50 protein-coding genes, 1 pseudogene and 1 riboswitch are annotated in these 57,671 nt (G+C 32.4%); of the genes and pseudogenes, 43 read left to right on the forward strand and 8 right to left on the reverse strand.

Annotated elements, in window-relative coordinates; all coding sequences use genetic code 11:
- Positions 1–58 precede the first annotated feature (58 nt).
- The 3 genes from ACSBO6_RS09745 to ACSBO6_RS09755 all read left to right on the forward strand — a co-directional run bounded on the left by ACSBO6_RS09745 (position 59) and on the right by ACSBO6_RS09755 (position 4,335).
- The gene (locus ACSBO6_RS09745; protein ID WP_498844572.1) at positions 59–739 is read left to right on the forward strand and encodes an ABC transporter ATP-binding protein; all 681 of its coding nucleotides are present in this window, start codon (positions 59–61) and stop codon (positions 737–739) included.
- A gap of 5 nt (positions 740–744) precedes the next feature.
- Positions 745–3,234, forward strand: coding sequence for an ABC transporter permease (locus ACSBO6_RS09750; RefSeq protein WP_498844573.1), 2,490 nt, complete (start codon positions 745–747; stop codon positions 3,232–3,234).
- A 207-nt stretch (positions 3,235–3,441) separates the two neighbouring features.
- Positions 3,442–4,335: a DNRLRE domain-containing protein gene (locus ACSBO6_RS09755; RefSeq protein WP_498844574.1), complete on the forward strand. Its 894-nt coding sequence runs from the start codon at positions 3,442–3,444 to the stop codon at positions 4,333–4,335.
- A gap of 128 nt (positions 4,336–4,463) precedes the next feature.
- Here the strand turns inward: ACSBO6_RS09755 and ACSBO6_RS09760 are convergent, their stop codons facing one another.
- A complete protein-coding gene (locus ACSBO6_RS09760; RefSeq protein WP_498844693.1) occupies positions 4,464–4,712 on the reverse strand; it encodes a hypothetical protein in 249 nt (82 codons plus the stop codon).
- Between ACSBO6_RS09760 and ACSBO6_RS09765 the strand changes: the two genes are divergently transcribed.
- The 4 genes from ACSBO6_RS09765 to ACSBO6_RS09780 all read left to right on the forward strand — a co-directional run bounded on the left by ACSBO6_RS09765 (position 4,612) and on the right by ACSBO6_RS09780 (position 8,533).
- The gene (locus tag ACSBO6_RS09765) at positions 4,612–5,718 is read left to right on the forward strand and encodes a hypothetical protein (RefSeq protein ID WP_498844575.1); all 1,107 of its coding nucleotides are present in this window, start codon (positions 4,612–4,614) and stop codon (positions 5,716–5,718) included. The genes ACSBO6_RS09760 and ACSBO6_RS09765 overlap by 101 nt on opposite strands.
- Positions 5,719–5,730: 12 nt before the next feature.
- On the forward strand, positions 5,731–6,210 hold the full coding sequence (locus ACSBO6_RS09770) for a hypothetical protein (protein WP_498844576.1): 480 nt from the start codon (positions 5,731–5,733) through the stop codon (positions 6,208–6,210).
- 1,300 nt (positions 6,211–7,510) lie between these two features.
- Positions 7,511–8,386, forward strand: a complete 876-nt coding sequence (locus ACSBO6_RS09775) for a hypothetical protein (protein WP_498844577.1) — start codon at positions 7,511–7,513, stop codon at positions 8,384–8,386.
- A gap of 24 nt (positions 8,387–8,410) precedes the next feature.
- Positions 8,411–8,533: a hypothetical protein gene (locus ACSBO6_RS09780; RefSeq protein ID WP_286143863.1), complete on the forward strand. Its 123-nt coding sequence runs from the start codon at positions 8,411–8,413 to the stop codon at positions 8,531–8,533.
- 321 nt (positions 8,534–8,854) lie between these two features.
- Here the strand turns inward: ACSBO6_RS09780 and ACSBO6_RS09785 are convergent, their stop codons facing one another.
- Both ACSBO6_RS09785 and ACSBO6_RS09790 read right to left on the reverse strand, forming a co-directional pair.
- On the reverse strand, positions 8,855–9,064 hold the full coding sequence (locus ACSBO6_RS09785) for a DNA methyltransferase (protein ID WP_498844667.1): 210 nt from the start codon (positions 9,062–9,064) through the stop codon (positions 8,855–8,857).
- A gap of 522 nt (positions 9,065–9,586) precedes the next feature.
- Positions 9,587–10,205, reverse strand: a pseudogene (locus tag ACSBO6_RS09790) (recombinase family protein).
- Positions 10,206–11,538: 1,333 nt separating this feature from the next.
- Between ACSBO6_RS09790 and ACSBO6_RS09795 the strand changes: the two are divergent.
- The 5 genes from ACSBO6_RS09795 (at position 11,539) to abc-f (ending at position 17,060) form a co-directional block, all read left to right on the forward strand.
- The gene (locus tag ACSBO6_RS09795; protein WP_098846706.1) at positions 11,539–11,817 is read left to right on the forward strand and encodes a hypothetical protein; all 279 of its coding nucleotides are present in this window, start codon (positions 11,539–11,541) and stop codon (positions 11,815–11,817) included.
- A gap of 44 nt (positions 11,818–11,861) precedes the next feature.
- Positions 11,862–12,536: a hypothetical protein gene (locus ACSBO6_RS09800; RefSeq protein ID WP_498844578.1), complete on the forward strand. Its 675-nt coding sequence runs from the start codon at positions 11,862–11,864 to the stop codon at positions 12,534–12,536.
- Between the two features lie 208 nt (positions 12,537–12,744).
- The gene (locus tag ACSBO6_RS09805) at positions 12,745–13,317 is read left to right on the forward strand and encodes a hypothetical protein (protein ID WP_498844579.1); all 573 of its coding nucleotides are present in this window, start codon (positions 12,745–12,747) and stop codon (positions 13,315–13,317) included.
- Between the two features lie 586 nt (positions 13,318–13,903).
- Positions 13,904–14,542 (forward strand): SIMPL domain-containing protein, encoded by a 639-nt coding sequence (locus ACSBO6_RS09810; RefSeq protein WP_498844580.1) that lies wholly within the window; start codon positions 13,904–13,906, stop codon positions 14,540–14,542.
- A 604-nt stretch (positions 14,543–15,146) separates the two neighbouring features.
- Positions 15,147–17,060, forward strand: a complete 1,914-nt coding sequence (abc-f, locus tag ACSBO6_RS09815; RefSeq protein ID WP_498844581.1) for a ribosomal protection-like ABC-F family protein — start codon at positions 15,147–15,149, stop codon at positions 17,058–17,060.
- A gap of 114 nt (positions 17,061–17,174) precedes the next feature.
- On the opposite strand, the gene ACSBO6_RS09820 is transcribed toward abc-f, so the two are convergent.
- Entirely contained in the window at positions 17,175–18,098 is a 924-nt protein-coding gene (locus ACSBO6_RS09820) for a glycine-rich domain-containing protein (protein ID WP_498844582.1), read from the reverse strand.
- Between the two features lie 298 nt (positions 18,099–18,396).
- Here ACSBO6_RS09820 and ACSBO6_RS09825 point away from each other — a divergent pair, with 298 nt between their 5' ends.
- The 11 genes from ACSBO6_RS09825 (at position 18,397) to ACSBO6_RS09875 (ending at position 29,184) form a co-directional block, all read left to right on the forward strand.
- Positions 18,397–18,831: a VOC family protein gene (locus tag ACSBO6_RS09825; RefSeq protein ID WP_498844583.1), complete on the forward strand. Its 435-nt coding sequence runs from the start codon at positions 18,397–18,399 to the stop codon at positions 18,829–18,831.
- Between the two features lie 236 nt (positions 18,832–19,067).
- Positions 19,068–19,499, forward strand: a complete 432-nt coding sequence (gene hutP, locus ACSBO6_RS09830) for a histidine utilization transcription antiterminator HutP (protein WP_098846699.1) — start codon at positions 19,068–19,070, stop codon at positions 19,497–19,499.
- A 110-nt stretch (positions 19,500–19,609) separates the two neighbouring features.
- Positions 19,610–21,118 (forward strand): histidine ammonia-lyase, encoded by a 1,509-nt coding sequence (gene hutH, locus ACSBO6_RS09835; protein ID WP_098846698.1) that lies wholly within the window; start codon positions 19,610–19,612, stop codon positions 21,116–21,118.
- A gap of 17 nt (positions 21,119–21,135) precedes the next feature.
- The gene (hutU, locus tag ACSBO6_RS09840; protein ID WP_098846697.1) at positions 21,136–22,794 is read left to right on the forward strand and encodes a urocanate hydratase; all 1,659 of its coding nucleotides are present in this window, start codon (positions 21,136–21,138) and stop codon (positions 22,792–22,794) included.
- A gap of 54 nt (positions 22,795–22,848) precedes the next feature.
- Positions 22,849–24,072 (forward strand): imidazolonepropionase, encoded by a 1,224-nt coding sequence (gene hutI / locus ACSBO6_RS09845; RefSeq protein ID WP_498844668.1) that lies wholly within the window; start codon positions 22,849–22,851, stop codon positions 24,070–24,072.
- Positions 24,053–25,012, forward strand: coding sequence for a formimidoylglutamase (gene hutG, locus ACSBO6_RS09850; protein ID WP_498844584.1), 960 nt, complete (start codon positions 24,053–24,055; stop codon positions 25,010–25,012). Before hutI ends, hutG begins: the two co-directional genes overlap by 20 nt.
- 156 nt (positions 25,013–25,168) lie before the next feature.
- Positions 25,169–25,738: a dihydrofolate reductase family protein gene (locus ACSBO6_RS09855; protein WP_498844585.1), complete on the forward strand. Its 570-nt coding sequence runs from the start codon at positions 25,169–25,171 to the stop codon at positions 25,736–25,738.
- Positions 25,739–26,102: 364 nt separating this feature from the next.
- Positions 26,103–26,807, forward strand: coding sequence for an HAD family hydrolase (locus tag ACSBO6_RS09860; RefSeq protein ID WP_098846694.1), 705 nt, complete (start codon positions 26,103–26,105; stop codon positions 26,805–26,807).
- Positions 26,808–27,262: 455 nt separating this feature from the next.
- Positions 27,263–27,931 carry a Type 1 glutamine amidotransferase-like domain-containing protein gene (locus ACSBO6_RS09865; protein ID WP_498844586.1) on the forward strand — a complete coding sequence of 223 codons (669 nt, stop codon included), beginning with the start codon at positions 27,263–27,265 and terminating at the stop codon, positions 27,929–27,931.
- A 186-nt stretch (positions 27,932–28,117) separates the two neighbouring features.
- Positions 28,118–28,627, forward strand: a complete 510-nt coding sequence (locus ACSBO6_RS09870; RefSeq protein WP_498844587.1) for a DUF5946 family protein — start codon at positions 28,118–28,120, stop codon at positions 28,625–28,627.
- A gap of 278 nt (positions 28,628–28,905) precedes the next feature.
- Complete coding sequence (locus ACSBO6_RS09875) at positions 28,906–29,184, forward strand: DUF3892 domain-containing protein (protein WP_498844669.1); 279 nt, start codon at positions 28,906–28,908, stop codon at positions 29,182–29,184.
- 160 nt (positions 29,185–29,344) lie between these two features.
- Here ACSBO6_RS09875 and ACSBO6_RS09880 read toward each other — a convergent pair whose 3' ends face one another.
- A complete protein-coding gene (locus ACSBO6_RS09880) occupies positions 29,345–29,794 on the reverse strand; it encodes a hypothetical protein (protein ID WP_286138344.1) in 450 nt (149 codons plus the stop codon).
- Between the two features lie 238 nt (positions 29,795–30,032).
- Here ACSBO6_RS09880 and ACSBO6_RS09885 point away from each other — a divergent pair, with 238 nt between their 5' ends.
- From ACSBO6_RS09885 to thrB, 8 genes are all read left to right on the forward strand, one after another.
- The gene (locus tag ACSBO6_RS09885; RefSeq protein ID WP_098846690.1) at positions 30,033–30,320 is read left to right on the forward strand and encodes a hypothetical protein; all 288 of its coding nucleotides are present in this window, start codon (positions 30,033–30,035) and stop codon (positions 30,318–30,320) included.
- A 14-nt stretch (positions 30,321–30,334) separates the two neighbouring features.
- Entirely contained in the window at positions 30,335–32,200 is a 1,866-nt protein-coding gene (locus ACSBO6_RS09890; protein ID WP_498844588.1) for a terpene cyclase/mutase family protein, read from the forward strand.
- A gap of 115 nt (positions 32,201–32,315) precedes the next feature.
- A riboswitch (SAM riboswitch) is annotated at positions 32,316–32,419 on the forward strand.
- A gap of 80 nt (positions 32,420–32,499) precedes the next feature.
- Complete coding sequence (locus ACSBO6_RS09895; RefSeq protein ID WP_098846688.1) at positions 32,500–34,326, forward strand: bifunctional homocysteine S-methyltransferase/methylenetetrahydrofolate reductase; 1,827 nt, start codon at positions 32,500–32,502, stop codon at positions 34,324–34,326.
- Positions 34,323–37,700, forward strand: coding sequence for a methionine synthase (metH, locus tag ACSBO6_RS09900; protein WP_498844589.1), 3,378 nt, complete (start codon positions 34,323–34,325; stop codon positions 37,698–37,700). Before ACSBO6_RS09895 ends, metH begins: the two co-directional genes overlap by 4 nt.
- 112 nt (positions 37,701–37,812) lie before the next feature.
- Complete coding sequence (gene metA / locus ACSBO6_RS09905; protein WP_098846686.1) at positions 37,813–38,718, forward strand: homoserine O-acetyltransferase MetA; 906 nt, start codon at positions 37,813–37,815, stop codon at positions 38,716–38,718.
- Between the two features lie 132 nt (positions 38,719–38,850).
- Positions 38,851–40,155, forward strand: a complete 1,305-nt coding sequence (locus ACSBO6_RS09910) for a homoserine dehydrogenase (protein WP_498844590.1) — start codon at positions 38,851–38,853, stop codon at positions 40,153–40,155.
- Entirely contained in the window at positions 40,148–41,206 is a 1,059-nt protein-coding gene (gene thrC, locus ACSBO6_RS09915) for a threonine synthase (RefSeq protein ID WP_098846684.1), read from the forward strand. Before ACSBO6_RS09910 ends, thrC begins: the two co-directional genes overlap by 8 nt.
- Positions 41,203–42,111, forward strand: a complete 909-nt coding sequence (gene thrB / locus ACSBO6_RS09920; RefSeq protein ID WP_098846683.1) for a homoserine kinase — start codon at positions 41,203–41,205, stop codon at positions 42,109–42,111. The genes thrC and thrB overlap by 4 nt, the downstream gene beginning before the upstream one ends.
- Positions 42,112–42,204: 93 nt before the next feature.
- Here the strand turns inward: thrB and ACSBO6_RS09925 are convergent, their stop codons facing one another.
- Together ACSBO6_RS09925 and ACSBO6_RS09930 are read right to left on the reverse strand one after the other, a co-directional pair.
- Positions 42,205–42,339 carry a hypothetical protein gene (locus ACSBO6_RS09925; protein ID WP_498844591.1) on the reverse strand — a complete coding sequence of 45 codons (135 nt, stop codon included), beginning with the start codon at positions 42,337–42,339 and terminating at the stop codon, positions 42,205–42,207.
- A gap of 295 nt (positions 42,340–42,634) precedes the next feature.
- Positions 42,635–43,204 (reverse strand): 3D domain-containing protein, encoded by a 570-nt coding sequence (locus ACSBO6_RS09930; RefSeq protein WP_098846681.1) that lies wholly within the window; start codon positions 43,202–43,204, stop codon positions 42,635–42,637.
- 611 nt (positions 43,205–43,815) lie between these two features.
- Here ACSBO6_RS09930 and ACSBO6_RS09935 point away from each other — a divergent pair.
- The 4 genes from ACSBO6_RS09935 to ACSBO6_RS09950 all read left to right on the forward strand — a co-directional run bounded on the left by ACSBO6_RS09935 (position 43,816) and on the right by ACSBO6_RS09950 (position 49,960).
- Positions 43,816–45,597, forward strand: a complete 1,782-nt coding sequence (locus ACSBO6_RS09935; protein WP_098846680.1) for a M3 family oligoendopeptidase — start codon at positions 43,816–43,818, stop codon at positions 45,595–45,597.
- 148 nt (positions 45,598–45,745) lie between these two features.
- On the forward strand, positions 45,746–47,485 hold the full coding sequence (locus tag ACSBO6_RS09940; RefSeq protein ID WP_498844592.1) for an ABC transporter ATP-binding protein: 1,740 nt from the start codon (positions 45,746–45,748) through the stop codon (positions 47,483–47,485).
- Entirely contained in the window at positions 47,466–49,298 is a 1,833-nt protein-coding gene (locus ACSBO6_RS09945; RefSeq protein ID WP_098846678.1) for an ABC transporter ATP-binding protein, read from the forward strand. The genes ACSBO6_RS09940 and ACSBO6_RS09945 overlap by 20 nt, the downstream gene beginning before the upstream one ends.
- A 14-nt stretch (positions 49,299–49,312) precedes the next feature.
- Entirely contained in the window at positions 49,313–49,960 is a 648-nt protein-coding gene (locus ACSBO6_RS09950) for a nitroreductase family protein (RefSeq protein WP_098846677.1), read from the forward strand.
- Positions 49,961–50,027: 67 nt separating this feature from the next.
- On the opposite strand, the gene pepF is transcribed toward ACSBO6_RS09950, so the two are convergent.
- Complete coding sequence (gene pepF, locus ACSBO6_RS09955; protein ID WP_098846676.1) at positions 50,028–51,839, reverse strand: oligoendopeptidase F; 1,812 nt, start codon at positions 51,837–51,839, stop codon at positions 50,028–50,030.
- Positions 51,840–52,045: 206 nt separating this feature from the next.
- Here pepF and ACSBO6_RS09960 point away from each other — a divergent pair, with 206 nt between their 5' ends.
- From ACSBO6_RS09960 to ACSBO6_RS09995, 8 genes are all read left to right on the forward strand, one after another.
- Positions 52,046–52,567: a hypothetical protein gene (locus tag ACSBO6_RS09960; RefSeq protein WP_498844593.1), complete on the forward strand. Its 522-nt coding sequence runs from the start codon at positions 52,046–52,048 to the stop codon at positions 52,565–52,567.
- 35 nt (positions 52,568–52,602) lie between these two features.
- The gene (locus ACSBO6_RS09965) at positions 52,603–53,481 is read left to right on the forward strand and encodes an ABC transporter permease subunit (RefSeq protein WP_498844594.1); all 879 of its coding nucleotides are present in this window, start codon (positions 52,603–52,605) and stop codon (positions 53,479–53,481) included.
- Positions 53,478–54,536 carry an ABC transporter permease gene (locus tag ACSBO6_RS09970; protein ID WP_498844595.1) on the forward strand — a complete coding sequence of 353 codons (1,059 nt, stop codon included), beginning with the start codon at positions 53,478–53,480 and terminating at the stop codon, positions 54,534–54,536. Before ACSBO6_RS09965 ends, ACSBO6_RS09970 begins: the two co-directional genes overlap by 4 nt.
- Positions 54,537–54,638: 102 nt before the next feature.
- The gene (locus ACSBO6_RS09975) at positions 54,639–55,067 is read left to right on the forward strand and encodes a hypothetical protein (protein ID WP_098846672.1); all 429 of its coding nucleotides are present in this window, start codon (positions 54,639–54,641) and stop codon (positions 55,065–55,067) included.
- Between the two features lie 268 nt (positions 55,068–55,335).
- On the forward strand, positions 55,336–55,899 hold the full coding sequence (locus tag ACSBO6_RS09980) for a chloramphenicol phosphotransferase CPT family protein (RefSeq protein WP_498844596.1): 564 nt from the start codon (positions 55,336–55,338) through the stop codon (positions 55,897–55,899).
- A 93-nt stretch (positions 55,900–55,992) separates the two neighbouring features.
- Positions 55,993–56,430 carry a GNAT family N-acetyltransferase gene (locus ACSBO6_RS09985; RefSeq protein WP_098846670.1) on the forward strand — a complete coding sequence of 146 codons (438 nt, stop codon included), beginning with the start codon at positions 55,993–55,995 and terminating at the stop codon, positions 56,428–56,430.
- Positions 56,431–56,458: 28 nt separating this feature from the next.
- The gene (locus ACSBO6_RS09990; RefSeq protein ID WP_498844597.1) at positions 56,459–56,674 is read left to right on the forward strand and encodes a hypothetical protein; all 216 of its coding nucleotides are present in this window, start codon (positions 56,459–56,461) and stop codon (positions 56,672–56,674) included.
- 146 nt (positions 56,675–56,820) lie between these two features.
- On the forward strand, positions 56,821–57,663 hold the full coding sequence (locus ACSBO6_RS09995) for a P-loop NTPase family protein (RefSeq protein ID WP_498844598.1): 843 nt from the start codon (positions 56,821–56,823) through the stop codon (positions 57,661–57,663).
- Positions 57,664–57,671: the final 8 nt, after the last annotated feature.

A 57,671-nucleotide genomic window follows, 5' to 3' on the forward strand; every position in this document is an offset into this window, starting at 1 on the left:
TTCTCTTAAATTCAAGTTAATTAATTCATTATTTCAAAAATTAACGGGATGTGATTATATGATTCTATCAGTCAATCAAATTCATAAATCGTATAGAAAAGAAAAAGTATTAACTGGGATATCATTTAAAATAGAAAATCCGCAAATCGTTGCTCTCGTAGGTCCTAATGGTTCTGGTAAATCTACACTTCTAAATACCATTACCAACCTTTTAACTGCTGATGAAGGTGAAATTTTTATACTTGGGAAAAGCAACAAAGATCCAGCAATTTTTCGTGAAATTTCTTTTATGCAAGATAATTCGGTCCTTTATGATTATTTAACTGGGTATGATCATCTTCAATTCATTGGAAATGTACAAGGTATTAAAAGAAAACAACTTATGGAAACAGCAAAAAGAGTAGGTATTGAGGGTTATTTGAACAAAAAGGTCGCTTATTACTCGCTTGGGATGAAGCAACATTTACTTTTGACATTGGCTATTGTTAATCAACCTAAATTACTTATTTTAGATGAGCCACTAAACGGACTTGACCCTACAAGTGCAATTAAAGTGCGTGAATTACTATTACAGTTAGCAGAACAAGGAACTTCCATTCTTCTGTCCTCACATAACCTAGCAGAAATCGATCGAGTTACTTCACATGTCCTATTTCTAAAGAATGGAGTACTTATAAATGAGGAACTTTCAATAAGTACCGAAGAACGTTATAAAAAGATATTTTTTGAAGAGGGGTGATTAGTTTGAATATCATTCTATTTGAATTGAAAAAGTTCTGGCGTAAACGAAACTTCCTTTGGATATTAGTCGTAATTTTATTATTTGTAAGTGGAAACTTTGTACAAAATTACTTAGAAAAATCAACTATGCAAGCCAGGGCTGAAAAAAAGTTTCAGCCTTACATTGAAGAAACAGATAAAATCTACCAAGATTTACAACGAAATCAAAGTGATAAAGTTCCTGATGAAGTGCAATTAAGACAACAGGAACAAATAATAGAAATCGGTAAGGCTTTGTACAATCTGAAACTTTCAATTACAAACAAAGAATGGGATAAAATCCCTACTTATGAAAATGATTTTTTAGAAGGTTTGGTCCAGTACTCTAAGTACGGTGGAGAATTCCATTCACTTCAAGGGGTAGAGAGGAGCCAGGCAATTGCTAAGAATGAGTGGTTTATTAAACACCATCTTCCATACATAGACGAAGAATATCCTTTAGCACCTATTTTATTTTTAAAAGAAAATACAAAGATATTATTTGGTGTTGTAGGTGTTGTGGTTTTATTGTTTTTATTTGGAAATATAATGACCGTCGAAAAGGAACAGAATACTTGGGTGTTTTTAACAACACAGCCAATTCCAAACTGGAAACTTATTTTTGGCAAGTTCATTAGTTTACTAATCATCACGGCTGCATTTATAGTGTTGGTCATAGTTATAGGACTTGCTCTTCCATGGATATATGATCACCGAATATATTTACAATATCCTCAATTAGTCGGCTCTAAACAAACCTTTAGTATCATTTCAACGACTTACTACTTAATGAGAGAAATAGTTCTCTTTACGAATACATGCCTTATAACGTTTGGTATCGTACTGCTATTAAGTAGATGGATAAAAAACTCTTTTACGGTTTTTATATCTACTTGTTTTGTTTTAATTGTAGGAATTTCCTTTACAGGAATGAATCAATTTTTACAAACTGTATGGAACCCATTCCAATCTTTTCATTATAACGAAATTCTTAATGAATCACCTAGTAGTACAGAATGGCGTTTACTTTTTTTCGCTATTGTTTGGAGTTTCAGTTGCGTTTTCTTATCTGTTTTTCTACCTAAAAAGGAAAGTAAATTATTAAATTCTTCCTATCTGCCGCCATTTCAGAAGGGAGAAACTAAAATTAATGCTAATCCATTATTGGTAGCGACTTTGTTTGAATATCGAAAAGTTCGACGTAATGGTCTGTTCAGAAAAATGAATCTTTTCCTTTCTATTTTAATTATGCTTGGTTACTTCTTTTTATCTGAACAAACACAAGAAAAGAAAAAGTCATACTTCCAAGAATTAAAACAATCTGAACACATCCTTGAAAGTGTTGTATACCCAGACATGAAGCAACAAATAGCAATACTAGAAAATGAACCAGAGGATTCTAACCTGAAGGAACAGTTAGAAGATTTGAAAAAGGGAGAAGCAGTCATACAAGAAACACAAAAAAAAAATAAGGCTGCGGTTTCTAGTTATAAAAAAGGGAAATGGACGCCTCTCTATGAATATCAATTATTTCAAACCCGTTTTGCAAATAAAGAATTTGATTCAGGTAATCTACAAAATGCCTTTAAGGAAACATTGGGTCAATTCACAATAGATGTTAGCATAGCTGAAAAAAACTGGCTTATAGATCATCATATTTATCCTGTATTTTCAGGAGATTTCCTACCAACGGTTTTTTCAAACGAAAAAATCGACTCAAATAAATGGTTAGAAATGAATCAAAAATTAGATAATAGTGGACTCTATTCACTTTATATATTTTTTAAAGATTATTTATATTTAGTTCTAATCGGTTTATTAATATTATTATTTGGATCGGGAATTGCGGATGAAAGAGGGAAAATGAATACACTACGATTTTTAAAGACACAGCCTATAGCTTCCAAGCAAATCTTTTTAGGAAAAGTACTTAATTCTACAATCCTATCATTTTTAAATTTCTTGGGATTGTTCTTGTATGTACTAATAATAGGAACATTGTTTAATCGTTTTGGCGATTGGGAATATCCTATATTATATTATGACCACCCAATAATTGCAGGTTCCTCAACTTATACAGGTACGATATCATATAGAGGAAATGGGTTTCATTTTAGTCCTATAGGAATCAATTTAATGAAAAGTATTTTATTATTATTGTGCTTATGCTTATTTACAATCGTATTATCTCACTTATTGTCCTTGTTTTTTAAAAATTCGTTATCAGTATTTTCAGCTACGATATTAACAGTGGCGATAGGGTGTATAGCCAGTACACAGATACTTACTAACCATGCTTACTTTTCTCCATTTACGTATTTTGACATTACAAAAACCACCAACGGGGAACTGTCAATCTTGCTCGATCAGCCAAACGTAAATGCTCAAATGGGTTGCATAGTCCTCTTATTATCAACTCTCATTTTGTTGATAAGTGGATATTTGTTAGTCAGTAGAAATAATTTGCTAAAATAATCCTTCGTTAATTTAAATTCATTTCATCATATATCATATCCAATTTAAAGATGCAGTAAGTATTTACATGTCTATAGTCCTAATGACACCTTTAATCAAAATACAAAAGAAGATTTAGTTTTACACCAATACGATGGTTATCATATTTTTACTTTTAAAATTCAAACTGACTTAAAAGCGACGATTGATGAAGATGGCAATATTCAAATGAAAGATGACGATGATAAAAAGATATTTGAATTGCCGAAACCGTTTATGTCGGATTCGAATATTAATGAAGGTTCTGGAGAAGCAGTTACATCTGATAAAGTGAGCTACGATATCGAAGAAATAGATGGTGGATATAAATTAACGTTAAATGCTGATCCAGATTGGTTAGCAAGTCCTGAAAGAGTGTTCCCAGTATTTATTGATCCGACAACTTCTGTAACGGATTCATCAGATACGTTTGTAATGAGCGCCTATCCAACTACAAATTATTCTAGTACGTCTTCAAAATGGGACTCTGGGCTAGGTGCATATATTTTAAAAATTGGTAATTATGATAGTACTACCGGTACTTGTTATGCCTTTTTAAACCAAGGGTTACCAGCAAATCTAACTGGTTTAACGATTACTAGTGCTTCGTTTAATGCATACGTAAAACATAGTGCTTCTTCGAGTGCAACAGGTATTTGGTTAGATCGTATTACAGGATCATGGTCTAATTCGTCTGTAACTTGGGATACGAAACCTAGTTCTACAAATATAGCAACTACTACTGTAGGAGAGGGTCAGTGGGCCAACTTCGATATTACAAATACAGTAAAAAGTTGGCTAAGTGGTTCTTTAACTAATTATGGTCTAAAATTACATGAAAACGGAAATGGATCAGCTTATTGGAAAAAAATAATTTCAACTTCAAATTCTGATAACAATCCATACATATCTGTTAACTATACAATTCCTACTCCTGATTCACCAACTGGGAAAGCCTATTCATATGGTGATAGTACCAATTCAGGATACGTTGATTTAAATTGGGATGCAGTTCCAGGTGCGACTGGTTATAAAGTGCTGATTTTTTTAACCAGTTGCACCTGTCACAGGCTTCCAACTTAAATCAATATATCCGTTTGTTCCTCTAGTAAAACTATTAACAGAGGTCATTTCTGCAAATTTCAGATTTGGTATCGTCGGTTTAAAAGGTGGGTCAGATTGAGCACTTTCACCTAACGGATAGATAGCTTTTATTCGAAACCAATAATTTGTATTTGTAGGGTATTTATTTCCATTCTTTTTTCTACATCCCCTACATCATATGGGAATGCTATCGAAACTAGTAATAGTTTAAGTGCAGCAACAAATTTATTAACCAATGGTAGCTTCCAAAATGATTTGACAGGTTGGACTAAAATCGTCACTCCTGTAAATGATACTGGTACAATTAGTATCGATTCAATCGGGAAAAACGGAATTAGTGGAAATAAATCAATCAAATTTTCTCCACAATCAACATCAAGTTCATCCGGATATCTATATTTGTACCAAACGATTTCAAACATTAAAGAAAATACGAATTATACTTTGAGTTCAGATATTAAGTCAGATTTATCGAATGTGAAAGCCATCTATCGATTCCAGTTTTTTAATGCTAGTGGTACGAGCATTGGAACTACAATTGGAACAATTAATGTTTCTGGAAAACAAGATTGGATTAATAGACCTTTTTCTTTTAAAACACCAGCTGGCACAACGAAAGTTCAAGTTAAACTAGAAGTAGATCATAACTCTATTGATGGTAAAGGTGACGTGTGGTTTGATTCTGTTCAATTAGAAAAGGCGGAGTTTCAATCTAACTTTAATCCAATTGAAAATGGAGGGTTTGAAAACTCACTTACATCTTGGACAGGTAGTGGTGGTACTGTTGATTCAACTGAACAGTTTGATTCATCAAATTCATTAAAAATCGTTCGTTCAAGTTCAACAGCTCCTACAAATGAGTATAAACAAACGGTTTTAATTGGACAAAAACCAGATGATCAACCTATTGATCTAACTTTAACCGGATTGTCTAAAGGAACAAATGTTGTTATTCCAATTGGTGGCACGAAAGATCCGACTAAATATGCATTAAAAGCAGTCATTAATTACACAGATGGAACAAACACAACTATTACTGCGAACTTTTTAGATGGAACAAAAGAATGGAATCGAGCATATGCAGATATCCCAGCAACAGCAACAAAATTAATCAATACAATTGATGTGTCAGTTGTTTTTGGAGGGAACTTTACAGGTACCGCATGGTTTGATGGTATTCGCATTATAAAAGGAAAAAATAAAACAATATCAATCTATGATACTGATAGTAATTACTTAATTCAAACGACTGACCAAGCAAATTATTCAACTAAATTTGAATATGATTCATTTGGAAATCAAACAAAGGTAACTTATGAAAGTACGACGATGAATTTAATATCAATGATAGACTTAAAATAAGGAGAATATCTAATGAAAGAATACTATATCGTTGAATTCATTTTAAATAGTAGTTCAATTTATTGTATTTGGTATTCAAATGACAGGGACGGACTTATAACTAAAAATCAAAAATTAGTTAATTTTAATAGTATAGAAGAGCTTGAAACTTTCAGCAAATATCAACAAATTAGTTGTAAAAATGAAAAGTCTATGTATGATATAGATTTGGTAATAAATTGTTTAAAAGAAAACAAAATTGAGATTGATCATAAAAATTTATTAGATATTTGGAATATAACATCTGATATTGCAAATTCAATTAATGTAAGATTTATAGGTGAAAAGGATGTTTATTCAAAAATATATAACAAACTTTTTTATGGAAGTAATTTAAGTGTAATAAAACAAGGCGACATAGATTTTATACCGAAATGGACTTACAAAGAATTGATTAATCTAAGAAAAGTTCTAAAAAATGCTCTAAAAATTATTGAAGATGCATTGCATTAATATTAAAGTTAGAATGAAAAGAAATATTAAAAAACTCTAATATGCATTAAGGCGATAGACTATAGGGCAGTGTCTGTCGCCTTTTCTTTTTGAGTTTAGCTTTGTTAAACGGTAACTTTTGGAATACCATTTAGGGGTAGCTTCAGGATTTGACAATTTACAACGGTAAGGATAAAAACGTTGATACAACAATGGTTTTGTTTGGTATCTCAATAGGGTTTACTTTATTGAGAATAAATATGTTAGGGTTTTAAAAGTACTTTAAACATCTAATATACATGTATCAAAATTAGAAATTATCATCTTATTTTTGATAAAACATCAACATTCTCAATCAAAACTGCTTAACGTTGTAAATCCGCATTTTCGGGACTCCATCCCTAATAGAGATATGCGAAAAAAAGTGGAAACAACGTTCCATTTAATAGCTTCTTTTAAATAATCTCTTTTATCGGATTCAATTTTAATTACCGAATAATAAGTGGAAATAAAAGGCTTGTACCTTCTGATATCAAGGATTCTTGTTCATTGCTCGATATATTTAGAATTGTTTGACAACAAAATTTCGGTAATAGCGATTATTTGGTATTGTACAAGCGGTTATTAAGATTTTTCGATGTATAATAATTTTAGCAGAAATATAGAAGATAATTTTGTTATTAAAAGTGAATTGTCGATAACTATTTACTTGAGTAAATTTACTCAGGTAAAAATGGCTAGAATAAAGGGAATTAGGCTTGTCTTAACTGAAATGAAGTACATTTAAATTCAAAGAAATTAATTATATTAAAGAAAGTAAACTGTAAGAGGAGGACGAACAGAGTTCAAAATTAACTTTACGGGAATTAGAATCGCACTTTTAGGAATCCTCAATATAATGCGTGGTAACATCGGAGGTCTGCTAATTATTTGTTTTTCAAAGTTAGTAGATGGGAAGCTATTGAAAAAACAACAAATGTAAATAAACTCGAATTTTTGCGCGGTTGTTCTTATTCAGTTTCTTAAGTAGTTTCTTCAATTATAGCAATTTTTGTTACTCGGGTTATTTGGTGAAAGTATTTTGTCGAATTATGTAATAAATACTTTAATAATTTATTAATTGTATGATTATTAGCATAAAAATAACCCGACTTAACAATATTGAGGTATTTAATAATTGTCTTTATAATCAGAATTGAGGGAAAATATTATGATTTTCAATTTCCTTATTACTACATTTAATAGGTATTAAAAAAGTGATAACAGGTAAAGTGAATCGTACATTGTGTTAAAAACTAATCATGAGTGAGGGGAATTAATTATGAGTGATCATAAATTAAAATTTTTAACTAAACTGGGAGTTGGAACATTATCTGCTGCTATAATAGCTGGAGGGATTTTACCGGATGTTGGACATGCTCTGAGTACTAATAATCAAATTAGTAGTATAGCAAAAACATATTCCCAAAATTTAAATGAAGATAGTACTTCTGATGATTTGATGAATGTACTAAAAAGTCTTGAAGTATCTACTTTAACAGATTCTTGGTCGGATTCTGATAAAATAGAACTGTTAGAAGATATTTTGAGTGAGGTACCAGAAGATGTATTAGAACAATATCAGATAGATAAAATGGTTGAAATTAATGGGGTTTTATCTAATGACTTATATGTTAATTCTGAGATAGCTCAAACAATTAAACTAAATGATGGTTCAGTTGTTGCTCTGTCTTCAACAGATGAAGAAGATGGAGATTCGGGTTCTGTTGAAAGTATTATTCCAGCAAAACAAGGTAAAAGTGCAGGTTCTATTGAGATGGGCCCATATATTTCGGAAACTAAAGCATATGGCAATAGGCTTTACACAGCTTGGGTAAAACTTAAAAGTTTAGGTGTTACCGTCGCCACTTTAAAATTGGGCAATCATTATTCTGTAGGTACATATGGCTTAAAAATGCGTTATGCCGATGTGGCAGGAACAAACGGGTCTGCTTTATCAGATGTATCCGCTACGGCAGAAGTTACTGATCCAAAAGCAGAGCAAGTCGGATATGATATGAATGCTAAAGGTACTTATAAATTAACTGGTTATCTTAATAATGGGTACATAAGTCTTGTGAGTACCATTAAACTTATATCATGGAATAAAACAAACGAATCTGTATATGTTCAACAATCATATAAATATACGGACTAAACTTATAACGATGGAGGTAAAAAAATGAGTGTATCTGTGTCACCTTGGTATTTAATTTTTGGTGTAATAAAGATTATTTTAATAATAGGGGCTATACCTGCTATAGTTTATGTACTTTATTTGTTACGTAAAATTGCAAATAAATAAGAAATTATTAGTATATTGATAGAGAAGAAGATTAGATTGTAAGACTAAACGATAAAGAATTTAATACTGGAAGTAAAAGCCTTCCTTTTGTGCTTTCGTGTCTTACTTTTCATAAACATCATTTGTTGAATCTTTAATCTTGTTTATACTTATATGTATATTTACTGAAGTCGAGGCTGTTTTCTCTTTAATTAATTCTAAAATAATATTATTATTCAATAATAGTTATTCTATTATGCCCTTTAAGTTTCTTTAACATTCTTGAACATAATTTAGGTTCATTTTTCAATTATTCACAATTTAGGGTTATGTACGGGATGCCTATATTCCAAAAGTTAAACCAATAAATTTCGTATTTAAATTTAATGCTGCTTGTCCTGTTGAACCTGATCCCATAAAGCAATCTAATACCGACTTCCCTTCATTAGTCTGAATTGCAATTAGTTCTTCGAGAACAGTAACTGGATTTCTTATGGTTCCTTCTTTCTTTACATGTCGTTCCCCATACCCCGAGAGAGGACAGTACTCTATTCACTAAAAGATATATATGATATACAAGGTAAAGTAATAAAATCGGACTTTTTCAGTTACTATTTTAAAAGTAATTACAACCTTAACGAAAATAAGTACTGGCAGTCCATTATGAGGACAAATGCTTTAGAAAAGATAAGACAGAAATTTCTAGGATAATAAATTGAGTAGATTGAAGGTTAGTTAATTGCTCTCGGTATTAATAGAGCACTTGTTTATATTTGTCTTAATGGTAAATAAGTAATGATTTTGTATTGCTATTAAATTTGACGAATTAATAAACAAATGGTCAGCAATTACTTCTTTAGAGTTGTATGATTGGGTTTTTTGCGTATATTAACCAGGAATAGATTTGGAGAAACACACTTTAAAAGATATTAACGGTTAATAAACAATAATAATATTATGAAAAACTGAGTACGTGTAAACAAACTACGTACTCAGTTTTTTATTTTAAAGCTATTAGTGTGTGATATATAAAGGAGCTCACTGAAACAATTATATTTGACGAGTTTCTTCCTATTATATAGTGGATTTTTTCAATACCTCTTCATGGTCCTTAACAAGCTTATAAAAAGTAGTCTTTTTAATACCAGCTTCCTTCATAGCACTAACAGCTGTCATTTCTCCAGATTTCCATCGATTGTAGATTTCAACAAATGTTTCATTTAGTTCTGCTTTAGGTCTTAAATGTAACACCATTTTGAAGTGCTGCATCGATTCCTTCACGTTGACGCTTTCGAATTCTTTCGCGTTCTTCTTCTGCCATCCAAGATAGGATTTGTAAAACAAGATCAGCGATAAATGTTCCTAGACTGTCTTTAAATTGGGTCGTATCCAAAAGGGGCATATCAAGGACAACGATATCGGCTTGAATATTTTTCGTGATGTCATTCCATTCCTCAAGAATGCCTTCTTTGTTACGGCCAAATCGATCAAGTGAATGAATGTACAAAATATCCCCTTTTCGTAACATTCGTTTCAATAATTGATACTGCTCCCGGTTAAAGGTCTTTCCACTTTGTCTGTCAATAAATAGATCCCGATCGTCAATTCCAATCGCCTTCATTGAATTTAATTGTCTTAGTTCATTTTGATCTTTACTACTTACACGAATATAGCCAAACTTTCTACCATTCATGTTTTTCCACCTTTTTCCTAGTTTCTTTTCTCTTATTATAGCAAATTTCGTTCGTAAATCTATTAAAATAACGCGAACGTTCATAAAGTAGTTTTCTTATTTTTACGGACGTAGTTTTCGATAGATTTTAAGCTTAATAGTTTAGTTCGTAAAAGTGTACTTTTACGAACTATTATATAATTAGTTAGATGCTAAGATTCTAGGTTATTAATTTTTTATGGAATTAAAATGCAGATAGAATAATAAGAATGATGGTGTCCTCATCAACAATAGCTTAGAAATATTTCTAGTACCCTTTAAAGGCTATTTTCGAGATATGAGTAAACTGGAGAATTAATGGAAGACCTGTTTTTATCAATCTCTTCTTATGTTGCCGGTAAGTTAAGAAAATCTGTTAGAGACTTGTGGAAAGTATCAAATTTAAATCTTAGGAATAGAGATCTATTTGATATGGAATGCGAATATTTTCTCTTAAATTAAATGGCAGGATAGTTTGGAACCACAAACCCATATTATAATCAAACTTGAATATTCTAATTACACGAGACTCCTCAACAATCGCTAAATTGTGGAAGAATTACGATTATAGTGGTGAACCGTAATAAAAAATAGAGAAAGTTTTAAGCTTAGTTAAACTAAGATATTAGAGGACTTAGGAACAGTTCCGAGGATTTTATTAGATGAACACATTATTACGTAAAATCCTAATAATTCACTAAAATTTTATATAAATTATTGCAAATTTCCCCAAATTATATCTGCATATAAACTCAACAAATAATAGCAAAAAATGGAATAGTAAAATATAGAAACATCAAAATAATGCACTTTTTTTCATGCTTAATACGAAAAATGCCCCAATTTACTACACTTAATACCTAAATTATAATAAAGTTATGATTATTTGTAGTAATATTCTAAATATAAAGATAATTACAAAATAGCAACTACGATCTTTAAAGTAAAATTATTTAATACTAGATCAATAGATTAGATTAACGGTGAAAGCATAAAGTCAAGAAGAAATAGGTGACCCTGGGTACCTAAATTTTAGCTCATGACTTTTATTAAAGCCTGATATCAAGTTAAACGAATAGTTCCTTATAATACGTGCTTTGATGTGAATAAACTATTTCGTGAAAGATTTCTTGACATTAGATATCGACTAGTTCCTTTGGTAGCATACCTTAGCTTCCTAATTTTACATTCTGGAACATACCGTTTCTATTTATTTGGAACCTTTTTTGAGATTTGCCATGCCTCATAAAACCGTATTACTACAGAAGCTTTACAAATGGCTAAAATCTTTTAATTATAGGGGAGAATGTAGTAAATGAAGATTTGGAGAAATCCATTGTTAAGAAGAAGTTTTTTCATTTTGATCGCTTTTGCACTTTTAATTTGTACAATACCAATTCAAGAATTCACTGGAATCATCAAAGCAGCAACACCAGTTCAAATTGAAAATGCAAAAATTCAGCGTTATGATGCTGATCATCCAAACGATTTCAATGCAGATAAACTGGTTGTCTCTTGGGAGCCAAATTCAGAATTTACTAACGTATTAAAATTGGTCTTAAACCAGGAGGGGCAGAGATTGTTAACACTGTAGTATCAGACGCTAGTCAATTTAAATATTATAAGTCTGTGCCTGCAATGTTAACTTACTATCTGTCTATTTCAGGTATCAATAAGCTTGGAGAATCAACTGAAATTGCAACAGATAGCGCATTTGCTCGAAAAGTTTACTCCGCATCCCTAGTGTCAAGTAAAATTCCGGAATCTATGGATATTGATAGCCATCAAACTGTGTCGATTACAGTTAAAAACGATGGTCTTGAAAGTTGGACAAAAGAAAAAGGATATCGTCTAGCCAGTTCCGAAAAAGATTATTTTACTGGGACTGATGAATTTCAATTAGATACTGGTGATCATATAAAGACCAATGAATCGAAAACGTTTGGTTTACCATTTTACTCTGGAAAAACGGAGACCACCAAAACTACGAAGTGGCACATGGTCAGAAATTCAGATAAAATCAGTATAAATGTTGAACAAGCCGTTGCTGTTAAAAAAACAGATAATGATGCAAGTACAACGACTCAGAACGCAGAAACTCCATCGGTATCACCATTAACTGTCGCTCCTACCGGATATTTTACAATAAATAATGGAGCTAGTTTTACTAACTCTCGAGATATACATATTGAAACAACTATTACAAATGGTTATAGTGGTACGATTTATGAATCTGTTTCTTTTGATGGTATCAATTACGAACCATATGTAGGCTTATCGAGTGAAGGTCTAACATGGAGAACACCACCTTGAGACGGTCTAAAAAACGTTTATGTAAGACTAGCTGGCGAATATGGAAATAGTAGTGATTTAGGTTATAAGACCATATACTTAGACGAAACAATGCCAAAAGCAGAATTGAAACCAATTAGCCTAAAGACGGATACAACTAGTAATCTTGAGATAAGTGGAACAGCGACCGACAACAATTTCGATCATTATCAACTTCAATATGTTCAAGATGAAACTAATATGGATCCTGTTGATATTAGCACTACAACAGACAGTAAATGATAAGGGTCTCTTAAAAGAAGGATATTATAGATTATATGATTTCGGAGATTATCAGTCTGGTGAATTTCGATATAACCCGAAGAGTATACAAAGTATTAAAAATGAACTAGAAAAATGCATTCGACAGTTTAAAAAAGAAATATTACCAATTTTTGATTATGTACAAACTGAAAAAGATTTTTTACATTTTGAAGAGGAAAGGGAAATACAAGAGTACGGAGAAGTTAGATTACTTAGTCGAAATAAACTTTACATCTATTTAAAATTAAGAAATTATTCAGGGGCTTTAAAAGTAATTGAAGCATACAGAAAACAAAACATAATGGCACTTACAGAGACATATAGAAGTGAATTTGATAGTGAAGATAAATTTCAACATTTTTTAAATGATAAACTTCAAAAATTAAATAGATTTAAAAATGCAATTGAAACAAGTGATACTAAATTCCTTGATAACATTGTACAGACAAATATTAAAAATACAAAAATTATGCTGAAGGCTTATGGATATAAATTCTAATGTAGATTAAGTTCTCATTGTGAGTAACTTCCAGCATAGTAAAAAAAATTATACGAATAGTGGCTTTTATCAATTAAGTGGAAATATAAATTTGTGTAGAATTATTAGAAGGTATCTGTAAGCGGTAGATATTGCACACCTAGATAAAACAGACGCCTCGGATTAAGCTTAAACTAATCCTTTCATAGTTACAACAAGCACAAATTGAAACAGCAGCAACTACATCCTCTAAAAAAAAATGGTGGAAGTTTTGGTAAAAAATATAATAATTTATTTCAGATCCTCCGACTGCACCCAGTAGTACAAGACCTCGGGCATATCTTACGAAGTATGAGCGAGGTCTTGTACTGTTTACGAAGGTAAAAGAGGAGGGTCTATTCCCTTTATCATAATAATTCCAAACAAAAACATCCCGAAATAAAATTAATTTATATTAAAAGAATCTCTCACAGAAAAAGCCTTCAATACATAAAATAAATGGGCATAAATACAATGTTATTCATCTTAAAAGGATGTGAGGAAGATTTATCCATTAAATAATTATTATTCAACGCCTCAATATCAAAGTGCTTTCCGATCACGGAATATGAATGCTAATTATACGATTAAAGCAACAGGAAAAGGTGAAGTATCAGTCAAGCCCGACCAGTCATTTGTATTATTAGGATCTGTAGTTGAAGATATGAAAGTACAAACAGCGCAGACAGAGAATGCAAATATTTCGAATAAAATAATAGAAGCATTAAAAGGTATAGGAATTAAACAAGATGAAATTGAAACGAATTCATATACAATCGATCGAATTGTTGATTACCAAGATTCACAGCAAATTTTTAAGGGATATCGGGTGAGTCATATTTTCAAAGTAATCGTGAAGGATCTTGCAAATGTTGGGAAAGTGATTGATGTTGCAGTTGAAAATGGAGCAAATGAAGTTAGGAATCTGACATTCGAAGTATCAAATCCCGAACCGTATTACAAAGAGGCACTACAAAAGGCTACTTTAAATGCAAAAATGAATGCAGAAAACATCGCAAAATCTCTAGGTTTATCAATTAATAACATTCCAATTTGGTTGGTTGAAGAAGGGATTCAAATTGTACGTCCGATGTCATCATTAACTATGACTGCAGCTGCATTCAGTGGCCAAACAACTCCTATTCAAGAGGGGCAAATTAAAATTACCGCTTCAGTGCAGGGAATGTTTAATTATGTAAGTTACTAATGATAAATTACGGATTTATATAAAAATACATGCCAAGATTATACAGAACGAACTTTTTTGAATTATTTGGTAATAAGAAAGAAAAAAATGCTGAAGGTATTTACAAAAAATCAAAAAAATGGGATAATATAGAAAATTTCGAAGGAGGAAAGTAAGTTTATGATGCCAACTAATTGCTAATATTAATTTAATTTAAATTAATATGTTTTCCTAATGAGTTAAAAATTGCCTAATGGTTAGGTTTATTTGTTATGCTCTTATGGAATTTAAGGCAAATTAGAAGGTAACTTACTTTACTGATAACGAGATGATTATTTATTGAATACTAGATAATTTTTTTAGTATTCCATCAGATATTTGTTTTAGCTGATGGGGCTCATATAAGAAATTGTATGATTAAATTGCTCTAAATAAATGATCAATTACCAAGTTTATTAGACTGTGAGAAGATACTTTCTTCTTATAGTCTTTTTTATTTGGCTTTTGTTCCTCTTAACAAAATTAAAAAAATATGAGTCGTATTTTAATAATTAAATCGTAAGTTCACTTCTTTACCTTGTCCATATATGCATAACGAAATTTATGGATGAAAGAAGGAAATTTTATGTTCGAATTAAAAATAAATGGTCTTAAAAAATATATGGATGCAACTTTAGTGCTTAAAAATATAACATTTGAAGCTTATGAAGGTGATAAAATCGGTATTATTGGAATCAATGGGAGTGGTAAAAGTACCATTCTGAAGATTATTGCTGGAATTGTGCCGATGCATTATTATCCTGGTTATCCTCAAACTTCTAGCTATGGATATGATGAAGGGTTAATTAGTTTCATTCCAAAAGGACTCACAACTGCATATTTAGAACAAACGCCAGTCTACCCTACTGGCTTAAAAGTAATTGGTGTTTTAAATATGGCTTTTGATGAAGTGATTCAATTAGAAAATCAAATGCGTGACTTAGAAGAACAAATGAAAGTGTTAGAGAACAGAGCACTAGAAAAAGCAATGTTAAAATATAGCGAATTAGTACAATTATTTGAAGTAAAAGGTGGATACGAAAGAGAAGAAAAATTAGGAAAGGTTTGTACGGGACTTAAATTTGAAGAAAGTTTTTTAAACAGAGAGTTTGATTTGTTAAGTGGTGGTGAAAAAACAACAGTATTACTTGGTAAACTTTTAATCAATAGCCCGGATATATTATTACTTGATGAACCTACAAATCATCTAGATATGGACTCAGTTGAATGGTTAGAAGACTTTCTAAAAAATTATAAAGGAATTGTCTTGATTGTTTCCCATGATCGATATTTTTTAGATAAAGTCGTAACAAAAATTGTAGAAATTGAAGAAATGGAATCAGTTACGTATAAGGGTAATTATTCATCTTTTGTAGAGCAAAAAGAAAAAAACTTACAGATTCAATTTGAACATTTTAAAGAACAACAAAAAAAGATAAAATCGATGGAAAATACTGTAACCAATTTGAGAGATTGGGCAATGCGGGCTGATAATAACAAATTTTTTAAAAGAGCTGCAAGTATACAGAAAAAACTTGATAAGTTAAATAGAATTGAAAAACCAGTTTTTGAAAAAGAAAATATGAAATTAGAATTTAAGGGATCCAAACGATCTGGAAATGAAACAATTAAAGCAATGGCGATTTCGAAATCTTATGAAGAAAAATTGCTATTTAAAGATGCTGATTTATTGGTTAATTATGGGGAAAGAGTTGGTCTTATCGGTCCTAATGGAAGTGGAAAAACTACTTTCTTAAAGATGCTATTAGGTGAAGAAAAATCAGATAATGGTGTGGTACAACTAGGTGCAAATGTGCTGAGTGCATATTTACCTCAGAAAATAAACTTTAATAACGAAGAAATGACAGTACTTGAATGTTTTAGAGAGGATATCTCGATACCAGAAGGCAAAGCAAGGGAATATCTTTCAAAATTTATGTTTTATAAACAAAGTGTATTTAAAAAAGTAAAATTCTTATCAGGTGGAGAGAGAATTAGGCTGAAATTAGGTATGTTATTATTCAAAGATATCAATTTGTTAATTCTTGATGAACCTACAAATCATCTTGATATTGATTCAATCGAAACGCTTGAAGAGGCACTTGATGATTTTAAAGGCACAATTTTCTTTATTTCCCATGACAGATATTTTATTAATAAAATGAGTCAACGAGTAATCGCTATTGAGGATTATGAATTTAAAAGCTATCTTGGCAATTATGATGATTATAAAAGTATAAAAGAAGAAAATCGTTTAAAAGAAACGAAAGAACGGGTTGAAAAAAAAGGAATTCGGAAAAAAGTTAAAATTAATGCTGATCATGAATCAATTAAAGCTGAAGCTCTAGAAAAAATTGAACGACTTGAAAAGGATATTAATGAGATTGATCTAGCGATGAATAGAGAGGAAGATTACAATAAGCTGAATGATTTATATTGCAGGAAAATTGAATTAGGTAAAGATTTAGAATCGCTAATGGAATTTTGGTTAGCGTTGTAAGTACTCAAGATATTCATCGATAACTTAATGTTAATTTACTACTCCACCAAGGAGTCAGAAAGCCTTTGATTTGGCTAATTGTCTTCTTGGTGGATTATTTTTTCAAATAAGTAATTAACTTGAACAACCACTTGAGCAACTCGAACTAGAACATGAAGAGTGAGAACTACTAGAACATGTGGAATAGGTCGAACTAGAGCATGAATTATGCGAGTTATGGTGATGATGATCACTGTCATTTGAACTTTCATTTATTGCAAAAAAAGTATTTGTAGCTAAAAATGTCGAACTGATCTGGTCATCATCTGATTTTTTACTAGAAGCTGAACGATTTGTAGATCTTGGGAATGATTTTTGATCGTGCTTATTTCTTGCATCTTCATTTTCTTTTTCGACTAAATTTTTTTGAATGCTAGCAAACTCATTTAAAATTTTATTTTTGGTTTGTGAGTTTAAATGAGATATGAAACGTTTTGTTTGAATAGTTTTGCTCGATAAATATTCTTGAACCTTATTATTTTTAAAATTAACAACTAAATTTCCTAAAATATGGGTATTAACAGAAGTTGTTTCAAACAAAGTATTATATAACAAATTGTAAACAGCTCGATCATCATTTCCATCGACTTCAGCTTTTTGAATAGTTGGTTCATGATGAATCATTTCACCACAAAAAGTCTTGCAAAAGTTTTGATAACTTTTCGTAAATAAAATCATTTCGTGCCAGATTTTATCAACATCTTGACTGTACATTGGAACGTTTTCAAAGATTGCTGCCATTAAGAAGAAGCGCTTTAATTCTTTCTCAATAAAAGAATACTTTTTATAGCTCCAATCTTCCTTTTCCATTACTCTTTCTTTAACATGAACAAGGAAATCCATTTTCCATGCGTTTTCTAATTTAGAAACTAACGATAAATCAGCGAGGTTTGAATTTAACATTAAATCGTTTGTATTAAATTGATCATAAAGATTGTTATAGAATTCATTATCATTTTTAAAATTCTTTTTAAAAAATCTACCGAATATTTTTTTCATATAAACGTCCTTTTACTTAGTTTTAATACAATTATATATTTAAAGAGTAAACAAAAGAAGGAAATTGTTAAAATTAGGAAATAATGCGGACTTTTTACAAATATTCCACAAGATCAGTTTATTGGATTGAGTATTTGGAAGAGGGCTTCACTTTGAAATAAGGTTGATTTTTTTTGTTCTGTAAAAATATGGTACAATTTCTTATATGATCATTTTAACAGTGGAAATAGATGATTAGTTCTGGTTTGTTCAAAGTTCTATAATTAGGTAATTACAAATTGTTTGGAGGGTTTCAAAGATGACAAATGAACAGGTAATACCGGTTGTTTCAGGGCAAAGGATTACGCCATTTCTTACGTTTAGCGGTAATGCAGAGGAAGCAATGAATTATTATGTTCGTACTTTTCCGAATTCAAAACTTGTTTCTCTTCGAAGATATACGAAACAAGACCCAGGTGTAGAAGGAAAAATCTTAAATGGGATCATTGAAATTTTAGGACAATCTTTTATGGTATTGGATATGGAAAAAGAACATTGTCCTGATTTTACTTGGGCTGTTTCTTTTTATTTAGAATGCAAAGATGATGCGGAGTTCGAATTAATCTTTGGTGGCTTGAAGGGCGATGGAAAAGTACTCATGGGGCCAGTAGAAATGAATGATTTTAGTAAGGTTACATGGGTGACTGATTGTTTTGGTGTTACTTGGCAGCTAGTATTAAGAAAAAAATCTTAAAAATCGGCTAATCTTTCGTTATTCATCATGTTAATTTTGTTCTTAATAAATGAAAAATGGACAAGTTTTCTTAAATAATAATTTACTGGTAAATAGTTTGAATATTCCTGCAAAATTTAATAAAAAAATATTTTTTAAAAATAATAATCTGAATATATTGAAGTTTACTAATTGTTGGCATATAATGTAATCAGATACTAGTTTATTAGAGAAAGTAAGTAAGAGGTATTAGCGATATGGCAGAGCAAAGTCAACGAATTGGTCGAACAGCTATGATGCTTGCTTTGACCGATCATGAAGAAGAATTAATGAAAAATGAAAACGTTGTATGGTGTGTAGGTAAGGTCGGTACAATGGATGCTCAAAAGGTCGTTGCCGCGATTGAAACCGCTGCCAAACAAAATGGTGTAATCAATGGAGCTCTATATAGAGAAGTTCATTCATTATATCATGCAACACTTGAAGCAATTCAAGGCGTAACAAGAGGTCATGTTCAATTAGGTGATGTTCTTAGAACAGTAGGACTTAGATTTGCTATTGTAAGAGGAAAGCCTTATAAAAATGTGAACGAGGGTGACTGGATAGCAGTTGCACTATACGGAACGATTGGTGCTCCTATTAAAGGATCGGAGCATGAATCAGCAGGACTTGGCATTAATCACATATAATCGCCCATAGTTTATTAGATGATAGGGGGCTATGATTCGTAAGTTTTTATATTTACGTCTCATAGCCTCTTTCTGTGTTTTTTTTTGACAAAATTCGGAGGTGTTTTTTAATGGTAACTTTAACTGGTAATAGCTTAACAATGGAACAAATGAAAAGTATTTTATTCGATATGGCATATGTAAAAGCGAGTGAAGAGAGCTTAGTTGCGGTAAAAGCATGTAGAGAAAAGGTTGAAGAAATCGTAAATAATGGCAAAGTCGTATATGGGATCACAACAGGTTTTGGAAAATTTAGTGATGTATTAATTGAAAAAGAAAATGTTTCAACACTTCAATATAACTTAATCGCTTCACATGCATGTGGTGTTGGTGAACCATTCCCTGAATTAGTTTCAAGAGCGATGTTAGTACTTCGTGCAAATACAATGTTAAAAGGTCACTCTGGTGTGCGTTTAGTAGTAGTTGAAAAATTACTTTCATTAATTAATGCTCAAATTCATCCAGTTATCCCATCTCAAGGATCATTAGGTGCAAGCGGAGACTTAGCTCCTTTATCTCATTTAGCTCTAGTTTTACTTGGTGAAGGTGAAGTTTTCTATAAAGGAAAACGTATGGAAACAGCAGAAGCACTAGCAAAAGAAGGAATTTTACCAATTACGCTAGAAGCTAAAGAAGGTTTAGCTTTAATTAATGGTACTCAAGCAATGACAGCAATGGGCATTCTTACTTACCTTGAAGGTGAAGAATTAGCTTATCAAAGTGAATTAATTTCTTCGATTACATTTGAAGCATTAAATGGTATTACAGATGTTTTTGATGAAAGAATTCATATTGCTCGTGGATATAAAGAACAAATTGAAGTAGCAGAACGTTACCGCAATATTTTAGCAACAAGTAAATTAACGACTAGACAAGGTGAAATCCGAGTTCAAGACGCTTATACATTAAGATGTATCCCTCAAGTTCATGGAGCAAGCTGGCAAGTTCTGAACTATGCAAAAGAGAAATTAGAAATCGAAATGAATGCAGCTACTGATAACCCATTATTATTTGGTGATGATGTATTCTCTGGTGGGAATTTCCATGGTCAACCAATCGCATTTGCAATGGACTTCTTTAAATTAGGTGTTGCAGAGCTTGCGAATATTTCTGAAAGACGTATTGAGCGTTTAGTTAACCCACAATTAAATGATTTACCACCATTTTTAAGTCCAGAACCAGGATTACAATCTGGTGCAATGATTATGCAATACGTGGCAGCCGCTTTAGTTTCTGAAAATAAAACTTTAGCACATCCAGCAAGTGTGGATTCTATTCCTTCTTCAGCAAACCAAGAAGACCATGTAAGTATGGGAACAATCGGTGCGCGTCATGCATACCAAATTTTACAAAATGCTAGAAGAGTTTTAGCAATAGAATGTATTTGTGCAATGCAAGGTGTTGAATATAAAGGAATTGAAAAAATGTCTGAAACAACTAGAAAATTTATGGAAGATGTTCGTAAAACTGTTCCATCAATTACTAGAGATCGCGTTTTCTCAAAAGACATTGAAAAACTAACAACTTATTTAAAAGAAAATTTCTTAGCAAGAAACTATACAAAACAAACACAAATATAAGAAGAGGTGGAATAAATATGGAAATCACTAAAGGATCTTTAAAAGCGCCAAGAGGTACTGAATTAAATACAAAAGGTTGGATTCAAGAAGCAGCACTTCGTATGTTATTAAACAATTTAGACGAAGAAGTAGCAGAAAGACCTGAAGATTTAGTTGTATACGGTGGAATCGGTAAAGCTGCAAGAAACTGGGAAAGCTTTGATGCAATTATTGAATCATTAAAAAAATTAGAGAGCGATGAAACATTATTAGTTCAATCAGGTAAACCAGTTGCCGTTTTTAAATCACACGAAGATGCACCACGTGTTTTATTAGCAAACTCAAACTTAGTTCCAAAATGGGCAACTTGGGAACATTTCCGCGAATTAGATGAAAAAGGCTTAATGATGTACGGCCAAATGACTGCTGGTAGCTGGATTTACATCGGTACTCAAGGGATCTTACAAGGTACTTATGAAACATTTGGTGAAGCTGCTAAACAACATTTCGGTGGAAGCTTAAAAGGGACTATTACAATTACTGCAGGACTTGGCGGTATGGGTGGAGCTCAACCTCTTGCTGTCACAATGAATGGTGGGGTTGTAATCGGTATTGATGTTGATGAAACAAGAATTCAACGTCGTATTGACACTAGATATTGTGACGTATTAACTCACGATTTAGAGGAAGCTTTACGACTTGCAACGGAAGCGAAAAATGAAGGAAGAGCTTTAGCAATCGGTTTAGTCGGTAATGCTGCTGAAATTTTACCTCAATTAGTTGAACGTAATTTTGTACCAGATTTAATTACTGACCAAACTTCAGCACATGATCCATTAAATGGTTATTTACCGATCGGAATGACAATGGAAGAAGGAAAGAAACTTCGTGTCGAAAATCCAGAGGAAGTAATTAAACGTGCAAAACATAGTATGGCAGTTCATGTTGAAGCAATTTTAGCGATGCAACAACGTGGTGCAATCGCATTTGATTACGGTAATAATATTCGTCAAGTTGCATTAGATGAAGGCGTGAAAAATGCATTTGATTTCCCTGGTTTTGTACCTGCATTTATCCGTCCATTATTCTGTGAAGGTAAAGGTCCTTTCCGTTGGGTAGCACTTTCTGGTGATCCAGAGGATATTTACAAAACAGACGAAGTTATTTTACGTGAATTTGCTGATAACGAGCATTTATGTAACTGGATCCGTATGGCTCGTGAAAAGGTTGCATTCCAAGGCTTACCATCACGTATTTGTTGGTTAGGCTATGGTGAGCGTGCTAAATTCGGTAAAATCATTAACGAAATGGTTAAAAATGGCGAATTAAAAGCTCCAATCGTAATCGGTCGTGACCATTTAGATTGTGGATCAGTAGCATCTCCAAATCGTGAAACAGAAAGCATGAAAGATGGTAGTGATGCAGTAGCTGACTGGCCAATCCTAAATGCACTGATTAATGGTGTAAATGGCGCAAGCTGGGTAAGTGTACACCACGGTGGTGGAGTAGGTATGGGTTACTCTCTACATGCTGGTATGGTAATTGTTGCTGATGGTACTGATGCAGCTGCAAAACGTATTGAAAGAGTATTAACGTCAGATCCAGGAATGGGTGTAGTTCGTCACGTTGATGCAGGTTATGATTTAGCTGTTGAAACTGCGAAAGCAAAAGGCGTAAACATCCCAATGATGAAGTAGGTGTTAAAATTGAAAGCAGATATTCTATTAACAAATATTGGTCAATTATTAACGATGGATCATGGTGATGGTCCAATTCATGGAAAAGACATGAGTAATCTTCCTGTTTTAGAAAATGCAGAAATCGCATGGAAAGATGGGCAAATTATTTATATCGGACAAATGAACGAACAGAAAATAGATGCAAAAGAAGTAATTGATTGCCAGGGAAAACTAGTCACTCCAGGTTTAGTTGACCCTCATACTCACGTGGTCTTTGGAGGATCACGTGAGCATGAAGTTAGTTTGAAATTACAAGGTGCTTCTTATTTAGACATATTAGAAATGGGTGGCGGGATCCATTCTACTGTAAGTCAAACTAAATTAGCTTCACATGAAGATTTAAAAAAGAAAACGATTCATCACTTAAACAGAATGCTTTCATTCGGTGTAACAACAGTTGAAGCAAAAAGTGGTTATGGACTTGATGAAGAAACTGAATTAAAACAACTTCGAGTTGCGAAGGAATTACAAAAAGAGCATGATATTGATTTGGTTTCGACATTCTTAGGTGCGCATGCAGTACCAAAAGAGTATAAAGGAAACGAAGAAGCTTTCTTAGAAAAAATGCTTTCTTTATTAGATGTCATTAAAGAAGAAGAACTAGCTGAATTTGTAGATGTATTCGCTGAAACAGGTGTATTTTCAGTAGAACAATCTAAAGAATTTTTATTAAAAGCAAAAGAACAAGGCTTTCGTGTTAAAATTCATGCAGATGAAATAGATCCTCTAGGTGGTACTGAAATGGCAGCTGAAATCGGTGCTATTTCTGCTGATCATCTATGTGGAGCATCAAATAAAGGTGTAGAAATGCTTGGAAAGAGCAATACAATCGGTGTTATTTTACCAGGTACTACTTTCTATTTGAATAAGCCTGAATTTGCACCTGCACGAGCGATGATTGAAAATAACGTAGCCGTTTCTTTAGCAACTGATTTCAACCCTGGAAGTTGCCCAACTGAAAATTTACAATTAATCATGACAATTGCAATGCTTAAACTAAAAATGACGCCTGAAGAAATTTGGAATGCTGTGACGATTAACTCATCATACGCGATTAATCGTGGCGACCAAGCTGGTAAACTTAAAATTGGTCGTAAAGCAGATGTCGTTATTTGGAATGTACCAAACTATACTTATGTACCTTACCATTTTGGTGTAAATCATGTAGAAACAGTATTTAAGAATGGTAAATTAGTAGTAAGTAGAGGTGAACACGATGTCGCTATCACATCTTAAAAAAGCAGGAGATGCTATTTTCATTGATTCAAAAGTCACAAAAGCAAATGAAATCATCACTGCATGGAATGGAACAGAAGCATCAAATTTCTCAATTATCGGTGTACCATTATCTAAAACATCAATTAGTCATTCAGGCGCAAGTTTCGCGCCTGCTTCAATTCGAAAAATGTTAAGTAGCTACAGCACTTACCATATTGAAGACCAAATCGATTTAAAAGATTACAAGGTAACTGATTTTGGTGATATTACGATGCATGTGACTGATTTTGAAGAGTCAAGAAATCGTATTAAATCGACAATCTCTGAATTACTTGGTCAATATAAGGAAACGATGCCAATCATTTTAGGTGGTGATCACGGAATAAGTTTTCCAAGTATTTCAGCTTTTGCAAAAGAAAGAGGAACAGTAGGAGTTATCCAATTTGATGCCCATCATGATTTAAGAAATACTGAAGATGGTGGTCGTTCAAATGGTACACCTTTCCGTAGCTTAATTGACGAAGGTATTTTAAAAGGTGAACATTTAGTTCAAATTGGAATTCGAAATTTTTCAAATAGTGCTCCATACACGGAATTCGGTGTGAATAACGGAGTAACAATCTACTCAATGCGCGATGTTCGCGAATTTGGAATCTCAAAAATTATGAAAGAGAGCATCAACCATTTAGTAGACAAAGTAGATTCAATCTACATTAGCCTAGATATGGACGTACTAGACCAAGCATTCGCTCCTGGTTGCCCAGCAATTGGACCTGGAGGGATGGACAGTCAAACTCTATTAGATGGCATTTGTTATCTAGCATCTCATCCAAAAGTTACTGGAATGGATATTGTTGAGCTTGATCCAACAATCGATTTCCGCGACATGACAAGCAGAATCGCAGCACATGTAATCTTAAACTTTCTTGTTGAGAAGGTTAAGTTGTTAAATAAGTAAAATGTAAAACTCGTAAACTTTGTTGTTTGCGAGTTTTTTGTTTCGCGGGGTAGATTTGATACCATCAAGCGTTCTTGCTATAATCAAAATAAGAACAAATATTCGGTGAGGATTACAAAATTAAAAAATGTCTAAGTGAAAGTAGGAGGAACACTTTTGTCAAATAACATAAAGCAAAGAAAAATAATTTTAGATCTAGCAGTTACATTGGATGGTTTTATCGAAGGAAAAAATGGAGAAGTTGATTGGTGCATAATGGATCCCGAAATGGAATTCACAAATTTCTTGAATCAAATAGATACTATTTTATATGGTCGAAAAAGCTATGATTTGTGGGGAAATTATCATCCAAGCATAGAAGTCTCTGAAACTGATAAAGAAATGTGGAATTTAGTTCATAGCAAGGAAAAATATGTGTTTTCTAGAACTCAAACAAATTCTGAAAACAAAGCAATATATATTAATGAAAATATAATTGAAGAAGTAGCTAAATTAAAGAAAATGCCCGGTAAAGATATTTGGTTGTATGGCGGATCTAGCCTTATTACATCATTTATAAATCTTGGCCTAGTAGATGAATTCAGATTATCAATCCATCCGGTAATATTGGGTGAAGGAAAACCTTTATTTGTTGACATAAAACAGAGAAAGAATCTAATTTTGGTGAGTACTAGAACGTTTTCATCTGGTGTTGTGCAGGTAATTTATCATTTGAATGAAGAATAAGTTTGCTTAGTGTTTTATTTGCATAAGTTTCATAAAAGGTCATTAATTACATACTGTTGAAAAAAGAATTCGTCAAGTAAATGCCACGAAATTTTCGTGGCATTTTCAACACGTTGAAAATGAGTTTGTCTACTATTCGCCAATTTTGGGTTTATTTTAATTAATGCCTATTATGAGGAAGTAATATTCAAAATTATGAAGGAATATTACGACTTGAACTTGTTATGAGGAAGTAACTCTTTTTTTAAAAGAATAAAATAAGGACACTTGGTACAATAGCATATATAATTAGTAAAGCTGGATCAATAAACTCTGTGAAATTAAATAACAATTAGGTTCAGTTGGAAAGTGAGATAAATTAATTATGAAATATGATTTAATTTTTGATTTAGACGATACATTAATTCAGACCCAAGCCGCATTTTTAAATAATATAGATTTATGTTCGAATCTAGTACATCAAGCGCTAGATGAAAAAGTACTCATAAATGAAATTAAAGAAGTTTTTAATAGAATAGATTTGGAACTAATTAAAGAGATGGGTTTCAGTAAAACCAGGTATCCTTATGCTTGGGAATCAACTTTAGATTTATTGGCAACACGATTTAATATTGAGATTTCAAGTATTGTCAATGATCAATTACAATCATTAGCAAAAACGATATTTAAAGTAAATATTCCATTGCAAAGTGACACATTTATAATAGAAGAATTATCAAATCACAAAGATGTAGCAAGTATGACGATATTGACTTTAGGTGAAAAAGACGTGCAATCAAAGCGAGTGATGGAAACGGGCTTAGTTCATCATTTTGATAATGTATTTATTACAAATAAAAAAGATGTAAATACGTATCTTGAGTTACAGGAAAAATTAAATAATCCCGTAATGATTGGAAACTCACTTAGAAGTGATATTGTACCTGCTATAGATGCGGGGATGAAAGCAATTCATATTATTAGAGATTCATGGTCTTATGACGAAATTGAACATAATCATAAAATAGATAGTATTAAGTCATTAGTCGAGATTAAATTACTTTTATTTGGAAATTTGGTAAACCTATAAAGCCTATTTTTCCAGGTATTTATAAATAGTTCCAAAAACCTCTCTATCAAATAGTCGATCTTGTTGTTAAACTTAAAAGTTGCATTTAGTTCAACAACAAGATTAACTGTTTAATAGATTTTTTTATGAATATAAAATTAACCGGAAAGAAGAATTTTTAAATGGAGATTTACAAGATTTTTTTCTGGAACATGTTGTAGAAAACAAACGCAGTCCATTAGATAAAGATCATGTGTCTCCGCTGTGGCTATTGAATTTTTTGGAAAGATAGTTGTACAAGGATTTATATAGGTTTTGTAGAATTAAAGTATAAGACAGAATGAGTTTCATCAGTATTCAAATAGATAATTTAGCTAATGATACAATTGATGTTTTATCATTCATAAATGCTAAGATTGTTATTATAGAAGTATGAAAAAACTTGATAGTACGGAACAAAGACAAGGAGTGAAGTTATGAAATTTCTGCTTACATCTGGAGGCATCATTAACAAAAGCATACACGACGCGCTGGTTGACATGTTAGGCAAGCCAATAGCTGACTCCAACGCCCTGTGTATCCCCACTGCGATGTATGGACACCCTTGGGTTGGCCCTGGCGTCAAAGCCTGGGAGTTCATTAGTGGAAAAGAAGAAAATCCCATGGTAAGCCTAGGTTGGAAATCTGTCGGCGTTTTGGAGCTAACAGCATTGCCAAGCATCGACGAAAAACGCTGGAAACCACTTGTTGAGGATACAGATGTATTGCTGGTGTCAGGCGGAGATGCCCTTTACCTGTGCCACTGGATGCGTCAATCCGGCTTGGCAGACCTTTTACCCTCACTGAAATCAGTCTATGTGGGAATGAGTGCTGGGAGCATGGTGATGTCACCTAAAATAGGGGAATACTTCGTTGGCTGGACTCCACCAGACGGTGGCGATGAAACACTGAGATTGGTTGATTTTTCAATCTTTCCGCACCTAGATCACGAGATGCTGCCGGGAAATACCATTGCTGCCGCAGAGAGATGGGCAGCCGGGATGCTTGGACCGGCGTATGCGATTGACGATCAAACCGCCATCAAAGTAATCGATGGAAAGGTTGAAGTGGTCTCCGAAGGTCATTGGAAACTATTTTCGCCCTGACGCTACACCTTTAGGAAACTGTTGCATATCCTAATGCAAACTCCAATAGTTAAACAACTTGGGACTATTTATTAGTCTCTTTTTTAATGCGCTAAATGGCTAGATGTATTAAAGGAGTATAATTTACGGTATCTTGAAATGTAAGCCACAACAAAAGCGTTCTAAAATGGAGATGAGAGAAAAAGTATGGAAAAATCGAGTGAAAAGATAATAAAGTGCCCAGGTTGTGGTTTAAGCCTCGATGATCAACAAAACAAATTGACAAGTAAATACAATGCCACAGATGAATGCTTTCAAATATATAGTGATTTAAGTAGTTATACATTAGAAAAACAAGATACTAATTTTATACATCAGCATGCCATCGATACTTACGCTGCTCAGCATTCAGGGAATAATATGAAAAACATTACCGCGGCTTTTTCAGTAATAGGATTGTATTATGCTATAGTACATGATTTCAACGGAAAACAAGTACAACGTGTCCATACACTTCTCAGTCGTCAAAAATATAATTGGGATGCATTACAACCGCCAGAAAATTCAGCCTATTCATTGACTGTATATGATGTAATGAAAGAACAACCAGGAGAAAATCGCGACAAAATGCTTATTAAATGGATGAATGACGTGTGGAAATGTTGGAATCATCAACATGAATGGGTAAAAAATATATGTAACGAACTGTTAAAATAGATTGAGTGTGCATTTATTTGAGTGAATGTAGGTCAATGCAAGTTCTAATATAGTACAAAATAAGGGATTAGTTGAAGAAAAAGTCAATTATGAAACAGTTCTTTGAAGATAAAGATCGATTATAATAAATAGACTATTAATTCAGTTTTTTTATTAAAAATTAAAACTCTCCTTCATCTGGCACACAAATTTGTTTTACATCCACCATCAATGGCAAGGCTATTGATAAAAGGAGGATAAAAAAAGTGACTCAAGATCGATTTGAAGAAGCATATGAAATGTATAGAAATCAAAGTGATGACGAACAAATGCACGTAGACGAAACAGTTAACCAAGACAAGGAACATATTGTTGCAGTTCGCAAAAATGAAGATGGTGATTTAATTGGTTTCAAAACAAATTTAAATCGTGAACTAGATTATCTTCAAGCCTTACAAGAAGCAAAGAGTGGAAATTTAGCACATGTTGACGTAATCCATAAGTATGGTCGTGACATCTTAAGAAGTGAACCGGATGGTATTGCAGACAATAATTTGAGTAATCTACCAGAATTTTAAACTGAAATCGTATACATAAAAAAGTAAACCCACTAGGGAATTAATGATCCTTGTGGGTTTTTTACTTGATTCACTCATTCGTCACCTAAAGCTTGTCCACACTTTAAAAATTCAATATAAAGCGATGGCTTTTTGAACTTAAGGTAAGTAATAAAGTCATTTATTCTGTCCTATTTAGTCTATTTAATCTTGGCAATTGGAATTGTTCACCGTTTGCTTCTTCAGGTTCTGAACCTTCGTTGTGTTCGGAATCTGTTCTGATTTTGCTTCTTTTTATTTTGCTGTCTCTGATTTTAATTCCTTGTTGTCCGCCTAATTCATCATTATTTTTACCAGCAATACCGCTTCTACCATTTCCATCTGCAAATTGCGAATGGTCATTTGATGTTTGGCTATTGTTTCTAGCGTTTTGACCGCCTTGATTTGCATTCATGCCAACGTTTCGATTAATTTGTCCTCCGCCTTCAGCTCTTTGTTCGACTTGGACGCGATTCTTTTTGATTTCAATGTTGAAAAAATTAAAATTGATTGAGCCATCTAGATTAGCTGCTGCAATCATCTCTTGAATTTCTTCTATTAATTCTTTAAAATCATTAAATTCTGCTGCCATCGTATAAAACACTCCTTTCTATCATTACTCTCACTATATTCACTTTTAATAGATTTTGATTAGACATTAAATAGATTTCTCAGATTTAAATAATTTAGGGGGGAATTTTTATAGTAAATTTTTTTCATGAAATTCCCATAATAAATTGTAGTTTTCCAGAGTAACAGGTACTAATTACACAGAAAAATTCGTATTATTTCACATTTAAATCATAGATTAGTAAAGGAGTGTGATCTAGATGAATCCTTTTTTAATAAAAATAGTAAAATCATTTTTGGGTGTAATTGTGTTCGACCTGATATTACTTACTTATTGCTTATTATTAGGTAGTTATTTTCATATTTTACATTCTTTTACGTGGTTCGGATTTAAAATAATTGTTTTACCATTTAGCTTTCTAGCATTTATTATTTCGATTGTTTATTTTAGTAAAAAAATAAACATGGAAGGTAATGTTGAACAAGAAGAAATTAAAATGGACCATTCAACAAGGATGGGGAAATACCATCAGCTAGAAAAAAATTGAACTGAGGTGGTAAAATGGACCTCGAAAATATTGTTTTACGAAATATTGATGAGCGGATCAAACGATTAAGAACAAAACAAGATGAAGATGGAACTTGGGAATTTTGTTTTGAAGGTTCATTAATGACGGATAGTTTTATGATTTTATTAATGAATGATCTTGAATACAAAAATCAAAAGGTAATGGACGGGATTATTGATCGAATCATCAATCTTCAATATCCAAATGGAGCCTGGAAATTATACGAAGATGAAAAAGAAGGAAACTTAAATGCAACGGTACAAGCTTACATAGCTTTATTAATCTCAAAAAAGTATACAAAAGAACATTTAAGTATGAAAAAAGCTGAAAAATTTATTCGTGAAAACGGTGGTATTAAAAAAACACATTTTATGTTAAAGGTGATTCTGGCTACTCATGGTTTGATTGAGTATCCCAAATTATTTTACTTTCCGATGAGTTATTTTTTACTGCCAGATAAAATACCGTTAAGTTTATTTGATTTAAGCAATTATGCTAGAGTTCATTTAGTTCCAATGATCATTTGTATAAATAAGCGATTTAAAGTGAAATTGGATGACGATCTAAATATCGATCATCTTATGGAAACTAGTGAGGTAGATTGGTTTTATGAAGAACGAGGGAGTTTTTATCAATTTTTACTTGAAGAAGGAAAGAAGTTAGCTTCATATCCTCTTTATTTTCAGCAAAAGGGATATGAAAAGGCAAAGAACTTTATGCTTGATCGTATTGAAACAAATGGAACTTTTTATAGCTATGCTACTTCGACGTTTTATATGATTTATGCCTTAATGGCTTTAGGCTATGAAACTACTTCATCTGTTATTCAAAATGCGCTACAGGGACTTCTTTCATATGCAGCTGATACTGAAGCAGGAATTCATATTCAAAATTCGCCATCAAAAGTTTGGGATACTGCATTATTGTCATATGCCATACAAGAAGCTGGTTACAAAGTAAGTGATCCGATTGTATCGAAATCGATAAGTTACTTAATTAAAAAACAACAGAATAGTATTGGTGATTGGAAGATTCATGTTAAAAATGTAAGTCCTGGTGGTTGGGGTTTTTCCGATGTTAATTCTTTTATCCCAGATAATGATGATACTGGTGCTGCTTTAAGGGCATTAGCAAGAAGCGCTTTAGATCAATCCACAATTCATGATCGTTGGTTAAGAGGGGTACATTTTTTACTTGGACTTCAAAATGAAGATGGTGGTTGGGGAGCATTTGAAAAAAATGTAACGAATAAGTGGCTAACATTTGTGCCAATTGAAAATGCAAAAGATGCAATCATTGATCCTTCCACTGCAGATTTAACAGGTCGCATTTTAGAATTTATTGGATATTATACGTCCATTTCAAACGATGACCCGATTGTGAAAAAGGCAGTTGATTGGCTTTTAAAAAACCAAAAAAGAAATGGCAGCTGGTATGGTAGGTGGGGAATTTGTTATATTTATGGAACTTGGGCAGCGATTACTGGTCTTAGAGCAGTAGGGATTCCTAAAAATCATGAGGCAATTAAAAAAGCTGAGAAATGGTTAGTTAGTATTCAAAACGAAGACGGAGGGTGGGGAGAATCGGGTCTTTCAGCTGTTAAAAATAAATATGTTCCTTTAAAATATAGTACTCCTAGTCAAACAGCCTGGGCAGTTGATGCTTTACTTTCAATTCGCAATAAAGAAGATGAAGTAATTAGAAAAGGAATTAAATTTTTAACGAATCAAACTGATTTGACTAATAAAGCATTAACTTACCCAACAGGATTAGGCTTACCCGGTCAGTTTTATATCCACTATCATAGCTATAATGAAATTTATCCGCTATTAGCACTAGCACATTATAAAAATAGTTAAATAATACTATTATGTTAACAAAATATATTTATTTTTGAAAATCTTTCCATAAATGTCTTTTCTTTAACATATAAATATAGTAAACTGTTTTATATTCAATATAACAACTAAATAATCCTTATCGAGAGCGGTGGAGGGACTGGCCCTATGAAACCCGGCAACTTTAGCGAAAGCTAAAAAGTGCTAAATCCAGCATGTTTAAAACATGAGAGATAAGGCGTAATCTGTACTTTAACGTCATTCTCTCATTTTGTTGAGAGAATGGCGTTTTTTATTTTATATAAACGGGAAGTGATTGAATGGGCTTATTGGAAAAGTTAAAGGATGGAATTGTTTTAGGTGATGGCGCAATGGGAACACTTTTGTACTCTGGCGGACTTCACAGTTGTTTTGAAGAACTTAATATTACTGAGCGTGATCGGATCATTCATATACATGAACAATATATAGATGCTGGCGCAGAAGTGATTCAAACTAATTCATACGGTGCTAATGCCGGAAAACTGAGACAATATGGTTTGGAGAAGCTTGTTAAGCAAATCAATCAAATGGCTGTTAGAAATGCTAGAGCGGCTTCAAAAGGAAGAGCTTTAGTAATTGGTGGGATCGGTGGAATGAAATATGTAGGTTCTACTTTTACGACAGCTTTAGAACGTGAGATGATGATACTTGAGCAAGCTTCAGCCTTACTAGAAGAAGGCGTAGATGGGATTATGCTTGAAACATTTTATGATGAAAATGAATTATATGATGCTGTCAATCTATTAAGAGGAAGAACCGATTTACCAATCATTGCCCAAGTAACACTACAAGAAATTGGCGTCATGCAAAGTGGGCAATATATTGAAAAAATTCTTCCTAATTTAGTAGATTTAGGTGCAGATGTAGTCGGAATCAATTGTCATCTTGGACCTCTTCATATGCTGGAGTCATTAAATACAGTTTCATTACCGACAAATGGTTATTTATCGGCATTCCCAAATTCAGGATTACCGCTATACACTGAGGGGAAATACGTATACAAATCGAATCCAGAATATTTTGAAGATATGGCAAAACCATTTATTGAACAAGGTGTAAGATTAATCGGTGGATGCTGCGGTACAACACCAGCGCATATCGCTGCTTTACGAAGTAAGATTGATACTTTACAGCCTGTTACAAAAAAAGAAGTGAAAAACAGAGCAATTAAAATTACAATTCCAAAGCAAGTAGAGCAAAAGAATGAAACGCTAGCAGAAAAGGCAAAAAATAAAACGACAATCATTGCAGAGCTAGATCCGCCAAAAACATTACAAACAAGAAAGTTTTTTGAAGGAGCGAAGGCATTACATAGAGCAGGGGCTGATGCAATCACCTTAGCAGATAATCCTTTAGCTTCACCTAGAATTTCGAATGTGGCGATGGCATCCCTGCTTCAAAGACTGGATGTACCGGTCTTGACGCATCTAACTTGTAGAGATCGGAATATGATTGGACTCCAATCTCATTTAATGGGGTTAGCAACTTTAGGATTAAATGAGGTTCTAGCTATAACAGGTGATCCAGCAAGGGTAGGAGATTTTCCAGGTGCAACTTCAGTTTATGATGTAGCATCACTTGAACTGATTCGAATGATTAAAGAAATGAATGAAGGTAGACTTTATTCCGGTAAGAGCTTAGGAAATGGAACAAGATTTTCAGTCGCTGCTGCTTTTAATCCGAATGTCCGAAAATTTGATGCAGCAATTAAAAGGCTTGAGAAAAAGGTCGAGGCGGGTGCGGATTATTTTTTAACACAGCCAATATATGATTTTGAAACGATTGATAAATTATATGAGGCAACACGTCATATAAAACAGCCAATTTTTATTGGAATTATGCCACTAGTTAGTAAGAAAAATGCTGATTTTATCCATTATGAAGTACCAGGAATTACTTTATCAGAAGAGGTAAGAAATAGAATTTCATCAGTTGAACCAGAAAGAGCAGTTGATGAAGGTAAACAAATTGCGAAAGAGCTAATTGATTATGTTAAGGATAAATTTAACGGGATTTATTTTATCACTCCATTTTTGAAGTATGAAATAACAGAGGACTTAATTCAATTTACTAAAAGCAGCAATAAAGAGGAGATCCAACTATGAAAACTTTAGATGTAGCATTAAAAGAAAAAATATTACTTCTTGATGGAGCAATGGGAACGATGATCCAGCAAAGAGACTTAACAGCAGAAGACTTTGGTGGAGAAGAATACGAAGGCTGTAACGAATATTTAGTTGTTACAAGACCGGATGTAATACAAGAAATTCATGAGGAGTATATAGCCGCTGGGTCTGACATTATCGAAACAAACACTTTTGGAGCAACAAATATTGTTTTATCTGATTATAATTTGCAACATTTAGATATTGAACTAAATGAAATTGCGGCAAAGATTGCAAAGCAAGCAGTTTTAGCATCTGGTAAAGAGGTATATGTAGCAGGTGCGATGGGTCCAACAACAAAAGCAATCAGCGTAACAGGTGGTGTGACTTTTGATGAATTAATTACTGCATATAAACGTCAAGCAACTGGCTTAATTAACGGTGGTGTAGATGTTTTATTAGTTGAAACTTGTCAAGATATGAGAAATGTGAAAGCAGCTTGTATCGGAATTAGTAATGCATTTAACGAATTAAATAAAAAATTACCAGTTATGATCTCAGGAACGATTGAACCGATGGGGACAACATTAGCAGGTCAAACAATTGATGCTTTTTACTTAGCAATTGAACATATTTCTCCAATTTCAGTTGGATTAAACTGTGCAACAGGACCTGAATTTATGAGGGATCATGTTCGTTCCTTGTCAGAGCTATCTGAGACATTTGTTTCATGTTATCCAAATGCTGGTTTACCAGATGAAGATGGACATTACCATGAATCACCAGAATCTTTAGCGCACAAAGTACGTGATTTTGCTGAACAAGGTTGGATCAATATTATAGGTGGGTGCTGTGGAACGACACCTGATCATATTAGAGCAATGAAAGAAGCAGTGAGTGGCATAACGCCTCGTCAACCTAAAAAAAGAGAAGAACATGCGGTTAGTGGTTTAGAATCACTTTGTTATGACGATAGTATGAGACCACTTTTCGTCGGTGAAAGAACAAATGTTATTGGATCTCGTAAATTTAAAAATTTAATAGCTGATGGAAAATTTGAAGATGCTTCAGAGATTGCTAGAGCTCAAGTGAAAAAGGGTGCCCATGTCATCGACGTATGTATGGCAGATCCTGATCGTGATGAAGTTGAAGATATGGAAAATTTCCTAAAGCAGCTAGTTAATAAAGTAAAAGTACCTATCATGATTGATTCAACTGATGAAAAAGTAATTGAGTTAGCACTTACTTATATTCAAGGTAAAGCAATTATTAATTCGATAAATCTTGAAGACGGAGAGGAACGATTTGAGAAAATTATACCTCTCATTCATAAATATGGTGCTGCAGTCGTTGTTGGTACGATTGATGAAGATGGGATGGCTGTATCGGCAGAGAGAAAATTGGAAGTTGCAAAAAGAAGTTATCAACTATTAACTCAAAAATATAAAATTCGTGCAACAGACATTATCTTTGATCCGCTTGTTTTCCCTGTTGGAACAGGTGATACGCAATATATCGGTTCAGCAAAAGCGACAATTGATGGCATTAAACTAATTAAGGATGAATTTCCTGAGTGTTTAACGATTTTAGGTTTAAGTAATATTTCATTCGGATTACCAAATGCTGGGCGTGAAGTGTTAAATGCAGTTTTCTTATATCATTCTACAAAAGCTGGACTTGATTACGCGATCGTAAATACTGAGAAACTAGAACGATTTGCTTCAATTCCTGCTATAGAACGTGAGCTAGCTGAGAATTTATTATTTCATACGTCACAAGAAACATTAGATAAATTTGTAGAGCATTTTAGAAATTCAGTAAAGAAAGAAGAAAAACCAAAAGAACAACTTCCAATTGAAGAAAGATTAGCCGCGTGTGTAGTTGAAGGATCAAAGCAAGGGTTAATAGAAGATCTTCAAGCTTGTCTCGATCGTGGTGACACACCGTTAAATATTATTAATGGCCCACTTATGACTGGAATGGATGAAGTTGGAAGACTTTTTAATAATAATGAGCTAATCGTTGCTGAAGTATTACAAAGTGCTGAAGTAATGAAGGCATCTGTAAACTTTTTAGAGCAGTTTATGGAGAAAACTGAAAGCTCTCGAAAAGGAAAAGTCATTTTAGCAACAGTAAAAGGTGATGTTCATGATATCGGAAAGAACTTAGTTGATATTATTTTGACAAATAACGGGTTTGATGTTGTCAATTTAGGCATTAATATTCGACCAGATGATTTAATTACAAAGATTCGTGAAAACAAACCAGACATTATTGGATTATCGGGCTTATTAGTAAAATCTGCGCAACAAATGGTTATTACAGCAGGTGACTTAAAAAGTGCAGGAATAAACACACCTATATTAGTTGGAGGCGCTGCATTAACTAGAAAATTTACTGAAAACCGTATTCAGCCAATTTACGATGGATTAGTTGTTTACTCAAATGACGCAATGACTGGATTAGATTTTGCAAATAAAATTGTTAATCCTATTGAATTAAAAGCATTAGAAGAAAAGAAAAAGGCAATTAAAAAAATAGACAACATAATTGAAGTGCCTGTTCCTGAAATTAGTACAAAGAGATCAGCCATACAAAAGTCGGATTGTCTTGTTCCTTCATCTTTAAGTAAAACGGTTATAAAAAATATTCCAGTAGCTCAAGTGGCACCGTTTATTAATTACCAAATGCTAATTGGTCATCATTTAGGAGTAAAAGGTAAATGGGAAAATCAAGAACGTGGCCAAGAGTTATACGAGTTAGTTCAAGAATTCTTAAAAGATGGAAATGAATATTTTGACTGTAAAGTAATCTATCAATTTTTCCCTGCTCAAAGTGATGGCAATGATGTCATTATCTATGATTCTGAAACGAAAAAAACAATTGAGCGCTTTCAATTTCCAAGACAAAGAAAAGAGCCAAACCTTTGTATAAGCGACTTTTTAAATCCGGTTGGTGAAGAGATGGATTATGTTGGGTTCTTCTCTGTAACATCAGGCCCACGAGTAAGAAATATTGCTGAAAGATTGAAACAAGAAGGGGAATATTTAAAGAGTCATGTTTTATTCTCATTAGCGCTAGAATTAGCAGAAGGTTTAGCCGAGAAAACGCATATGCTGATGAGAGAAAAATGGGGATTCCCAGATCGTCCAGATTTCACGATGTCTGAGCGTTTTAAAGCAAGATATCAAGGAATCAGGGTGTCATTTGGTTATCCTGCTTGTCCAAATCTAGAAGATCAAGAAAAGCTATTTAAGTTAATTAACCCAAATGAAATTGGGATTAATCTGACAGAAGGATTTATGATGTTACCAGAAGCATCTGTAACTGCAATGGTATTCTCGCATAAAGATGGAAGATATTTTTCGGTTTAAAAAGAAAGAATAATTATTCATTTGAATCAATAAAACAAAAATTTAAAGGTAGTAGAAATAATTCATGCATCAATCTACTACCTTTTTCCTAAGAAAAAGAGGAGTGGAAAAAATGCCTGTAATTATTAATCAAGATTTACCTGCTACTGAAATACTAACAAAAGAAAATGTTTTTTATATGACGAAAGAGCGAGCGGAGTCACAAGATATTAGGCCGCTTCAAATAGGCATTTTAAATTTAATGCCAACTAAAATTGAAACGGAAACACAATTATTACGTTTAATTGCTAATTCCCCTTTACAAGTAGAGGTCGATTTAATCGGTACGGAATCGTATAAACCTAAAAATGTTTCAGAGGAGCATGTTTCAAGCTTTTATAAAACAATTTCACAAATTCAAAATTCAAAATATGATGGCTTTATTATTACCGGTGCACCGGTTGAGACAATGGAGTATGAAGAAGTTGAGTATTGGTCGGAGCTTAAAGAAATCATGGACTATACAAAAGAAAATGTAACTTCTACATTGCATATATGTTGGGGTGCACAAGCAGGTCTTTATCATCACTACGGTGTTCCTAAATATACATTAGATCAAAAAATGTTTGGTGTTTTCCCACACTCAGTAGAGGATCGCTTTGTGAAACTAGTGCGTGGCTTTGATGACGAGTATTATGTACCTCATTCAAGACATACTGAAGTTAGGAAGGAAGACATCGATCAAATAGGAGAATTGAAGATTTTGAGTTTATCAGACGATGCAGGTGTCCATCTTGTTACTAATGAGGATGGAAAGCAAATTTTTGCAACTGGACATCATGAATATTGTATAAATACTTTAAAATCAGAATATGAAAGAGATGTACAAAGAGGAGCGGAAATTGCTATTCCAAAAAACTATTTCCGAAATGATAATCCGAAACAACCACCAATTGTACGTTGGAGAAGTCATGCGAATCTACTTTTCTCTAATTGGTTAAATTATTACGTTTATCAAGAAACCCCTTACAATTTATAATGTTATATTTTAAGTTTCATAATTTTGTCAAATACTAAAAAAAAATAATTGGAAAATTAAAAAAAGTGTTTGCTATTTTCATAAAACATTCCCATAATGGAAATAATATCAAATTTTAACGGAGGAGATCATATGAAGGACTGTATATCTATCGGCCTATTAGGACTTGGAACTGTTGGAAGTGGTGTTGTAAAAATTGTTGAAGATCATCAGGACAGATTAGCCCATCAAATCGGTTGTTCTGTTCAAGTAAAAAAGGTTCTTGTAAAGGACCTTGAAAAGGAACGTTCAATTTCAATTCAAAAGGATTTATTAACAACAAATGCATATGAAATTTTAGATGATGCTGAAGTAGATGTTGTTGTAGAGGTAATGGGTGGAATTGAAGATGCAAGAAAATACATACTCCATGCTCTGCGCAATAAAAAACATGTTGTCACAGCTAATAAAGATTTAATGGCTTTATACGGTACTGAATTACTCCGTGTAGCAAATGAAAATAAATGCGATTTATTTTATGAGGCTAGCGTTGCTGGTGGAATCCCGATTATTCGTAGTTTAGTAGATGGTTTAGCCTCAGACCGCGTAAATAAATTAATGGGAATTGTAAATGGAACAACAAACTTTATTCTTACAAAGATGAGCAATGAAGGAAAAGCATATGAAGATGTGTTAAAAGAAGCTCAGGAACTCGGCTTTGCAGAAGCAGATCCAACATCTGACGTTGAAGGATTAGATGCTGCGAGAAAAATGACAATTTTAGCTAAATTAGGTTTTTCAATGGATGTTGAACTAGAAGACGTGCAAGTACGTGGAATTAGTTCAGTATCCTCAGAAGACATTGATTTTGCTAAATACTTCGGTTATACAATGAAACTTATCGGTTATGCGAAGAGAAATGATAATCGAATTGAAGTGAGTGTTGGACCAACTTTAATTGCACATAATCATCCATTAGCTTCTGTTAGCAATGAATTTAATGCAGTTTATGTATATGGTGAAGCTGTTGGAGAAACGATGTTCTATGGACCAGGTGCAGGTAGTTTACCAACTGCAACTGCAATCGTTTCAGATTTAGTAGCAGTAATGAAAAACATGCGATTAGGAGTAAACGGTACAAGTGCTGTTTTACCACAATATCCAAAAGAAATAAAAGAAGATCATGAAATTTATTTTAAATCTTTCTTCCGCTTTACAGTTAAAGATCAATTAGGTTCGTTTGCTGAAATTACGTCTATTTTTACTGAATCTGATATCAGTTTTGAGAAAATTATTCAAGTTCCATTAAAGCATAAAGGTCTTGCTGAAATCATTTTAGTAACACACCAAGCATCATACTCATCTTACAAAAAAGTAATTGAAAGCCTTGAAAAATCTGATGTAGTAGATGAAGTACGTAGCTATTATCGAATTGCAGGTGAAGATCACGATGTATAATGGATTAATCGATAAATATTCAAATTTCTTACCAATCAATGAAGAAACACCGAAATTAACTTTAAATGAAGGAAATACGCCATTACTGTTTTTACCTCGCTTATCACAGGAGTGGGGAATTGAGTTATTTGTAAAATTAGAAGGGCTAAACCCTACAGGTTCATTTAAAGATCGTGGGATGGTAATGGCTGTTGCTAAGGCAAAGGAAGCAGGAAGTTCAGCGATTATTTGTGCATCAACAGGTAATACATCTGCTGCAGCTGCTGCTTATGCTGCAAGAGCTGGTATGAAATGTTTTGTTATTATTCCTAATGGCAAAATTGCATATGGTAAACTTGCGCAGGCAGTCATGTATGGAGCTCATATTATTAGTATTGATGGGAATTTTGATCACGCTTTACAAATGGTAAGAAAAATAAGTGAGTCTGAACCAATTACATTAGTAAATTCCGTAAATCCATATCGAATCGAAGGCCAAAAAACAGCTGCCTTTGAAATTTGTGAGCAATTGGAAGAAGCTCCAGATATATTAGCAATTCCAGTCGGAAATGCAGGGAATATTACAGCTTATTGGAAAGGATTTAATGAATATAATACATCAAAAGGTTATCAATTACCGAAAATGCACGGATTTCAAGCAGAAGGTGCAGCACCAATTGTTAACAATAAAAAGATTGAAAATCCTGAAACAATTGCAACAGCTATTCGAATTGGTAACCCAGCAAGTTGGGAACACGCAGTAAATGCAATTGAGCAATCAAACGGTGCAATCGATAGTGTATCTGATGAGGAAATCCTACAAGCATATAAATGGATTGCATCAAAAGAAGGCGTTTTTGCAGAACCAGGTTCATGTGCAAGTGTTGCTGGAGTATTTAAACAAGTTCAGTCTGGTGTAATTAAAAAAGGCTCAAAAGTAGTAGCCATTTTAACGGGTAATGGATTAAAGGATCCAGATATCGCCATTCAATCAAGTAAAATTGAACCAATATTGTTACCGAATGAAGAAAAGACTGTATTAGAACATTTACAAGGTGTGGTTTCGATATGAAAAAACTTTTCCAAATAACAGTTCCTGCAAGCACTGCAAATGTAGGACCTGGTTTTGATTCAATTGGTATCGCTTTAGATCGATACTTAACGATTGAAGTATTTGATCACGATCAATATAGCTGTGAGGGATTTAGTGAATACTTGAAAGATATCCCACTTGATCAAACAAATTTAATCTTAAAAACAGCTATTGATGTGGCAAAAGCATATCATAAGCAGTTGCCAACTTGTCATTTAAAGCTTGAAAGTAATATTCCGTTAACAAGAGGTTTAGGCAGTAGTGCCTCAGCAATAGTAGGTGGCATTATACTAGCGAATGAACTTTGTAATCTTCAATTATCTCTAGAACAACAGCTTCAAATCGCAACGAAACTTGAAGGTCATATGGATAATGTAGGTGCATCACTTTATGGCGGTTTAGTTATTGGGACTTTTATAGATGGAAAAGCATATATCCAACACTCGACATTAAATAAGGTGTCAGTTGTTGCAATTATACCAAAATACGAATTAGAAACTGTCCATGCAAGAAATATATTACCATCAACGATTCCTTTTAAGGACGCTATACAATCTAGCAGCTACAGTAATCTATTAGTATTAGCATTATTAACAGAAAATTGGGCTTTAGCAGGCGATATGATGAAACGAGATCTGTTCCACGAACCATATCGATGCAAAATTGTAAAAGAGCTCGACACTTTAAAACAAATCCAATTACCAAAATACGTACATGGTTTTGTATTAAGTGGTGCCGGTCCTACAGTACTAGCCTTTGTTTCAATTGAAAGTTGTACTGAAGCAATAAACTACTTTACACGATTATTTCCAAATTGTGATGTAAGTGAATTGAAAATAGAAAACAAAGGTGCAACAGTTAAACATTCAATCCACTCAAATTAAAAATAAACCACTCAACAAGGAATCGTTGAGTGGTTTATTATTTTAAAGAGGAGTTACAAATAATTTCTATTAATGTACAAATATTAATAGATTTTATTTTTCCCTTTCTTTTCGATATTTTTCAGCAAGTAATTGCTTAACTTGATTATAGGTTAAACCAGAATGTGCATTTTTTCTTTTCACTTCATCTATGTCGGTTCCAGTTATCGTAAAACGTTTATCATTCATTTTAGCTTCATCTCCGAAATATAATAGTTAATCTTATTATTTATTACTTATACGGAAAATATGCTAGATAAAGTTTTTGTAATTAAAATGAAGCTAAAAATAGATAAAATTATTGGTAAGATTAGGAATAGGGGATAAAATAAATTGGAAATTTCACATAGAAAATATATTGCAAATTAATCGAAAAAAAGAAGTTAGAAATTCAATGAAATGAAGAAAAGAGAAATGAATTTTGATATGATTTAGATCAGAATGTAATTAGAAATAGAAAAACGAGCCCATAGAACGGCTCGTCTTATTTTTTATAAACTTTTACAGTAACTGTTTTAACTCCCCATTTTAGGGCATTTTTCTGACTTGGGATAAATACATCAATTTTATTTCCTTTTAGTGAACCGCCAGTATCTCCAGCAATGGCATAGCCATAACCTTCAACATATACTTTAGAGCCTAGTGGAATAACTTTTGGATCCACAGAAATAACTTTTGCTTTTGGATTCTTTTTTAAATTTATGCCAGTAGCTGTTATACCACTACATCCTTTGCAGCTACCAGTGTAAGCTGTAGCTTTCATTTTAATTACTTTATAAGGTTTAGCAGCTTTAGCCGTTGTTTTTTTAGCTGTTGATTTTTTAGTCGTTGTTTTCTTAGTTGCAGGTTTAATTTGCAATACTTGATTTACTCTAATAAGGTCTGATTTTAAATGATTCCAAGATTTGATTTGAGAAACTGTTACCTTTTGTTTTTTTGCGATAGCAGATAAAGTATCCCCAGATTTAACTTTATAAGTTGCTGCATATGTATTTGTCGTAAATCCCATTGTTAGAATAACAGTAGTAACAAAACATGTCATTAATTTTTTCATATTTCCGCTCCTGTTCATCTTCTATGTATAATACTTTACCATGGCAATATGACAATAAGATTTCAGTGGTTTTATTTTATATTACAAATATATTACTTATTTTTATAATTTTCTATAAATTCTGCATAATTGTTACAGGTTATTTCGACATGGTTCCAATTTAAAATGTCGATCCCCTAAATATGAACTAGGATGCTTGATTTTATTGGGTTAGAGAGTTGAAATGATATGGTGAATGGGGAAAGTTAAACAGTAAAAAATTTTCAATTATGTATTTAAAAGTTTAGAAAAACGAATTTTTTTCCACAAAATTATGAGTTATCTTAATTTGAAATTAAAAAACAATGTAACAATTCGTGCGGTTTTGTAATATTTGATAAAGTTTTTCAGCCATGAAATTAGATTTATGTATTACTAAAATTTACTAAAGACAACTTTCATCAGAAACAAACATACCATTCTTCTTTCATAGTAGACAAAATGTACGATTTCAGCATATTTCAACAAGCTTGTGTAGGATTTTAATATTGTTAAAAGTAGTATGATTAGACTAAATATTTTGAATAATGTATAATAAAAAATGTACTTATAAAACCAAAAGGTGGGGTCGTATGTCAACTAATACATATTCACTTACATGGGATTTAGATGTTTTCTTTAAAGGAGGCAGTGAATCTCCTGCATTCGCAACATACATAAATGAAATTACTAGTTTAGTAGAAAGATTAGAAAGAAAAGTTTCTTTGTTTTCTGCACCTAAAAGTAGTGATGAAATCGAGGAATTAGCTGATATCATAGGTAATATTGAAGTAATAGGTAAAAAATTATCACAAGCTGGTGGGTTTGTTAGTTGTTTACAAGCTCAAAATATGGCTGATCAAAAGGCTAATTTATTAAGAGGAACTTTAACGCAGCTTTATGCAACATTTTCTACTTCCTTAACAAAATTCCATAATCAATTAACTAAAATTGAAGATTCTGTTTGGAAAGATATGTTAGAAACTGATGAATTTAAGGAAATTTCTTTCGCATTAAACGAGCGTCGTCAAAAAGCTAGTGAATTATTATCAGTTGATCAAGAGGCATTAATTACTGCTCTTTCAGTTGATGGATATCATGGTTGGGGCCAAATGTACGATACTGTTGTAGGGAAAATGCAGATTGAACATGATGATAAAGTTTTATCTGTTGGTCAAGCTTCAAATCTCTTTTCTTCAAAAGATCGCAATGTGCGTAAAGAGATTTTTGAGAAATGGGAAGAAACATGGGGTGAGGAGTCAGATTATTTCGCTAAAATCTTAAACCATCTTGCAGGTTTTCGTTTAAGTGTATACGGACAACGTGGATGGAATAATGTATTAAAAGAACCATTATCGATCAATCGTATGAGTCAAGAAACACTTGATTCAATGTGGGGTGCAATCATCGACAATAAGGCTCCATTTGTTGATTATTTAGAGAGAAAAGCTAAATTACTAGGCGTAGAGAAATTAAGTTGGTATGATTTAGATGCGCCTGTTGCTGATATTGATTCCTCGGTTTCATATTCTGAAGGTGCAGAATTTATATTAAATCAATTTGGTAAATTTGGTGATGAATTAACTAGTTTTACAAAGATGGCTTTCGAAGACTCTTGGATTGAAGCAGAGGATCGTGCAGGAAAACGTCCAGGCGGTTTCTGTACAGGATTTCCTGAAAGTAGTCAATCTCGTATATTCATGACATATTCAGGTACACCTTCGAATGTTTCAACATTAGCACATGAATTAGGTCATGCTTTCCATTCATTTGCGATGAAGGATGTTCATACGCTTAATAAGTATTATGCAATGAATGTTGCCGAAACAGCTTCTACATTTGCAGAAATGATTGTAGCTGATGCTGCTGTTAAAAATGCGAGTTCTGATCAAGAGCGTTTAGCTCTACTGGAAGACAAAATACAACGTAGTGTAGCATTTTATATGAATATTCATGCTCGTTTCTTGTTTGAAACACGTTTTTACGAAGAGCGTAAAAATGGTGTTGTAAGTAAAAATAAAATAAATGAATTGATGGAAGAAGCTCAAAAAGAAGCGTATTGTGGGGCTTTAGAAGAGTATCATCCACATTTCTGGGCATCAAAACTTCACTTTTATATCACAAGTGTGCCGTTTTATAACTTCCCATACACTTTTGGATACTTATTCTCATTAGGAATTTATGCAAAAGCACTGGAAGAAGGTAAGAGCTATGAACAGAAATATATTGCTCTTTTAAAAGATACAGCTTCTATGACAGTTGAAGAATTAGCTCAAAAACATTTAGGTGTCGATTTAACAAAACGCGATTTTTGGGAGAAGGCGGTAAAACTATCTCTTAAAGACGTTGAGGAATTTTTATCGATCACCGAATGATAACTTTTTATGAGGAGGACTCGTTTAATTACGAGTTCTTTTCCTGTTTTAATTGACTTTATTAAGATTATTGTAGATTTATTAAAAAAAGATAAAAAAATACGGAGGGGTTTTTAATCATTACCTCTTTAGTAGGGGAGTGACTAAAGTGAATAGTTTTAAATTTTTAAAACCTTATAAAATAACAATTTTTGCGGCAATCTTCTTTTTATTTTTAGAACTAGTAGTTGAATTATTTCAACCATATATTCTATCTAATATCATTAATAATGGAATCGTTCAAAAAGACATGGCTTATGTTACAAAATGGGGAATTGTCATGATCGTACTATCGATCGTTGCATTTATTGGAGGAGTAATGAATACATTTTATGCTACACATATTGCTCAAAGCTATTCATTTACGTTAAGGAAAACACTATTTGAGAAAGTGCAAACTTTTTCTTTTACGACATTTAGTTATATACCAACTTCATCCATTATTACTAGATTGACAAATGACGTATCACAATTACAAAGTGCAGTATTTATGAGTTTAAGGATTATTTTGAGAGCGCCATTAATCGTAACTGGTAGTGTCGTAATGGCATTAATTTTAAATTGGAAACTTTCATTTATTCTATTTTTAATTTTACCTTTCTTGTTTATGTTCCTAAATTGGATGGTTAAAAAAGGTAGAAGGCTTTTTAAGACGGTCCAGGATAATGTGGATATTGTAAATAGTGTGCTAAGAGAAAATTTAGTCGGAATGAAATTAATTAAAGCCTTTGTACGAAATGACCATGAAAATAATCGATTTAAACAGATAAATCAAAATTTAAAACAAAAAACTTCTATTGCTCTGAGAACAATGGAAATTACGATGCCAGTCATGCTTCTATTTATGAATGCTGCCATATTAATTGTCTTGTGGTTTGGGAATAGTAAAGTACATTCACATGAAACAAATATAGGAGATATTGTTGCAATCGTAAATTATATTTCTCGAATTACTTCATCATTTACTGTTTTTTCATTTATTATTAGTGCGTTTTCAAGAATGAGAGCTTCTTCTGAACGAATCGATGAAATATTAACGATTGAAGAAGACTTCGTAGAAAAAAATGAAGGGAACCATCTAGCAAATCGATTAGAAGGAAAAATTCAATTCCATCAAGTTTCTTTCAGTTATCCGAATTCTGAAAAAGAAGTGTTAAAAAATATTTCATTTGTTGCATACCCAGAACAAACAATTGCGATACTTGGTTCAACAGGTTCTGGAAAAACATCTTTATTTCAATTAATCCCTCGTTTATACGATGTTCAATCTGGAACAATATTAATTGATGATCAAGATATCCGAAAAATAAACAGTAAGCAACTAAGAGGACAGATTGGATATGTACCGCAAGAAGCGCTCCTCTTTACAGGAACAATTAAAGAAAACTTACTAATGGGTCGAGAAAATGCAACCGATGAGGAAGTTTATTTAGCTGCTAAACATGCGCAAATTCACGATTCAATTTTGAGTTTTCCTGATGGATATGAAAGTTTAATAGGTCAAAAAGGTGTTAACCTATCAGGTGGTCAAAAACAAAGACTTTCTATTGCAAGAGCAATCCTTCGAAATCCTAGTATCTTATTACTTGATGATAGTACGAGTGCATTAGATCTAAAAACTGAAGCTAGTTTGATTGAAGCTTTAAAAAATTACGAGTGTACGACACTAATCATCACTCAAAAAATCAGCACTGCTAAAAATGCAGATAAAATATTAATTATAGATGAAGGTGAACTTGTAGAAGAGGGCACACATGAATCTTTATTAAAAGATTCAAAACTATATAAAGCAATCTACTATTCTCAATATGGGAAGGAGGAAATTCATCATGTTAAAGGAGCTAACTAAACCCTTCCGATATAAGCATTTACAATTATCAAAGAATAAGAAGAAAAAAGATGCTGCTAGAGCAGATAATGTTTCCTCAACATTGAAAAGAATATGGTCTTACCTAGCATTAATGAAAGGGAAATTAGCTTTCGTTCTTTTAATGGTTTTAGCAAGCTCCGTACTCGGTTTATTAGGACCAGTACTAGTTGGTTATTCAATCGACCATTATATTTTAAAAAATAATTTAAGTGGTTTAAGTTTGTTAATCGTTGCTTTAGTGTTTATTTACTTAGGTTATTCAGCATCATTGTTTTTACAAAATTTTTGGATGATCGATATTGCTCAAAACACTGTAACTAAAATGAGAACAGAACTATTTAATATGTTTCATAAATTACCTATGTCATTTTTTGAAAAAAGACAACATGGAGAATTAATGAGCCGCGTAACAAATGACTTGGAAAATGTAAGTTCGACTTTAAATACTTCAGTGATTCAAGTATTTTCAAGTGTTTTAACTTTAATTGGTACGATTTCAGTGATGCTTTGGTATAGTCCAATCTTAACTTTATTGACTTTATCAATTGTACCAGTTTTAATAATTGGAATAAAATGGATTACGCACCGAACTGGCCAGCTTTATAAAATCCAACAACGTAACCTAGGCGAGTTAAATGGCTTTATTGAAGAAACAGTTTCCGGACAGAGAATCATCAAGACTTTTTCTCAAGAAGATAAAATGATTCGAGATTTTTTAAATAAAAATGAAAAATTGAAAAACTCAGGATTCTGGGCATTTATCTTTGCCGGATTTATTCCTAAATTTATGAATGTATTAAACAATGTAAGTTATGCAATCATCGCAGGGATTGGTGGTTACTTTGCCTATAAAGGACATATCTCTATTGGTACAATTGTTGTTTTTACGGAGTATTCAAGACAATTTACACGACCACTAAATGATTTATCAAATCAGTTTAATACATTACTTTCTGCAATCGCTGGTGCTGAGAGAGTATTCTCAATCATCGATGAAGATATTGAAGCAATTGATGAATCCCACATTATTAACGATGAAAAAGTTATTCAAGGTGAAGTTGAATATAAAAATGTTAATTTTTCATATGGGAAAGATACAAATACATTAACAAATGTTTCATTCAAAGTATCACAAGGTGAAACAATCGCATTAATTGGGCCAACTGGTGCAGGTAAAACAACAGTCGTAAATTTACTTTCACGCTTTTATCAAATCAATAGTGGTGATATACTCATAGATGGTGTAAGTATTGGACAATATTCTAGAAAAAACTTGAGACAGCAAATGGCATTTGTTTTACAAGATTCATTTTTATTTAAAGGAACAATTCGAGAAAATATTCGATATGGTCGTTTAGATGCAACAGATGAAGAAGTAGAAGAGGCTGCAAAACTTGCCAATGCACATAGTTTTATTATGAAAACTACAAAAGGATATGATACAATTTTACAACAAGATGATCAGCAAATTAGTCAAGGTCAAAAGCAACTTCTCTCAATTGCTCGAGCAATTCTAGCAAATCCCGCAATTTTAATTTTAGATGAAGCAACAAGTAGCATTGATACAATTACTGAAATTAAAATTCAAGAAGCTTTACAAAGACTAATGCAAGGCCGAACAAGCTTTGTGATTGCTCATCGACTTAATACAATTAAAAATGCTAATCAAATACTTGTTTTGAAAAATGGAATGTGTATAGAGAGAGGTTCACATGAAGAACTAATTGATAAACAAGGTTTTTACTATGAATTAGTAAAACATCAGGGGATGAATGAAGATCAGCATATATAATAAAGGGTGGAAGCATGGATTACAATTCATTTAAAGAAATTATTCACGGAAGAAGAAGTATTCGAAAATTTACTGATCAAGCAGTTTCAAATGAAATAATTGAAGAAGTTATCGACTGCGCACGTTATGCTCCAAGTGATACAAACTCACAAACTTGGGAGTTTATCATTATTAAAAACACTGACAAAATTAAAAAAATTGAAGAGATGACATGGGATTCACTACATGAAGTAGCTGAAAAAGCAAAAGAAAAAGGATTAGAAAAAGAAGGTAAATTATTAGTTCGCTCTTTTGGTCCTTATGCAACAGCATTTAGAGATGCACCAGTTTTAATTATTTGTTTAGCAACACCTTATGAATCAAAATTCAGAACAAAAATATTTGATCCAATTGGCTTTGTTGAAAATGAAGTTTGGAAAGAAGAAGGAATTAAAAGTAGTTGCTTAGCATCACAAAACTTAATGTTAGCAGCACATGCATTAGGTTTAGGAACATGTCCAATGACAGGTCCAGTCCTATTAGCTCAAGATAAACTTAGAACGTATTTAGAAATCGAAGAAGACCGCGAAATTAACATGGTCATTTCACTTGGATATCCTTCTGAACCAGCAAAAAAACTTGCACGTAAAGAAGTTTCAGACATTATTCGTTACGTAGATTAATAAATAAAGTAGCCCACGAAAAATATTCGTGGGCTTTTTTGTTTTACAAAAGAATCTCAAAATGTAATTAGAAAAGTGACTCTAATTCAGTAACTAATGAACCGACATATTCAACAGCTTCTTTTATTGGTGCACTTGTTGTTAAATCAACACCAGCCATTTTTAATAGGTCAACTGGTTTTTTTGATCCACCTGTTTTTAATACTTCAATCCATGCATCAATAACAGGCTGACCCTCTTTTGCAATTCTTCGTGAAATAGCGGTAGATGCAGTTAATCCAGCAGAATAAGTATATGGATAAAGACCCATATAATAGTGCGGCTGGCGCATCCAAGTTAAACTTGCACCTTCATCTAGTTCAACAGAATCACCCCAAAATTCTTTTAAAACATTCCCTTTAACTTCACAGAATGATGTCGCTGTAAGAGGCGTACCTTTTTCGGCAAGTTCATATACTCTTCTTTGGAACTCACCTTCAAGTAAATGAGTTACAAAATTATGATAATAAGTACCTAATAATTGAAGGATGACCCAGCGCTTCATTTTTGGATCATTCGTTTGTTTTAATAAATATTGGCCTAATAACATTTCGTTAAATGTTGATGGAGCTTCTACGAAATACATAGATGGGCGAGTATTTACAACTCGTTGATATTTATTTGCATAATAAAAATGACCAGCATGTCCAAGCTCATGAGCAAGTACAAATGCATTTCTCATAGTATCTTGCCAACTAATTAAAATATAAGGATGCACACCGTACGGACTAGAGCAAAATGCACCTGTTGATTTACCGATATTATCGGAATAATCAATCCAGCGCTCATCAAACGCTTTTTCCATAATGGAAACATAATCAGGTCCCATAATTTCTAGTGATTTTAAAATCGTTTCTTTTGCTTCTTCATAAGTAGTGCTTGGGTTAAAATCTGGATCTAGAGGAGCTTTTAAGTCATAGAAATGAATCGTATCAAGTCCAAGTTGCTTTTTCTTTAAGTTAGCTAGTCTACGCATATGTGGAGCGAGTTCCTTAAAGATGATATTTAATTGATTATGATACATGTCTAAAGATACTTTATGATCTTCAAGTAGCATTTGTGTAACAGAATCATAATTCCTTAATTTACTTAAAGCAACTTCCTTTTTAACTTGTGTGGCATATATCGAAGCATATGTATTTTTGTATTGAGTAAGTGTTTTTGTAAAAGATTCATACGCTTGTTTACGTACTGTTCGATTTGGTGAGAATTCATATAAGTTTTCAAACATGGCAAAGGAATTTTCTAATTCTTTTCCATTTTCATCTTCAAAGGAATCGAATTTTAAATCAGCAGCCTTACTTGTTTGGTAAATTCGATATGGGGCAGAGGTAACTTCACCAAGTGCAGCTAAAACCTCTTCAGTTTCAGGGAGTAATCGATGTTTTTTAGATGCAATAATTTCTTCTAATAATAATTTAAAAACCTCAATTTCATTTTCTTCCTTAATAAATACTTCTAACATTTCATTATTTAAATGTAAAAGCTCTGACTGAATAAATGTTAAAGTAGTATTTACTTTTGTACTTAAGCTTGAAAATTGTAGACTATCAGATTGATTTTGAGAATCTGAACCATCTCCAGACTGACGCAAGCTTACATATGTACCACAACGAATTAATTGAAGCATAATCGATTCATAAGTTAATAATGCTTTTTTTAAAGATTCCGCAGACTTAAGAACAGAACCTTTCAACGATTTCGCCTCTACTAAATCATTTTCAATAAGTTCTAAAGCAAGTAGCCACTCTGCACGAGTCGGATATAGGTCCTCTAATTTCCACGTCATTTCTGTTGGAACTTCAGCACGTGTTAAACGTTTTACTAACATTTTTTCCATCAAATTGCCTCCTTTAGTAGTAGTTGGTACGAGTCTATTATACTGTATAAAAACAGTTTAATGGTGAAATTATTCGATAAAATTGAAAATTTTAACAATTAAACTGCACAATCCGTCATTATTTTGATAAAATTAATTGAATTTGGTTAAAAATTTCAATATTTAGAATTAATTTTATTCCATAGAAAGGAGTTTTTTTAGAGCGAATGAAAAAACTTAAAATGGTCTGTTTACTAACTTTGACAACTGTTGCACTATCAGCATGTACAATTAAAAAACCTCCTCAAAATTTAGCGATTAAAGGACAAGGTACTTTTGATTTAAAAACGATTGGGATTAAAATCGAATCATCACTTCCTAAAAATGCTAAATTTAATATTCTGTTTAAAGATGATGATACAAAGAAAGTAATCTACGAAACTACTATAAAAACGGATGAAAATGGCACTGCAAATAAGAAGATTTTATTAGACTCAAAAAATAGAAACTTAACTGGCTTCTTATTATTTAAGCCTGAAGAACAACCAAAAAAGATTCAAGAAAAATTTGGGAAATACGGAGAAAATATTAGACCCACTACAGAAGGTTATAGAGTAGGGAAAAAGAATAACAAAAAATATATGTATATTAAACAATACGGGACATTTTGGAAATTCGGTAAATTAAGTGATGGAGGATTTTTAGTATTTAGTAAAGACAAGATCAAGCAAGAAAAGGAGGGGAAGTAATACACAATAAGACTTAATAAGATTGTGTATAAATCATGATACAAACAAGTAGAATTATATCTAAATATCTTTTTCAGTTTTGTTTAACTGTATTCGGAATTGGTCTAATTACAGCTACTTCTTTTACCCTATTTTTACCAAAAGGAGAGCGACTGGCTGAGTTTTGGAATCAATTACAAATCTTTTTTTGGAGTTTTTTTTACTTCGATAACTTAGAAGTTTACTTAAAAGAATTTCAATATGTTCCTTTTTCTTCTGTATTTTTAGAGCCATATATTTATTCTTTTACGATTCTTTTTTCATCATTTATACTCTCAATTTTCGTCGCTTTATTAATTTCTTATCTAGTAAATATAGGCCCAAAGTCATTTAGAAAAGGGATGAATAGTATCCTATTTTTCTTGCAATCTATACCAGATGTAGTAATGATTTGTGCTTTTCAAATTTTCTTTTTATGGATTTTTAATAAAACTGGCGTTAAAATTGTGGATCCAATCAGTGGCTTTGAATCCAAAGCTTACGCATTACCGATCTTCCTTGTATCGATTATTCCAACGATTCAACTTTTCCAAATGTTATTTCTAGCAATACAGGAAGAAAAAATTAGAGATTATGTTGAGTACGCAAAAGCAAAGGGTCTTTCTAATTCTTGGATTATGATCCGTCATATATTGCGGAATGTTACGATTACTTTATTAAGTAATACGAAGCTAATATTTTGGATGATGATTTCAAATTTGTTAATAGTAGAAAAGTTCTTTAATATGAAGGGCTATTTTTCATTTTTATTTAATAATAGTAGTTCACCAGAAATCTTTTTTATGGCGCTAGTTTTACTATTTATCCCGTTCTTTTTTCTTGAGATTCTGTTTAAACAGATAGTTAATAGAATGAAAGGGGGACAAGCTGTATGATCAATCTTAAAAAGTATTTGCCAATCATAATAGGAAGCTTTATCATACTTGGCTTAATCACCTTTAGTTTTATTTATACTTACTTTATTAAGGATACGATAAAACCAGCCCCTGCTTTGTTATATAATGCAGAAGGTAAATTGATTGATACATATGGTTATCCACCAAGTTGGAAATATCTTTTTGGTGTTGACCGATTTGGAAGAGATGTATTTTGGATGGTAATTGATGGTGCTAAATACACTTTATCCATCGCCATAGTTGTCGGATTAATGAGAGTCATATTTGGCGGTTTATTAGGCACATTTTTCGGATTTATGAATCAAAGATTATTAAAAATTATTGAACCAATTTTGAATGCTTTTCGTTTTGTCCCTGCTGTAATCATTATTTTTCCATTTTTTGAGAAATTAAATTACGTTCCGGAAGCTGCAAAAGAAAAAACAATTGCCCTACAAATATCTTTACTAATCATTATTTCGATACCTGTATTGATGAATTCAATCGGTGATGAAGTTAGAGCTTTTTTAAAAAATGATTTCATTACTAGTTCTAGAATCATTGGTGCAAGAAATGGCTGGATCCGTCGTAAACATGTTATACCATATTTACGAAGCCGTATTCTTTTATTATTTGTACAACAAACTATTCAAACTTTATTTTTACTAACCCAATTAGGCGTTTTTAAACTATTTATTGGTGGTGTTAAAGTTCTTTATTTAGATATTGGAGTCGATCGCCCGATGTCAGAAGCTAATGAATGGTCAGCAATGATTGGTGCTAATTACATCGAGTTATCGATTGATTCATGGGTAATCATCGGACCGAGTATAGCTTTTGTTGTATCAATATTTGCTTTTAACCTTATTAAATTGGGCATTGAGCGCTTAATTGAAAATCAAACTGGGCAAAAAAAGAAGCAACTTATAACAAACGAAGGGTCATATCAAGGATTTAATGATTTTGATTTTGTGAAGAAGGAAAAATTAAATGAAGTTAGTAGTATAGTAGATGAAGAGTCTAAATCAAGTGGAAAGCTTCTAACAAGATTATAAAGCAATCGAAAACCTTTGTTCTAAATAGAGAATAAAGGTTTTTATTTTTGGTTTTGGGAAGGTATTCTACTATTTAGGGAATAATTGTATTGAGGTGAATTGATGAAAAGAATATTAATTGTAACATTAATCCTATTATTTACCATCCCAAACGCCGTTTTCAGTGAAAGTATTACAAGTATCGCAAATCCAAAATGTCCTCAAACCGAGAATTTAGTAAAGCCTAATAGTAAAGATAAAAAAGAATTAATAAGTGCTTTGAGTAAAATAATCCCTAAAGTATATGGAACAGATCCTAATTATAATGAATGGCAAATTGAGAAAATTGAACCTGCTTCTAGTTTGACTGGATTTGAGAAAAACTACTATGGTATAGCAGTAACATTTTGTGGTAAAAAAGTGGCTAATTACTCTTGGTTTGTTAGATTAAGATTTCCAAAGCTTTTGCCAGCACAAAGTGCATCTCTTGGAGAAATATATATTGTAAAAGAACTAAAAAAAGGCTGGATTCCTTGGTTTCAATATCATTAATGTTGTATGGGGATTAATGAGTAATGGGTCCTGGTTCTTTTCAACAAAATAAATCATAGAACGCTTCGAGTCATCCAAAAGATTCAAGCGTTTTTCTGTGCCAAAATGATTGAAAAGTTTTACAAGAATTTTTGTTACGAATGGTCTTACAAATCGGCACTAAGAATTTATACAAAATTTATACTTATACTGCTAGAATGTAATAAGAAGGAAAATTCTCACAATTTACGATAAGTATTTATATAAAAGGAGAAAAAGATGGAAAAAGATGGAAAAAGGTACGATCATTGTACTAAACGGTGTTTCAAGTTCAGGAAAATCAACTTTAGCTAAGGAGTTAACTAAGTTACTACCTAACTTTTTTGCTTTTAGCATTGATGATTATGATTTAGTTATAGAAAAGATGGAAGAAAGAGGTAGACAGAGGTTAATTCCAATTGAAACAGAATATTTTTATTATAAAAATGTTGCATTGTTTGCAGATCGAGGTGTTAATTTAATTCTTGATCAGATTCTGCATGACCATACAACATTACAAATATTCTATGAAAATCTAAAATCATATCCTATATTACTTGTGGGAGTGCATTGTCAAAAGGATGAGCTTAATCGGAGAGAACAATCAAGAGGCGACCGCAAAATTGGTCTAGCAATCTCTCAGCTCACATTTGTACATAAAAACGAAATTTATGACGTAGAAGTTAACACCTATACAAAAACTATGCATGAATGTGCAAAAGATATTAAAGACAGATTGAATAGTAGTACACCGCTTAATGGTTTTAAAAAATCATATGAAAAATTTCAATTCGTGCAAAGTAAAGATAAATAATTCAAAAAACAATTGCTCATTACGAACTCTAAAGCTGATAAAAAGAGAATGAATTTTATTTTTTGTAAAAAATGATAGGGGAGAACAGCATTTATGGACATAAGAAAACCAAACGATTCGGAGTATAGAATGATCTTATCACTTTCTCCAAAAGCCTTATTCGAGGGTACATTAGGTGAAGTAATACCAACGGATGAAAAAATCAAACAACTTATTGATCCTCTTCTGCAGAAAGGATGTTACTATTTAATAGCAAAAAAAGAGGATATTTTGCTTGGTTGGATTCTTATTGGAACGAGTAAAGACCAATTAACTGAAAAGAAATATGGTTTTATTTACGAATTATATGTTTTAGAAGAATTTAGAGGGAATGGAATTTCAAAACGATTGATCGAATCGGGTATGGAACATCTTAAACAGGATGGATATTCAGAAGTTCGTTTAAATGTATATGCAGGTAATCACGCTATTAAACTATATGAAAAGTTAGGATTCATAAATAGAACCCTTACAATGGGTAGATCAATTTAATGCAGTTGTTGAATTTGCATTCCGTTTTATGAATATTCATAAAATATCAGCGACACATAATATTGATAAACCTGCATGTGGTAAAATTTTGTTAAAAGTAGGGATGAAAAGCGGAGGCATTATTAGGCATATGGTTCGAAAAAATAATCAATATAAGGAGTGTGGAATCTATGGGATTCTACAACAGGAGTATTTTGAAAAGAATCCACTAGAACAAACACCAATGATAAACATACTAGATTAAAATATCTTTTCCTTAAAATTTTTATAATCAGATGAAGTAGCATTGGAGCTAAATACTGTTTAATGCTATAAAAAGGAAAAGTATTAATGGTTGTTGAATAGAAACATAGATTGATTATTTAGTTGGTGGAAGAAAGGTGATTGGAATTGGCAAATACAAAATTAATTTTAGTTGAAGGTTTGCCTGGGTCTGGTAAATCGACGACAGCCCAACTGACGAATGATATCCTTAGTGAAATGAATATTAATACTCAGTTGTTTTTAGAGGGGAACAAAGATCACCCCGCTGATTATGATGCTATTTCTTATTTTACAAAAGAGGAATTTAATCATATATTAGACCAGTTTAATGATTTTAAGGAATTACTAATTAAGCATACAGAAGAGCAAGCGAATGGATATTTTCTATCTTCGTATAGACTACGAAAGGGATTGGGAGATTTACCATTGCCAGAACCTCTTGAGAAAAAATTGTGGGATAAAGATATTTATGAACTTCCACTAGATAAACATATTGAATTAATCACTGAAAAATGGAAAAGTTTTTGTGAAAAAGCTGTAAATAGCGAGGATACTTATATTTTTGAATGCTGTTTCATTCAAAATCCTGTAACAATAGGAATGGTAAAATATGGAGCTTCTGATGAGATTGTAATGAGCTTTGTCAATCGATTAGCTAGCATTATTGAACCATTAAACCCAATTCTTATTTACGTAGAACAAAAAGATATCCAAAAGTCATTTAAAAAGGCTATTCAAGAAAGATCAAAAGAGTGGTTCACTAGTTTTTTAGATTATTACAATAACCAAGTCTATGGAAAATTTCATGGAGTCAATGGGTTGGAAGGAACATTAACTGTTCTAGAATCAAGAAGGCAATTGGAATCTAAAATTTTTGACATAATCAAAATGAAAAAGTTCAAAGTCGATAATTCTGAGTTTGACTTTGATTCTCACAAAAAAAATATCTTACATAAATTGAAATTATAGTACAGATG

The organism is Bacillus sp. AL-1R (assembly GCF_052180195.1).
Taxonomy (GTDB): Bacteria; Bacillota; Bacilli; order Bacillales; family Bacillaceae_G; genus Gottfriedia.

Coding starts and splice junctions, on each gene's coding strand:
- ACSBO6_RS09810 (WP_498844580.1), top strand. CDS start 13,904: ATGAATGCTAATTATACGATTAAAGCAACAGGAAAAGGTGAAGTATCA.
- ACSBO6_RS09755 (WP_498844574.1), top strand. CDS start 3,442: ATGAAAGATGACGATGATAAAAAGATATTTGAATTGCCGAAACCGTTT.
- ACSBO6_RS09950 (WP_098846677.1), top strand. CDS start 49,313: ATGGATTACAATTCATTTAAAGAAATTATTCACGGAAGAAGAAGTATT.
- ACSBO6_RS09975 (WP_098846672.1), top strand. CDS start 54,639: ATGAAAAGAATATTAATTGTAACATTAATCCTATTATTTACCATCCCA.
- thrB (WP_098846683.1), top strand. CDS start 41,203: ATGAAAAAACTTTTCCAAATAACAGTTCCTGCAAGCACTGCAAATGTA.
- ACSBO6_RS09745 (WP_498844572.1), top strand. CDS start 59: ATGATTCTATCAGTCAATCAAATTCATAAATCGTATAGAAAAGAAAAA.
- ACSBO6_RS09985 (WP_098846670.1), top strand. CDS start 55,993: ATGGACATAAGAAAACCAAACGATTCGGAGTATAGAATGATCTTATCA.
- metH (WP_498844589.1), top strand. CDS start 34,323: ATGAAAACTTTAGATGTAGCATTAAAAGAAAAAATATTACTTCTTGAT.
- hutP (WP_098846699.1), top strand. CDS start 19,068: ATGGCAGAGCAAAGTCAACGAATTGGTCGAACAGCTATGATGCTTGCT.
- ACSBO6_RS09965 (WP_498844594.1), top strand. CDS start 52,603: ATGATACAAACAAGTAGAATTATATCTAAATATCTTTTTCAGTTTTGT.
- ACSBO6_RS09885 (WP_098846690.1), top strand. CDS start 30,033: ATGAATCCTTTTTTAATAAAAATAGTAAAATCATTTTTGGGTGTAATT.
- ACSBO6_RS09795 (WP_098846706.1), top strand. CDS start 11,539: ATGAAGATTTGGAGAAATCCATTGTTAAGAAGAAGTTTTTTCATTTTG.
- abc-f (WP_498844581.1), top strand. CDS start 15,147: ATGTTCGAATTAAAAATAAATGGTCTTAAAAAATATATGGATGCAACT.
- ACSBO6_RS09930 (WP_098846681.1), bottom strand. CDS start 43,204: ATGAAAAAATTAATGACATGTTTTGTTACTACTGTTATTCTAACAATG.
- ACSBO6_RS09865 (WP_498844586.1), top strand. CDS start 27,263: ATGAAATTTCTGCTTACATCTGGAGGCATCATTAACAAAAGCATACAC.
- hutH (WP_098846698.1), top strand. CDS start 19,610: ATGGTAACTTTAACTGGTAATAGCTTAACAATGGAACAAATGAAAAGT.
- hutI (WP_498844668.1), top strand. CDS start 22,849: ATGGATCATGGTGATGGTCCAATTCATGGAAAAGACATGAGTAATCTT.
- ACSBO6_RS09960 (WP_498844593.1), top strand. CDS start 52,046: ATGAAAAAACTTAAAATGGTCTGTTTACTAACTTTGACAACTGTTGCA.
- ACSBO6_RS09890 (WP_498844588.1), top strand. CDS start 30,335: ATGGACCTCGAAAATATTGTTTTACGAAATATTGATGAGCGGATCAAA.
- ACSBO6_RS09910 (WP_498844590.1), top strand. CDS start 38,851: ATGAAGGACTGTATATCTATCGGCCTATTAGGACTTGGAACTGTTGGA.
- ACSBO6_RS09895 (WP_098846688.1), top strand. CDS start 32,500: ATGGGCTTATTGGAAAAGTTAAAGGATGGAATTGTTTTAGGTGATGGC.
- ACSBO6_RS09880 (WP_286138344.1), bottom strand. CDS start 29,794: ATGGCAGCAGAATTTAATGATTTTAAAGAATTAATAGAAGAAATTCAA.
- ACSBO6_RS09925 (WP_498844591.1), bottom strand. CDS start 42,339: ATGAATGATAAACGTTTTACGATAACTGGAACCGACATAGATGAAGTG.
- ACSBO6_RS09825 (WP_498844583.1), top strand. CDS start 18,397: ATGACAAATGAACAGGTAATACCGGTTGTTTCAGGGCAAAGGATTACG.
- ACSBO6_RS09860 (WP_098846694.1), top strand. CDS start 26,103: ATGAAATATGATTTAATTTTTGATTTAGACGATACATTAATTCAGACC.
- ACSBO6_RS09990 (WP_498844597.1), top strand. CDS start 56,459: ATGAATATTCATAAAATATCAGCGACACATAATATTGATAAACCTGCA.
- ACSBO6_RS09875 (WP_498844669.1), top strand. CDS start 28,906: ATGTATAGAAATCAAAGTGATGACGAACAAATGCACGTAGACGAAACA.
- hutG (WP_498844584.1), top strand. CDS start 24,053: ATGTCGCTATCACATCTTAAAAAAGCAGGAGATGCTATTTTCATTGAT.
- ACSBO6_RS09800 (WP_498844578.1), top strand. CDS start 11,862: ATGTTAACTTACTATCTGTCTATTTCAGGTATCAATAAGCTTGGAGAA.
- ACSBO6_RS09780 (WP_286143863.1), top strand. CDS start 8,411: ATGAGTGTATCTGTGTCACCTTGGTATTTAATTTTTGGTGTAATAAAG.
- metA (WP_098846686.1), top strand. CDS start 37,813: ATGCCTGTAATTATTAATCAAGATTTACCTGCTACTGAAATACTAACA.
- hutU (WP_098846697.1), top strand. CDS start 21,136: ATGGAAATCACTAAAGGATCTTTAAAAGCGCCAAGAGGTACTGAATTA.
- ACSBO6_RS09820 (WP_498844582.1), bottom strand. CDS start 18,098: ATGAAAAAAATATTCGGTAGATTTTTTAAAAAGAATTTTAAAAATGAT.
- ACSBO6_RS09870 (WP_498844587.1), top strand. CDS start 28,118: ATGGAAAAATCGAGTGAAAAGATAATAAAGTGCCCAGGTTGTGGTTTA.
- ACSBO6_RS09805 (WP_498844579.1), top strand. CDS start 12,745: ATGAAACTAATATGGATCCTGTTGATATTAGCACTACAACAGACAGTA.
- ACSBO6_RS09980 (WP_498844596.1), top strand. CDS start 55,336: ATGGAAAAAGGTACGATCATTGTACTAAACGGTGTTTCAAGTTCAGGA.
- ACSBO6_RS09770 (WP_498844576.1), top strand. CDS start 5,731: ATGAAAGAATACTATATCGTTGAATTCATTTTAAATAGTAGTTCAATT.
- thrC (WP_098846684.1), top strand. CDS start 40,148: ATGTATAATGGATTAATCGATAAATATTCAAATTTCTTACCAATCAAT.
- ACSBO6_RS09970 (WP_498844595.1), top strand. CDS start 53,478: ATGATCAATCTTAAAAAGTATTTGCCAATCATAATAGGAAGCTTTATC.
- ACSBO6_RS09945 (WP_098846678.1), top strand. CDS start 47,466: ATGTTAAAGGAGCTAACTAAACCCTTCCGATATAAGCATTTACAATTA.
- ACSBO6_RS09775 (WP_498844577.1), top strand. CDS start 7,511: ATGAGTGATCATAAATTAAAATTTTTAACTAAACTGGGAGTTGGAACA.
- pepF (WP_098846676.1), bottom strand. CDS start 51,839: ATGGAAAAAATGTTAGTAAAACGTTTAACACGTGCTGAAGTTCCAACA.
- ACSBO6_RS09935 (WP_098846680.1), top strand. CDS start 43,816: ATGTCAACTAATACATATTCACTTACATGGGATTTAGATGTTTTCTTT.